Origin of the sequence: Mediterranea massiliensis, assembly GCF_900128475.1 — a bacterium.
Classification (GTDB): Bacteria; Bacteroidota; Bacteroidia; order Bacteroidales; family Bacteroidaceae; genus Bacteroides; species Bacteroides massiliensis_E.
In genome coordinates, this window is sequence record NZ_LT635838.1 from 716,236 (window position 1) to 773,906 (window position 57,671).

Here is a 57,671-nt window from a genome sequence, read left to right on the forward strand (position 1 = left end):
TGCTAACTGACAAACGATTTAGTCATTTTTTTGTCTGACAGTCAGAGCAGAAACCATACTTCCACTAAAAACAATCACCACAGATTACACCGATTTCCACAGACCGGCACTGCATCCAATCTGTGAAAATCCGCGTAATCTGTGGTGAAGTCTATGCGGAATGCCGTTTCAATCAGAACTCGGCGTTGCGCGGCGTACGCGGGAAGGGGATTACATCGCGGATGTTGGCCATACCCGTCACGAACAGCAGCAGGCGTTCGAAGCCCAGACCGAAACCGGCATGCGGACACGTGCCATACTTGCGGGTGTCCAGATACCACCACATGTCCTTCATCGGGATGTGGAGCTCGTTGATGCGGGCCATCAGCTTGTCGTAGTTCTCCTCACGCACACTTCCGCCGATGATTTCGCCAATCTGCGGGAACAGCACGTCGGTGCCCTGCACGGTCTTGCCGTCCTCGTTCTGCTTCATGTAGAAAGCCTTGATTTCCTTCGGATAGTCTATCATGATGACCGGCTTCTGGAAGTGCTCCTCTACCAGGTAGCGTTCGTGCTCGCTGGCCAGGTCGCAGCCCCAGTACACGGGGAACTCGAACTTGTGCCCTTTGGCCACGGCGTCTTCCAGAATCTGAATGCCTTCCGTATAGGGCAGGCGCACAAACTCGGTGTCGACCACCTTCTGCAGGCGCTCTATCAGTCCCTTGTCCACCATCTTGTTGAGGAACTCCAGGTCGTCACGGCAGTTGTCCAGCGCCCATTTCACACAGAACTTGATGAATTCCTCTTCCAGGTCCATCAGTTCGGCCAGGTCGGCAAAGGCCACCTCGGGCTCTACCATCCAGAACTCGGCCAGGTGGCGCGGCGTGTTCGAGTTCTCCGCACGGAACGTGGGGCCGAAGGTATAGATGGCGCCCAGGGCCGTAGCAGCCAGCTCGCCTTCCAGCTGACCGGATACCGTCAGGCTGGTCTGCTTGCCGAAGAAGTCGTCGTCGTAGATGATGGAACCGTTCTCGTCCTTCTTCAGGTCGTAGAGGTTCTTCGTGGTCACCTGAAACATCTGGCCGGCTCCTTCGCAGTCCGACGCCGTGATGATGGGCGTGTGGAAGTAGAAGAAGCCCTTCTGATGGAAGAAGGTGTGGATGGCGATGGCCATGTTGTGGCGGATGCGGAACACGGCGCCGAAGGTATTGGTACGCGGACGCAGGTGGGCAATCTCGCGCAGGAACTCCATGGAGTGTCCCTTCTTCTGCAGCGGATACGTGTTGTCGCAGGTGCCCAGCACCTCGATTTCACGGGCCTGGATTTCCGCCTTCTGTCCGGCGCCCACCGACTCCGTCAGCACGCCGTTCACACTCAGGCAGGCGCCCGTGGTGATGTCCTTCAGCACAGCCTCGTCGAAGTTGGCCAGGTCGACCACAATCTGTACATTATTTATTGTAGAACCGTCGTTCAGCGCGATAAAGTTTACCTGTTTGCTACCTCTACGGGTGCGTACCCATCCTTTCACGTTGACCATAGCGCCGAAGTCTTCACGCTTCAGCAGGTCCACAATCTTTGTTCTACTGATCTTTTCCATAACTATACATTTATATATATACTATATAATTTATTCAAACGACCCCATTCGCAGGTAGTTCACCTCCTGCTCGGTCAGGTAACGCCAGTCGCCGCGACGCAGTCCTTTCTTCGTCAGCCCTGCGAAATAAACACGGTCCAGTTTCACCACCTTATATCCCAACGATTCGAAGATACGGCGCACAATGCGGTTCTTTCCCGAGTGGATTTCGATACCCACATCGTTCTTCTTGTTCTCGTCGGTATAGCTGATAGCATCTGCGTGGATTTCACCGTCGTCCAGCTGTATGCCGGCGGCAATCTGCTCCATGTCGGCCTTTGTCAGGTTCTTGTCCAGATGGACATGATAGATTTTCTTCTTCAGATACTTGGGATGCGTCAGCTTCGAAGCCAGGTCGCCGTCGTTGGTCAGCAGCAGCACGCCCGTCGTGTTGCGGTCCAGTCGGCCTACGGGATAGATTCGTTCCTCGCATGCGCCCTTCACCAGGTCCATCACCGTGCGGCGTGCCTGCGGGTCGTCCGATGTCGTCACCGTATCTTTCGGCTTGTTCAGCAGCACGTAGATCTTGCGCTCGATGCTCACCACCTGGTCGTGGAACTTCACTTCGTCTCCACGCTTGATCTTCGTACCCAGCTCGGTCACCACCTGTCCGTTCACCGATACCACTCCGGCCGTGATAAACTCGTCTGCCTCACGGCGCGAGCATACACCGGCATTGGCCAGGAACTTGTTCAGACGAATCGGCTCGTTCGGATCCACAAACTGTTCCTTGTATTCTATCTGTTTCTTCTTGCTGTACTTGGCATTCGGGTTATAGTCTGCCGTACGCGGACGCTGCGGACGCCCGTATCCCTGACCGTAGCTGTTGCCCTGTCCGTAGCTGCTCCGTCCGCCGTTCGGATTGAAGCGCGGACGCTGCGGACGTTCACCGCCCTCGGCGTTCGGATTGAAACGCGGACGCTGCGGGCGATCACCACCCTCGGCGTTATAGCGCGGACGCGGACTGTAGCCACCCCGTTCGCTGTTGGGGTTGAAGCGCGGACGCTGCGGACGCTCACCGCCCTCGGCGTTCGGATTGAAACGCGGACGGAAGGGACGCTCGCTGCCGCCGTACGAACGCTGCGGACGTTCGCCACCTTCATCGCCGCTGTTGAAGCGCGGGCGATAGCTGCTGCCATACGCACGCTGCGGGCGGTCGCCCTGGTTGTCGCCACTGCTGAAGCGCGGACGGTAGGAGCGGTCGCTGCTATAAGCCTTCTGTGCACGTCCGCCGTTCTCGCTGCTGTTGAAGCGTGGACGGTAGGGACGGTCGTTGTTGTCACGGTTGTAGGAAGAACGGCCGAAACCGGCCCCTTTGTACTGATTGCCATCACGGTCAGCACCTTCATTTCTGTCTGTACCCGACGCTTCGCGCCAGTTGTCATTTTCTGTACTCATTTTCTTTTTTATTCGAATAAAATTAAACCTGTTGGCCTCACGGCCTTATTTTAATGGAGAATTGAAAATGGGAAATTGAGAATTGGGAATTTCAGTAACTGTTCATTTTCAACTTTCCATTTTCCATTTTCCATTATTTACATTCCCGTATAATTGTGCGGAGTGATGGCGCGAAGCTCCTTCTTGATGTCTTCGCTCACGTTCAGCTCCTCGATAAAGTTCTTGATGGACGCTTCCGTAATGGCCTGGTTGGTGCGTGTCAGCGCCTTCAGTGCCTCGTACGGATGCGGATATGCCTCGCGGCGCAGGATGGTCTGTATCGCCTCGGCCACCACGCTCCAGCAGTTGTCCAGGTCGCGGTAGATGGCCGGCTCGTTGAGCAGCAGCTTGCGCAGGCCCTTCAGCGAGCTCTGGATGGCGATGACTGTGTGTCCGAAGGGCACGCCGATGTTTCTCAGCACCGTCGAGTCCGTCAGGTCGCGCTGCAGGCGCGACACCGGCAGCTTCACGGCCAGGTGTTCCAGGATGGCGTTGGCCATGCCCAGGTTGCCTTCGGCGTTCTCGAAGTCGATGGGGTTCACCTTGTGGGGCATGGCGCTCGAGCCCACCTCGCCGGCTTTGATCTTCTGCTTGAAGTATTCCATGGAGATGTATTGCCAGAAGTCGCGGTTCATGTCGATCATGATGGTGTTGATGCGCTTCATGGCGTCGAACACGGCCGACAGGTTGTCGTAGTTCGATATCTGCGTGGTATATTCCTCGCGCTCCAGTCCCAGCTTCTCGGCCACGAAACGGTTGCCGAAGGCCTTCCAGTCGTAGTCGGGATAGGCCACGTGGTGGGCGTTGTAGTTGCCCGTGGCGCCGCCAAACTTGGCCGTCATGGGGCACGCCTTCAGCGTGGCCAGCTGGCGTTCCAGGCGGTAGACGAAGACGTTGATTTCCTTGCCCAGGCGGGTAGGCGAAGCGGGTTGTCCGTGTGTCTTGGCCAGCATGGGGATGTCGGCCCACTCTTCGGCATACGTGCGCAGCTGTCCGATGAGTTCCTCCAGTTGCGGGTAGTACACCTGCTCCAGCGCCTCCTTCACGGAGAGGGGCACCGAGGTATTGTTGATGTCCTGCGAAGTCAGTCCGAAGTGGATGAATTCCTTGTACTCCTCCAGTCCGCCCAGCTTGTCAAACTGTTCCTTCAGGAAGTATTCCACGGCCTTCACGTCGTGGTTGGTCACGCTTTCGATGTCCTTGATGCGCTGTGCGTCGGCTTCCGAGAAGTTGCGGTAGATGTTTCTCAAGGTTTCGAAGATACCTTTGTCCACGCCCTTCAGCTGGGGCAGCGGCAGTTCGCAGAGGGCGATGAAGTACTCCACTTCCACCCGTACGCGGTATCTCATCAGTGCGAATTCCGAGAAATAGGCGGCCAAGGCATCCGTCTTGCCCCTATAACGACCGTCAATCGGCGAGATTGCGGTAAGTAAATCCAGTTTCATACGTCGTATTTCTATAAAATGATAATTATCAGGCCGCAAAATTACGTCTTTTTTCTGAGTTTTCCATCCCGGAAACATTTTTTATATTACCCGCCGCTTTCCTTTTGCCGCTTGGGGGCACGGATACCGCGGATTTCACGGATTTTCACGGTTCGGGGCCCGCGGCCTTCCCTGCCCCGCTCCTCTCTTCTGCCCCCTTCCGCCGTCATCCCGGCCTCACACTTCTTCCTCCGTCATCCCGGCCTCCGAGCCGGGATCCAGCACCCCGATACGTGCGTCTTCTCTGGATCCCGCATCAAGTGCGGGATGACAAAGAGGGGAAAGTGCGGGATGACGAAGCGGCCAACGACGCCCCACCAAGTAGGTAGTTAGCGCGCTAAAGTCCATAGTTAGCGCGCCAAAGTCCATAGTTAGCCGGCGGAATGTGGCACTTGGGAAAAAACAAGCCACACGGCCCGAAGGCCGCATGGCTTGACAAACAAAACAAACAAATGCTCGTTGCATTAACAAGCACGTGTCCTCCCGCTTCGCCAAGCGGAGGAGGACGGGGACCACCTCACGGCGGGGATATAAAGTCATTCTTGCACATCCTGTACCGGACGAACGTAACCTTTTTCTGTATTAGGATTATTTTGCAGGAAAAATTCTTTAGTAGACGGCTTCCAAATGAAACCATCACGGTTTTCGTTGTATGGATTCTGTCCGTCCATAGAGAAAGCCGTCTGACACATATGAAGTTCATCATTCCATACATCCTCAGGTAACCTTGAAGACAAAATAAGCAGTTCTCGTTGATTGGGAATACGATACCCAGCTGGATAACCATCAAATGTTTGATACCACTGCCATTCGTGATAATTTTTCCTTCCCCAACTAGACTCTGGTGTCGGGAATAGGCTAGAGTGCATTCTGAACTTTCCGTACGGCAAGTTATTCGCTTCACGTTCGTTGTGTAAGGGTAAGGGACTTACCTCGTAGTTGGTGCGGCGTGCTTTGATGTTCAGGTTAGTGGCATCAATTAAATAGAAGCCGCTTCCTTCATCTTTGTAAGATATCAAATCTGTCGGGACCTCATCTGGGTCATCAAGGGATAATCCCAAATTACGCACGCAACGGTAGGAATAAAGTTCACCATTGTAAGTCTTTGAACTTGATTGCATACCACGGGAAGCACCTTCTTCTGCCCATAATACCCATGAGTCGTAAGAATAATAATCCTCACCCCATATTCCTCCCCAGTGCCAAGTCGCAGTAAGTGAGCTAGACGTATAGTGCCAACGTACAGTATTATCACGGTCTGCCGGGTTGCTGGGATAGAGACGTGATTTGTCGTCGAGTGCGTATTCACCCAGATAAATATCCGTGAGTTGGTCTATCGCCGCGAGATACCAGCGGATTTCATTGGCTTGTATGATGTTGTCGCCGTTCAGGTCACGGTTGCGCAGCATACAAGCGTATAGTGCATTGTTGTAGTTACTGTTCAATGCGTAGTGGTCATCCGTGTTCAGTACGTCTGTCCAGTGTAATGTGTTCGTGTGATTGGGTCCAAGAATGATGTTCAGCGTGTTCAATCGTCCGTTTCTACTGTCGGTTTCAATTTGAATATTACGATTATCGAGACCACATTGCATGCGTCCCGTCTCCATCACCGACTCCAATCCCCAAGCGGTTGTCAATTCAGTTTTGTCCACGTTGAAGATGGTGCTGATGGAGCGTTGCTTGAAGGTGAAGGTGGAGTTCACGACTCTGGAATTACCATCTGGACTCATTTGTGACCCTTGTGCAATGATGTGCAACTGGCGGTCTTCCTTATCGGTGGTGAGTTTCCACAACGAGCGGTTGTCTTCTCCCGGTGTATTATCTATGGGATGGTTGAAGTAGAGGTGCTCGTCGACGAAGACGGTGATGGCCACTTTCGTCTCTTTGTCCTCCGTGTCGGTGTAGAAAATGGTTGAATTCGGGTCTTCGGCCTCTGCCTGCAGGCGGCGGATCAGCTGGTTCACGTCGAGCAGGCGTGCATTGGGGTAAGAGGTATAATAGGGTGCAGACTCGTTATTAGCAGTTCCAGTCATCGGGAACGGGTCGTTGTAGTTCTGGTCGCCCGGGTATTTCACGAAGTGTTCATTGTCCACGCCATAGTCGGCATTGATAGCAAACTTTACCCAGCGGTAGTCACGCATGCTTTCTTCAATATTCTTATCATCGTCAGTGGCATCGTGTATGCCGCGGCTGAAGGGAGTGTTCACGCTCCACTTCATGTCCGTACCGATGGCTTTCTTGTTCAGCTTGATGAGGCGGCGGTCGTAATGGGAGTCAAACTCGAAGATGTCGGTGGTACTGTACACCACGTCGCCCTCGTAGCCGGGTCGTCCATCCGTTCCATTCGTAACCTCCACGATAATGTCGTTGACACCACGTATTGTTACGTTATAGGTATAGAAGCTGTTGCGTTTGGTGTCGTAATCATTAGGATTGAGAGGCACGTTGATGGTTTGTCCGTCTTTGTCTTTATAGGATGTCATGTAACCCAGATGTATGATAAAGCGCACGTCGGCGTTGACCAACATGTTATCATTGTCTACGTAAGAAAGTGTTCCCGTCATTTCCACGTAGGTGGAGTTGGCATTAGCATTGGCGAAGGTGCGGTTGCCGTTGTCGTCCAAGCCTTTTCCGGTGTCCCACGCATCACGCTGTGCATAGTCTGAAACGGATTGGAGTGGTGTTTTCTTGTTTTCGGGCATGTAGAACACGAAGCTGCCGCCGTCGTACAAGTTGGCATCGGTCGCGTTGGGGGTGATTTCTTCGAACGGTGTAGCCGAGGTGTTGAAGTAGATGGCATCATCGCTCTCGTAATCACCAGTTTCAGCTTCCAGGATATACGATTGAAGCGGTACCCGCTTCACTGTCCATTCTTTAGGTAAAAACGAAAAATTACTCCAATTTTTCTCCGAAGGAGGATCCGTCTTTACAATGAATTTCACCTTAGCATCGGTACGTTTGAGCTGGATCGTATAATTCAACTCTTCCCCTTGTTCACTGCCAACAATGTCTATGGAAGTACTTCCGCTCTCATTATCTTCGGCATACCCGGTCATCATAAAAAGAGCACCCCGATAAACTGACTGGCTGTTCATGGTCATGACAAACTGTTTCAGAGTGTTCAAATCGTTTATTTCATCCAATTGGGCACTGGTCACATTGTAAGCCGTACCAGTACTGTTAGTAGTAATATTGGCAATGGCTACAATGGAAGCCCCTTGAAGCGAACCGCAGACAAAATCCAATGTACCTTTTCCATTAGAAAGATTATCTCCTTCGGGATTCAATCCGTCATTAAATGTAAACAAATTACTGGTACGTGGTGTACCTTCCATATTTCGAAGCAGCGGTTGCCGTTGCCCAGCCGAATTAAACACGAAAAGGTATATATTTTCGATTCTGTTTTCATATTCTGATGTTTGCTCGGTACGGGTTAAAATAATACTCTCCTGCGATACGTACCCTAAAGAGACCCTAGTGGGAATACCTTCTTCTACAGGTCGGTTGGAATGAAAAAGTATTTCATCCTGACATCCGATTAGAATCAAAGCCATGACCATAAGAGATGCAGCGAGATGCCTGCCAGATTTACCCATTGTTTTCATAACGATTCCGTATATTAATTGAACGATGGAACATTAACCTCATTTTCTTCCCAAGGCACGAAACTATACAAAATATTGATTGTGGCACTGGCTGTAATACGTGCCAAAATATTAAATTGTGTATTACGTACCATGGAGTTTATGTCCGAGCCTATCAGAGAAGGAGAATACTCTTTATAACTTGTAGCAAGTGACAATGTATAGGGATTCGGACCTGTAGGATTTTTATAGGCGAAATTAGGATAGATATAGACAGGCTGCCAATCGGTTGCTGCACCAACTGCCAATACGACATCCAATGTTTCTATTTCATCTTTGGGATATCGCAAATCCGTGTATATAGTCGATTCCGGAATGTCAAGCTGAGATTGACGGAACAAGAATACACGGTCACTGATAAAAGAACCGAATTTTACCCACCTCAGTGTCAAATTATCGCTGGTTGCATTTTCTATTGTGAGGTGTAGCTTCACTACGGTACGCTCCAGTTTAATGGATATGGCTTGCATATCCGAAGTAATCTCAATACCTTCAGCTTTACCGCTCATGGGTAGGCCATGTTCGGCTATCTCTTCGTATCTTTTAGGAAAATGCGTCCAACCTTCGTCAAGCAATAACAGTTTGCTGTCGTTGATATACGCCGGAGTCATCAAAATATCATTAGTATATTCGATGCCGATACTTTCCTCATTGGCAATAAGGTAGATGCTGGCTTTCCCTACAGGAATATTCTCCAAAGTTAGACTGGGGGATAATGTGGCAGATGTGGGAGAGGTGTTCCCATCTATTACATGCTTTTGGTTATAAAGTATTTTCCTATCCTCTGGGGCAGCAGCATCCGAGATGACAAGTGCGCGCAACGTACGTATTCCTTCGTAGGGTAGCACGTTAGGGTCGTCTTCCCGTGTTGATACACCGATAGTCTGTGTACCGATGTTCAGTGTCAGCGTCACCATCTTGTCGTTGCCGCCCGGCAGGCTTTCTTCCTGCTGACATGCCACAAAAACAGCGATACACAATAGCAACGGAATGGATTGAATTATTTTGTTCATAGCTTCAGTATGCTTTTAATATTCTTGATTGGCTGGTTGAAACTTACCATTCTACCGTGTAATTCTTTTCGATCCAATTGGTTACTTCTACCACCAGTGTAACATTTGTCGCATTGCGGGAAATGTTGATGCGATAGTTGTAGCGTTTTCCTTTCTCCCATGCAGTGACGGAGCTTGTTTTTAGCTTGATAGAGGCGGACTTGGATGTAGTGTCGCCTATAGTGTATTGGTAAGAAAAATCGAGGGTCGCATTATCGCTGAGCGACTTGTGTGGGGGCAACAATAGGTCGCCTCCAAAAAGAAAATAGTCTTGAGTATCATTGGCCGGGATAGAGAGACTTTCTGTTTCAAAAGAGGGAGCATTTACATCGCTAATACCCCCAAAATCCCATTCATTTCCGTTGAGGCTTCCTATATGACTAATTCCGTATAACTGGGCATTGCTGATGTTTACGGCGTCACCTTCGGATGTAACTATGATGTTCACCCGCGCCAGTTCGTGATTAAACGTCAACGCTACAGGTGCAGGATTACTGCCGTTTCCAGTCGCCGTAGCCGTCATCAGGTCCACAGCCTCCGATCCCGTCTTGGAGCAGTCGAAGTTTGTGACGGTGATGGTACCGTAAGAACTTACATCTGCCTTTACGTCTGTCGGATATACTGCATAAAAGTTATAAGTTTTTCCAGCCGACCAGTAACGCGTACCGCCAGTATAGTTCCATGCGCCATTGCTTTCGGTCACTGTCTCACCATCAAATACATTAGTAGCGTTTATCGATGATGCGTTGTCACCGTATCCTCCCCATACGCTGAAACTGCTTCCATCGGGCAGCGACGTACCGGTGACCGCCGCGCGCGTCTCCGCCGCAGGCATGAAGCTGATGGCGGGGGCGTCTGTCATAGGCTCATCGCTGAGGGTGCTGGTGCACGAGGCTACCGTCAAGAGCAGGAGGAGGGACAAAGCCCCAAACGTTACTGGAATGCGTTTCATATCGTTGTCTTGGTTTTGGTTTCAATTTTTAGCTTTTGTCCGAAAGAACAAAGCTGTGTAGTGCCCGTGCGGGCGGCCAAGCACGCACGGGCTGTGAGAAAGAGGTTATTAAGGAACAACAGTAGTTACAGGATTGTCAATATCACTTGCATCCTTCCAATCTTCTACTGTAGCAGTAAACTCAATTTCTTTATTTGTAAGTGTATCATCAATCATATCCGCTGTAATTTTTGTGGAATATTTGTAACGATATCCTGCTGTCCATTTGTTTGATTCAGGATCGTTTATACCATCGCCAGTTTGTTTTGTGAACGACAGATTGGCTGTAAAATTCTGGCTCTTTGGCTGGCTATCAGGATTGTTGCCATCTTTCAAAGTTGCCGTAAACGTAACGGTAATATAATCAGAAGTAGTCGGAAGATCCTGAGGAATAACAAGCTTGGACTGCATCTTTGTTCTAGCAGGAGTCAAATCACCATCAGCGATATCAACACCATCTTTAAAATCTTCATATATATAACCACCTTTGGTTGCTCCATCAGTTTTCCAAGTAATTGCTCCAGCAGTATTGATTGAACCTTCTGTTTTGTTGATAGCTCCGTTTATATTAACATTAGATATCTTCAACTCATAAGCATCAGCGGCATCAGTGGTAAACTCAAAAGCCACTTGCGCCAGCATGTGTTTGAAGTTAAGCTCTACTGCTCCCTGAGCAGTAGCATCAGAAACAGGACCTACTTGAGCAGGAACACAAGCTATTAGATCATACGTATCTACTGGCGTATAAGCCGGGAAGGTCAACGTTTGGTTTACAGCATCAAAACTGACATTATCAATCTTGCCGCCAGTACCATTTGCATAAGCACCAAAACGATAGTAGTTACCATCCTGCCAATAATACTTAGAGTCTCCTGTTTCATTCTTATAAGCCGTGCCTGTCCAAGAGTTTCCATCAGTACCAAAATTTCCGAACACATAGAATTCTGATGAAGCCAAACTTCCCGAAGGCACTTCAGTTACCGCTTTTGTGTTGTTATTCACAAATGTGTTAAACTGAATAGAGCGGCCTTCAGCCACCTCCAACACTTCATTCTGTGTACAGCTTGCGAGTGCTGCTACAGCTACTCCAAGCAAAAGCAAACTTTTTCTCATACTCTAATAATTTTAAGTAAAACAATTATTTAATAAAACTAATTCATTTCATATTCATTCAATGCACGAGATGCTTCGACTGCGCTCAGCATGACAAACAATTCTATTTATGAGATGCCTCGACTATGCTCAGCATGACAAACTGGCTGTACTCGGCATAACAAACCAACTACATCCGACATGACAGACCGCTAATTCAGCGGCAGCGGGATGTCGATGTAGTCGCCCCAGCCGTCCACACTGACGTCGAAACCACCGCTACCACCGCCACCGTCTTCATCGGAAACCTCGATGCCGTCCACGGTGATGACACCGCCGCGAGGCTGTCCGTTCACCTGGTCGGTGACGTCGAACTCATAGCTGAGCATCTTACCGTTGAGCAGGCGCACCTCAAGGTTCAGCAGGTAGTGGGCCGCCGAGCCGTCGGCACGCGTATAGTGGTCGCCCGGATAGTTGGGTACCCCGAAACTCTGCATCTGTGCTTCGGCGCCCCAGGAAGTGAGCGTACCGTCGAAGAGAACGGTAGCAGCTGCATCGCCCGTATGCCCGTCACTCAGATAGACACTTTCAGCCATACCGGCCAGGGCACCACGGACCAAGGCCACGTATTGCAGTCCGTGAGTAAATTCATAACGGATGTAGTAAGTATAGGTCAGCGGGTGCATGGTGATAGGATAGTTCACGGGGTCGAGCGTGCGTTCGGCCGTATAGGCCTCATCGTAGCAGCCGTACAGCTGGTCGGGCTGGTTGACGGTGCGTTCGCCGGCATGCAGCTCCTGCAGGCTGGCACGGGTGACACTGCGCGTGGTGGCCTGTGCTGTAGCCGAAGTGGTGAGCTGGTCGAAGACGATATATTCGGTATCGTTATTGTAGAGCAATATGTCGTGGGTGCCTTCGGCCATGGAAAGACGGCCTCCTTCGGCAGGCAGGTTGCTTTCGCTGTAGGTACCATCGGTGTGGTAGACCACTGCACGGATGCCCTCGGCCGCTTCGGGACGAAACTCTTCGTATAAGCGTTCCCACTCCTCGAGCCACAACTCCTCCCAGTCGAAGTTGTAAGTACGTTCCCACTCCAGTTCCCATTCGGCAACAAGATCTATCTTGACGCTGTAGGAATGTTCATCGTGGTTGTAGCACAGGTCCTTGCGACAGCCAGCAGCAGTCAGCAGGAGCATGGCCAGGAGTGAGGGGTAGGCCCAATTCCATATTTTCAGCTGATAGTTCTTCATTTCCTGCCTCCTTTCTCCGTCCAGCGGCCAATGTTCCAAACGAAAGCAAATTTCAGTTTCAGCGGGCCGAAGTAATGGGTACGGTCGGTCTGCTGGTAGACGTAGTGCCCGTCCAGTGGCAGGTATTCCGCGTACTTCAGGTGGGCATAGCCCAGGCCGACGCCCGCCTCGAAGGCGAAGTATTTGCCCACAGGGAACATGTAGCCGTAGCTGAGGCCCACCATGCCACCCTCGCCACGGTAGCCACGTCCGCCGTCCTCCAGGTCGTACCAGCCCGCTCCGCCGAAGAGGCCGAAGTAGTGGCCCCGGCGGGGACCCTGCGGGCGGAACCACCAGCGCACTTCGGGCACGATGGTGGCCAGCTGGTAGTAGCGGTGCCTGCCGTTGTTGTGCCACCAGGCCATGTTGCCCTCGATGGCGGCCGACCAGCGTTCGTTGAAGCGGTATTCCACCTCGAGCGAGGGCATGAGCAGGACGTCGTACAGGAGATTGGACTTGATGTACCAGGGCGTAGGCAGGTAATGCCTGTCCCGCGCGGCTTCCAGGTCCATCGTCCTTATGCTGTCCGATTCCGAAGGATGGGTATATGACTTGACGGACTGCCTGCCTGCCAACTGCTGGGCAAACAGCACACCACCGCCCAGCAGCCACCACATGACAGCGAGCAGGCAGAAGCCGAAACGATTTATCAGGATGTTTCCGTCGTTCATTCCGTCAAATTATTTTTCTATAAGACAAAAGATTTTTCTAAATTATCCCAGGGCATTCTCCGCCCAGATTGCAAAATAATGAATTAGACATTTACGACTCGCGTCATTTTCAAAAAAGGGATGCGCCAAAAACGCAAAATCAATCACTACCCGTCTCTGCGGGCATCATGCGACTGCGTATATAGTCTGTGGGCGAAAGCCCGACGTATTTCTTGAAACACCGCAGGGCCGTCTCGCGCGAGCGGAAACCGACGCGGAAGAAGGCGTCCTGCACGCTGGCTACCTGGCCCGCATCGGCCTCTTTCAGGAAGTCGGCAATGCGGCGGCGATTCATCATGTCCGAAAAATTCTTGTATCCGCATTCCTGGATGGCCTTGGACAAGTAGCTGCGGTTCGTGTTCAGCCGCAGGGCCAGGTCGGAGAGGTCCAGGTCGGGGTCCCGCCAGATGGGTTCGCTATCCAACAATGACGTCAGGCGTCCGAGAAGCGGACTGGAAGCAGGCTCTTCCGACGGTGCCGGCAGCACCTCGGGGACATCGGCCGCCACAGACTCCGACACTTCACGCGGTGACTCGAAACGGACAAACAGCTCCTGATAGGTGACTGAAACCGCGACCGCCATGCACACCACCAAATGAACACAGCTGGCCAGCGGAGAACCCGTCAGCATGAACAGGAAGAAACAGACGCTGATCAGCATCACCTTGAGGATGTACGTATAGATCCACCGGTGACACACACGGCTTTTCTTCCTGTTATAGGGAATGTAGAGCAGCAGAAGCGCATAGAACAGGATGACGACAAACAGGATGCAGAACCGGTACCAGACGTTGAACTCGCCAAAATACCGCCATACATCCATAAAGGAATAGAGTTCGCGCGAATAGGGGACCAGCAGGAACTGCACGGTGCTGAGCAACAGGCCGGGGAGGAAAAACAACAACCCCCGCTTCCACGTGAGCCATCCGCTGCAGACGGCTTCCATGGGATACAAGTAGAGCAGCATGATGGCCCACAGGCCACCCGCCAAATTTACTGCAGGAAGGATGCGGTCCGCGATAGGCTCTCCGGCCTCCACCATCAGCAGGCGGACCAGAAACAGCAACCCGGCCACAATCCACACCCACGACAGACAGAGCCTGGAGCGGTCACCGCTCCGGCGCCGGGCCTACAGCACGCCACCACACAACAAAAAAGAACAAATACTCCAACAGAGAAGTACTTTCAATTCATCCATAGTCAAATTATAGCTTAGCTTAACTTGTTTTGTTTGCAAAACCCGTCACCGGATTTGTTTATTGCCCACTCACTGACGTTCATACAGGAATATTGAAGGTTGCCTTCCCCGGAGCCTGCCACATGGCATTCTAATTCGCAAAGGTCACCTATACCCCGCATCAACCGCCCAATATTATTTTTGAGCGTGCAAAGGTATATATTTTTTATGATAAAATATTAATTCAACGCACTCATTCAAGTTTATTAACTATATTAACGTGAGTTCGAAATAAAAATAAATATATTTCAGTGATAATTAGAAACATAGCGATAAAAGTATTAAATTTATAGTGCTGAATTATAAGATTTAAACGATTACCACTATGTTTCCAGAGTCTAAAGTTACAGAGATTTATTGTATGGCTGATGATTTTTGCAAGGAATTTACATTGCAACAGGAAAAATATATGATTGAGGATAAGAAAACCAGGCATCGTAACAAACCTAACCGTATGAATGATGCTGAGATTATGGTTATTCTAATCCTGTTTCACTCCGGTGGTTTCCGCTGTTTCAAGCATTACTACAAGGAATATGTCTGTAAACATCTGAAACACCTTTTTCCGCGTCAGGTGTCCTACAACCGTTTTGTTGAACTGGAGAAGGAAATACTGCTTCCCCTGACCATTTTCATCAAGAAAGTCCTGCTGGGAACCTGTACCGGCATCAGTTTTGTCGACTCCACTCCTTTACGTGTCTGCCGTAACCAAAGAATCCTTATTCATAAAACATTTGAAGGACTTGCCGAGCGTGGAAAATGTTCTATGGAATGGTTCTTCGGATTCAAACTACATCTGATAATCAATGACAAAGGGGAAATTCTCAATTTTATGTTTACTCCTGGAAACGTGGATGACCAGCAGGGTAAGTTTCTGGAAAACATCAAAGGAAAACTATGTGCCGACAAGGGATATATTGGCCAGGCTCTGTTCGAGAACCTTTTCCTTAATGGCATTCAGCCTGTCACTAAAGTTAAAAACAATATGAAGAACTCGCTGATGAGCATTGCCGACAAGATCCTGCTCAGAAAAAGGGCCTTGATTGAAACGGTTAATGACGAGCTGAAGAACATTGCACAGATAGAACACTCTAGACATCGTTCGTTCAATAACTTTATAGCCAACTCTTTGTCGGCTATAGCAGCATATTGCTTTTTTGAAAAGAAGCCCGCCATTGATGTAAACTTTGTCAATGACGGACAACTGTCCATTTTCTAATTTTATATCGAACTCACGTTATATTAACAAACAGATTTGTTAAATTAACCGAAAAGCACATTTCCAGCACATTTGAGCCCACAAAACGGGGAGAAACCGGGCGGAATTCATCTCACAAATCAGAACAAATAACGGTAGAATTCAACAATATGTACAAGAAAGCAGTTTACACTCTGACAGAAAAACAGATATCACAGGATTTGTCCGGCTTAAATGAAAGATTTACCCAGCTTAAACGAACTGTTTGTCCAGCTTAAACGAACGTTTTTACGTTGATCCACGGTTTGCCCGCCCGGCTGCAGCCGAAGGTACGGAGAAAACAAAAAAAGCCGCAAACCTCGTAAGGAATGCGGCTTCTGAGGGCGTGGGCGTTGACGGATTCGAACCGCCGACCCTCTGCTTGTAAGGCAGATGCTCTGAACCAGCTGAGCTAAACGCCCTCTCAAACAAAAAATGAAGATATATGAAAAAGTGGGCGTTGACGGATTCGAACCGCCGACCCTCTGCTTGTAAGGCAGATGCTCTGAACCAGCTGAGCTAAACGCCCGTTTTGAACAACGAAAGTGAAGAATCGATTTGTGTGGGCGTTGACGGATTCGAACCGCCGACCCTCTGCTTGTAAGGCAGATGCTCTGAACCAGCTGAGCTAAACGCCCGTCACTTTCGTTTCAAAAGCGCTGCAAAGGTACGACTATTTTTGATACCTGCAAACATTCGAAGAACTTTTTTCTGAAAAAACATGATTCACGGAGTTACACCCGCCTGTAGGGACGCACCACGGTGCGTCCGCAATGCCCCAAGACATAAAAAATAGGGACGCACCATGGTACGTCCCTACAGAAAGTTCATCATTTACTTATACTCCTGCCAGCTCTTGATCTGGATATCCTCCAGCTTCATGGTGCAGAAGGCCTCGATGAAGGCACTGGCCAGGCGGGCGTTGGTGATCAACGGGATGTTGTGGTCGATGGCCCCGCGACGGATCCGGTAGCCGTTGGTCAGCTCGCGCTTGGTGTGGTTCTTGGGGATGTTGACGATGAGGTCGAACTTGTGTTCGGAAATCATCTTCATCACGTTGTTCTCGGCATGCGGACGCTCGTCGGGCCAGAACACCGGAATGGTGTCTACCCCATGGGCGTTGAGGAAGGCTGCCGTACCGGCCGTGGCATAAATCTTGTAGCCCTTGGAGTAGAGCATGCGGCTGGCGTCGAGCAGGTCGACCTTGGACTTCATGGCGCCGCTGGAGAACATCACGCCCTTCTCGGGAGAAGGAATCTTGAAGCCGGTGGCAATCATGGCGTTGAGCAGGGCCTCGGAGAAGTCATCGCCCAGACAGCCCACCTCGCCGGTAGACGACATGTCGACACCCAGCACGGGGTCGGCCTTGTGCAGGCGCGAGAAGGAGAACTGCGAGGCCTTCACGCCGATCCAGTCGATGTCATAGGCCGACTTGTCGGGCTTGGTATAGGGAGCGTCGAGCATGATGCGGGTGGCGGTCTCGATGAAGTTGCGCTTCAGCACCTTGCTGACGAAGGGGAACGAACGCGAGGCGCGGAGGTTGCACTCGATGACCTTGACCTCGTTGTTGCGGGCCAGGTACTGGATGTTGAACGGACCGGAGATGTTCAGCTCCTTAGCTATCTGGCGGCTGATCTTCTTGATGCGGCGGGCCGTGGCGAAGTAGATCTTCTGGGCGGGGAACACCAGCGTGGCGTCGCCGGAGTGTACGCCGGCAAACTCGACGTGCTCGGAGATGGCGTATTCGACAATCTCACCGTTCTGTGCCACGGCGTCGAACTCGATTTCCTTGGTGTTCTGCAGGAACTGCGACACGACGACGGGGTATTCTTTGGACACCTCGGCGGCCATCTTGAGGAACTCCTGCAGTTCGTCTTCATCGTAGCAGACATTCATGGCCGCTCCCGAGAGGACGTAGGACGGACGCACCAGGACGGGATAGCCCACCTTGGCGACAAAGCCCTTGACGTCTTCAAGGCTGGTCAGCTCCTGCCAGGCGGGCTGGTCGATGCCCAGCTGGTCGAGCATGTGGGAGAACTTGTTGCGGTTCTCGGCACGGTCGATGGAGACGGGCGACGTACCCAGCACGGGCACCGACTGGCGGTAGAGCTTCATGGCCAGGTTGTTCGGTATCTGGCCGCCCACGGAAACAATGACGCCGCGCGGCTGCTCGAGGTCGATGACGTCGAGCACGCGCTCGAACGACAGCTCGTCGAAGTAGAGGCGGTCGCACATGTCGTAGTCGGTGGACACAGTCTCGGGGTTGTAGTTGATCATGATGGACTTGTAGCCCAGCTTGCGGGCCGTCTGGATGGCGTTGACCGAGCACCAGTCGAACTCCACGCTGGAGCCGATGCGGTAGGCGCCCGAGCCGAGCACGACGACGGACTTCTCGTTCTTGTAGTAGTTCACGTCGTATCCCTCGACAGCGTAGGTCATGTAGAGGTAGTTGGTGAGCTCGGGATGCTCGCTGGCCACGGTGTTGATGCGCTTCACGGCCGGCAGGATGCCCAGCTCCTTGCGCCGGGCGCGCACCTGGAGGTTTTCCTTCTCCATGTTGCCCGTGGGATGGAGCACGAAGCGGGCTATCTGGAAGTCGGAGAAGCCCAGCACCTTGGCTTGGCGCAGCACGTCGGCGGGGATGTCTTCCACCTTATTATATTGGGAAAGCGTGTGCTTGTAGTCGACGATGTTCTTCAGCTTGCCCAGGAACCAGGGATCGATCTTGGTCAGCTCGTAGATGCGGTCGATGGTGTAGCCTTCCTCCAACGCCTGGGCGATGGCAAAGATGCGCAGGTCGGTCGGATGGGACAGCTCGTGGTCGAGGTCGTCGAAGCGGGTGCCTTCGTTGCCCACGAAGCCGTGCATGCCCTGCCCGATCATGCGCAGGCCCTTCTGGATAATCTCCTCGAAGGAGCGGCCGATGGACATGATTTCGCCCACGGACTTCATGCTGGAACCGATCTCGCGGCTCACGCCGACAAACTTCGTCAGGTCCCAGCGGGGTATCTTGCAGATGAGGTAGTCGAGCTGCGGAGCGACGTAGGCGGAGTTGGGCGTGCCCATCTCGCCGATCTGGTCGAGCGTGTAGCCCAGGGCAATCTTGGCGGCCACGAAAGCCAGCGGATAACCGGTGGCCTTGGACGCCAAGGCCGACGAACGGCTCAGGCGGGCGTTGACCTCGATGACGCGGTAGTCGTTGGTTTCGGCGTTGAAGGCATACTGGATGTTGCACTCGCCCACGATGTTCAGGTGGCGGACACACTGACGCGACAGGGCCTTCAGTGTCTCTACCTGCTCGTCGGTGAGCGAACAGGTGGGCGCCACCACGATGCTCTCGCCCGTGTGGATGCCCAGGGGGTCGAAGTTCTCCATGCTGGCCACGGTGAAGCAGTGGTCGTTGGCGTCGCGGATCACCTCGAACTCAATCTCCTTCCAGCCCTTGAGCGACTCTTCCACCAGAATCTGCTTGGAGAAGGTGAACGAGCTCTCGGCCAGCTTCAGGAACGATTCCTCGTCGGGACAGATGCCGCTGCCCTGCCCGCCCAGGGCATAGGCCGAACGCACCATGACGGGATAGCCTATCTCGCGGGCAGCCTCGAGGGCAGCCTTCATACTCTCCACGGCATGGCTCTTGGGGGTCTTCATCGGGATTTCGTCGAGCTTCTTCACGAAGAGGTCGCGGTCTTCGGTGTTCATGATGGCCTCCACGGAGGTACCCAGGACGCGCACGCCATACTGCTGGAGTACGCCTTTCTGATAGAGTTCCGTGCCGCAGTTGAGCGCCGTCTGTCCGCCGAAGGCCAGCAGGATGCCGTCGGGGCGCTCCTTCTTGATAATCTGTTCCACAAAATAGGGGGTCACCGGCAGGAAGTACACCTGGTCGGCGATGCCTTCGGAAGTCTGGATGGTGGCGATGTTGGGGTTCACCAGCACGGAGCTGATGCCTTCTTCGCGCAAGGCTTTCAGCGCCTGCGAACCGGAGTAGTCGAACTCTCCGGCCTGGCCGATCTTGAGCGCACCAGAACCCAAGACAAGCACTTTCTTCAAATCGTTCTTCATTGTTTCTCTTTATAAGTTGTTTTAAATCGTCTTTAAATCGCTTTTGAAAGCTGTCTGAATAAAAAAAATGCGCCACCCGACAACGGACAACGCATTTTCCAAAGGACTAAATATCTTTCCGGAGAGGGAAAAGCTTTCGGCCGGCGAATAAAATTCGTCTGAACAATGATAAAAACCGGTTTCCGTTTCCCTTCCTTGCATAAACGTATGGATATTTCTACAAAGAAACGATTTATTCGGGAAACGAGCAAATAATCCATAGCTGTTTTTAAACACAATACGAACGACTAACAAATATTCCGGCAATCAAGAAGAATATACTATTCCATGCTTAAATTATATAAAAAACAAGTCATGATAATAAAATAATTTTAGCTTTCGTATTATCCATCTTAGGCATCGTTGCCCCAACAGGAGCCCCTATATAAGTAGGATCACATATCACATAACGCTTACCATTTATAGTCACATAATCTCCTGTCACAACATCATCAAAATGTACAGCAGTTGCAAGATGACCAGGATAATAGATTAATACAACTTCAAGTTCCAACAGATCTCTCACTAAACGTGAAAACAAAATTGAACGGTCTTCGCAATCACAATATGGATAATAAAGGGTTTCGTCTGCAAAAAAAGCTCGATCGTACCCCCATACTTTATCATCATACTCATAAACGAAAGCAGTCTGAACAAAGTTCAGCAATCTATTTACAGCTTCCAATTGTCCCTTACCTTGAATCGCCTTCTGCAATGATGGATATAAAGTAGACTTTGCCTGATTACTCAAAGGAGTATTGGCATACATAGCCCAACGCGTTCCAAAATCATTATTAATAATTGAAGTTGGATAAGAATTTAAAAAAGCCAATAAATTCTCATTAGTTACGACGTTAGCCTTCATATCGCCATACTTCTCCGATTGCAACTTCCTAACAGCAGAGCTCTTAACGCCGAATTTTTGTTCTGTCTGAATCTGCAAAGAAAGAGGTTTTTCTTCTGGGAAAGCCGCATCACAAATATAAAGCTGTTCCAAAGTACAATTAAAAGGATAGAACATTTCTCCGTCAATCGTCCAATATGGTTTATCATAAATCATATGTTTACTAGCATACAATAAAAATAATTGTTCACCGGCACTGGCAAGCCTCATTTTGTACCCGGACTGACAATACAAAAAAGCAGTCAATAAAACAGCTTCATTATGCCTACCCTTAAAACAAGATTGAGACAATTCATTCAACATTAACAAATAAGCCCAATCACACAATTCATAGCGTGAACGAATTTCCAAACAATCATACAAAGTATTATCATATACACCCGAAGCCAAATAATTCCATACTTTAGCGATATCACGTTCTTCACAGCGTTGCAAAACAAATTGTCCCTTATTATCCAACCGGACCTTTAACTTTGTATTAAAAAACGTAAAATCAAACCATGTATCCATCGGTTCCGGTTTTTCCTCTATCGGAGTAATTGGAGTGGGTTGGGGATCTGGTTCAACAACAGGTATCACCTCATCAAACGGCAATGGACGGTCTTCTAAATTTTCATCCTTATCCTCTTCAGGATAAACGACAGGAGGGACCAATTCATCTTCTTCAGGAATAGGTACACCCTTTAACGCATTAAACTCACGCCAGCTTTTTTCCAGCAATGCAGCATATTCTTCATTTATGCGTTTTCGAAAATTTTCGAAATCCTGTTCATGAGCACTCTTGAACGCAGAATATTCACTATTCAATTTGCTCTTAAACTCCTCAAAGCTTCCTTGTGCCCTTCCTTCAATGAAAGATAGGACAAGTAACAATATAAAAATAATATTTTTCATCTTCGCTTAATAGGAACTACCACTAAACATCCAAGAAATAGTTAGTGACAATTTGTTTTGAATAGTTTTAAACTCTCCCTGATCAGAATAAAACTTGTGATCACTTAATCCCTTTGAATACTGTGCATTCACCTGAATTTTACCTACTCGAAAACCAACCCCAATTTCTGCCGATGCGTTAAAACGATTGGGCCAGCCATCCAAGCCATAATATTCAGTTGAAGGTTCAGAGTTTTCATATTCAGTAGAGCTGAAACTAGCATAAAGTCCATAATCAAGGCCAATACCGCCATGAATAGCCAAAGCCACCTTATTGGCAAAAGGTAAGCGATAGTAAGCATGGATTGGCATATACAAACAATGTTCTTGGAAATGATCCATATATCCTTGTTCTTTCATTTCTTCGTTCCAAGACATATAATATTCATAAAACAAACCAGAGTAGAGTCCCAATCCCCAACTGAAACAAGGTTGAAAGTGCAATCCCACCTGAAGGCCATGCAACCTCTTATTTTCTCTTCCCCACACATCTTCTTTCAATCTGGCTCCCTCACCGCTTGTCACCCATTGCTTAGTTACATATCCCATAGAAAATCCCACAGGGGAAGCATCATATTCTCTCTGCCAAGGCCATACGAACGAGTTTCTTGCAGGAATCTTAAATTCTTGCTCAACATCCATATTTCTCGAAACGCGGATTGTTCGTTTCTTGCCGTTTCCTCCATACGTCATATTCATGATATATTTTTTCCCTACAGGTTTGGTCAATTGATATGATGATTGCCTGGGTCTTTCCAATTCTCCATCAATATACAAATCAGCATCAACCTTACTGCCATTATAGGTTGCGAAAACCTCAAATGTTTTTTTCTCAATAGGTTCCAATACAATACGATCCTCCACCAGTTCATTTACAGTAAAATCTCTTGCATCCGTTTCATCTGCATTTAACCGAGCTTCCACGCGATACGAAGCATATTTCAAAGTAAGTTTCATTGGAGTTTTACCGACATATTCATCATTCAAATACAAATCAGCACCACTCGGATCACTTACAAATTCAATTTCTTTATCTTTACGAAAATCATACTTAAACATCGTACTATAATCAGACACCTCTATGAGTGTATCTGCAATCATTTGACCATCAATACTAATAACGAGTTTATGAGTACCTAAAGGAACCCCACTGATCGTTGCAGGCGTAGTAGCACTTTTTTTCAAATCAACTAAAGACACAGTTGCATTGTCTGGCTGAGTAATGATAGTTATAGGTAAAGTTTTATTATTTTTCATCACTACATCATAAATACGCTTGGGCTCCAAGCGCAAATCAGACAAGCGATTACTTTTCCCATATCCTTCCAGCGAAGCTTCCATGGAAGCAGCATTTGATGGAGTTACAAAAACCCAAATTTCACTTTTCTGCTCATCCAACCGATTTACCCGAGAACGAATTGGAGCATTATAGCCAAAATCAAAGTTTACCATTTGTGCATCAGCCTTCGGCATATTTTCAAAAGAAATTCTCACCAAAGCACAATCCTTATCTCCATTAACATCTTTAGGCCAGTCATCAATAAAATGAGCGCTCAAATTATCCATTCCACCAAAAGACCTTGATTCATTAAAAGAATGCAACACCAGTTGAGTCGTATTAGCCTCCTGACCAACTATGACATTGGCCATAAGCACAACTATGAAAAACAAAATATTTCTTTTCATGCCATACATCTTTTTTTAAAACTTAAATTTACTCATAAATTCTTCAATGCTCATCATATCTGATTTGTCAGGTTGCCACATCCTGACATGAATAATGGGCAGTTCCTTGGATGCATCCAATACAAGTGTCAAATATCCCTGATCTGAATATACAGGAGAATTATAAATTTGACGAATTTGTATTACAAACGCTGTTGCGGGTGGTAAACTAGGAGCATTAATTACCTGCGTCACATTATCTTCAAAAGTCAGATGAACATATTCTCGTTCATTAAAATGCGTACGCAGCTTTTCTATAAACTGCTTCTTGTTCAACCGCGTATAACGAATATCATTTTTTCCAAAATCAACTGGCAAACCTTCAACCTGTGCCTTAGGTGCCGTTTTCAGCATAGTTCCGGTTATGATGATAGCATCATCTGAAAATATCTTGTCAAGATAATCTATACGCTGCAATAAATAAGCAGTCTGATAATCCTCCATAAACTGCAAAATAGTATACCGAGACACTTCAGGCCACGTAGAAGCCGCATTGAAGATATCATCTTCGGCCTTTTTTGTCAGCGCCAGTGCCAGCGATTGAATTTTTTTAGTTTTCTCATCAAATCGAAACGTAAGTTTCTCCATAAACGACCGCCCATTACTAAAGCGAATTTTCACTTTACAATCTTTCCCCAGGACCTGCCCGTTTGCCCGTACAAAATGATATTGCTGATTGGATCCAACTAATGTAATTCGCCCCGTATACTTCAAAAGTTGTTCAAAAAGTTTATAACCTTCCGACGTAAAATAAGCAAATGCACATTCTGGATTACATTGTTTAATAGCAGATTCCACAGCCTTCATAGCCGCTTGGAAAGAAGCATCATCCTCTACGCCTTCAACCTCAATCCGTTTTTTTACCTGAATAGTCTCCGTTGCTACAGCTGCAACAGAGGGTTCCAAAGCCATTGAAGAGGTAAATCCCTCCTTCTCATACTTCTTAGCCATCTTCACAGTACCCTTCCGGGCATTTACTTTCACAGGAATCTCAACAAAAGCATTTTCTATTACAGGAGCACTCATTTCAGAAAAAATAGTTCTTAACTCTGTATCGAGATTCTCGCCTTGCTTACGAAAACTGTATTCATAGCGAACCTGTACTTTCTCATTTACAGGCAACGACAATAATTCCAACTCCGCCACTCCATCTCTTACAGTCAAAGGCCCCACGAAAGATTGCCCATCAAAATAATCCAACTGAAGGCTTGAAACAGCTTTACCATCATAAATAAAAGTTCCTTGTAAATAATAGCGATTGTCCCGTTCTATACAATCTTCTATTTTTACCTTCAAATGTGATAAAACCGATTTGATTTTTATTGGTAAGAAAACAAGACAATTTACACTTTCACCATTAAAATCGGCATATACTGCATCGCGATTTGATCTGGCCAGCATCAACGCCCAATAATAATTACGAAGAGCATCATCTATTTGCAAATCTCGTTCTGCCAATTTACCAGTTTCCACAAAATCCAAGATTTTGTTCTTACGTCTTTCGAACATTTTGTCAACTTCATTTTTTTCTACCCAACGGAACACCCTGGCACCAGGTTCAGGATGCAGCACCATCATATGCACATTTTGCAAAGAAGCAAATGAAAACGACTTAACACTCCCCTCCTGGGTATAACTGGAATAACTCACGCCATCTGCTGTCTGTCCGCTATTATCTACTTCCTGAGTTTTGGATGATACACTTACTGAAATCTGGTTAATAATCTGCGATAAAGCATCCCGACTAGCATCATCAATTGTAGCTCCCTGCCCTTCAGCATACCAATAATTAGAACTAGATTTAATTTGTTGAATATCTACTTGTGCATGTCCGTAAACATGCACAAGTAGATAAACACAGATTAGCATAACAATCCTGCCTGCATTCATATCATTTACCCTTAGATTGTTTAGCAAGTTCTTCTTGAATTTTTTTCTCAAACTGCTGGAATTGATATTCCATCTTAATCCGCTCTTCATCAGGAATTTGCTGTCTTATTTTATCCACAATTTTATTAGCCATTTATAATCCGCAAAACGAAATGTTTCGACTTTTGGGAACGAAACGTTCTTTTTCCCAAAACGAAACGTTCTTTTTTTCGCACCCCTACCCTGCCCTTTTCCGCTTAATTTCTCACTTCTAATTATTACTAAGAAATTTGGTAATCTCGCCAAAAATCGCTACATTTGTATAGTATAAATTGGTGTGTTGTGCACTCTCTCACACATACTAAAGCACTATCAAATTTCATTTTCTTAAAACATTTTCGACCGGCTTACGCCGGTATTTATAATAACACGAACGGTGTTCGGAAACCATCCGAACACCGTTCTTTCGTTTTAGTCGCTTCGCTCCACGCTTTGGCGCTTTGCGCTTACAACACTTCGCGAATCGCTTTATACGCTTCCACGCTTTCCGCCCGAACGAGTTTGCCGCGGAAGGCCAGACGCGAGCCGACACCCGCATTCGAATGCGAAGCATCGTTATTCGCATTCGCATACGACACACCGCCATTCGCATACGCATCGCTGTACCCGCGAGAGACCACACGGCTGGCTGCGGTACTTATCCAGTATTTATCGCAATAATATGTACTGGACGAGCCGTTAGCTGTTCCTACCGGTACGATATCCATGTATTTACCATGGGCAACACCTGTTATCCACTGGTCACTGGTCGTTTTACCCTTCACCCAACGCACCGTGCCGTCCGGCATCCAAATACGCCATTTACCTTGGTTGCCACTATCGTTGGGTAAATCAACACCGTCCATCATCTCGTACTTATGGCCGTAGATGTCCTCATAGCCCAGACAACTGATATTGTTTACCTGAGTCACGGTCGGAGAACCATACTCGTCCTGCCCACGATACCAAGCGTACTGGTGGATAGAACCGTCCACGATGGAATTCGTGATCTTGTCGTTTATTTTATACGCTTCGTCATAACCGATCGTATCCTGCATACCATAACCGGCTGTACCGCCCGTGATACGATTGTTCGTATGCTGACCGCCTCCGCACTGTTCCTGGCTGTCACGACGGCCATATCTTGCGTAAAACAAGTTCGCTATACGGGAGTGCATCAACGCGTCTATCTGTTGCATACCGCGCTGAACCGAGTAATAATGAAAGTCGATCCAGTTCATGCTGGCCGTCGTGGAATTACCCGTTATGCATGAACGCAACTTGCTACCTACCACGCTACTGCCTACTACCGCACAAAGATGTTCCTCGTTGGCCACCCAATCGGGCTCCATATCCTCGATCTTGTCGGAGTTGGAAAGAACCACCTTGTCAAACTCGGCCGTGTTCAGGATCGAGAAGTGCAAGGCCGTGGCGTCCTCCGGAACATCCGATATCAAGTACATGCCGGCCTCGAACTTCAGACCGATCGTAGGGACCACGATGGTTTTGACCACGTTTCCGGAGCCGTCAACAAATAGACTGCCGACCAAACCCGTACCGGGAACACTCGGAAAACGTACACGCTTATAGCCTTGTACATCCACCTTGCAGACTGAATAGGTCTTGTCCGTGCTATAAGAATCCTTCAACGTGGGTTTGCCACTCAAAAGTTTGCGCTCTGTAAGGAAACCGCCCTGCGTGTCTTTGATGTCGTCCAACGTCAGCACCGTCACATCCGGAACAGGAGGCATATCGTCAGGGCCGTTGGAACTGTAACAGCTGTAATATTTCTCGTTCAGGTAGTCATTGACACCTTTCGACCAAAAGAACGGTTCGTACATCATCCAGTCGCCCTCGCTGCTGTCAAGTTTGGCTGCGCTGCCATCGTAGTATTTATTACTGCTGGTATCATCCAACGGACAATAGGTCATCTCGCCGTCCGGATTGTTCACGTCAACCGTCTGGCCCGCCATCTCCACTTTACGGCTCGTGGGCTTTTTCGTCACCTTGGCAAGCACACGGTGGCGCTTCTTGAGGATCGCCGCCACGTGGGCATTCATGACGTAAGTATTGCCATACTTATAACCGGTCTCGTTGTCCGGGTTGGAAATGTTGGCATCGTCCGGAGCGCTTTCGTCCGACTCGATGATGCTGTAGGCCGGTTGTACGATCTCCAGTTCCGGATACCGCTCACGATACCGGTCGGCCTGTTCGTCATCCATGTACTTTGTCAGGCAGAGCCTGCCACGCAATCCGGAATGACGGTTGTCTATCGCTCCGGTGGAGGTATAAGTACCATAATCGTAGTATTTCCCGAGCAGCCTGCCGTCATCCTCCATATCGATGTCAAGGACAAAACGCTCCAGTTTACCGCTACCGTTCAACTTGGCCTGATGAAGACGTTCCAGCATGGCAAACCCGTCAATGCCCGGACAACCCATGAACCGGTAGCCTCGCACGTTACCGATGCCATCCAGTACCAATCCGCTCTCTGCCAACCTGGGAAGATATTCCAGAAACAGTTCCTCTATCGTTTCCGGCAAGCATAACTGCACAACAGGCGCACCGGTGGCAAGTTTCACGCGGGTAAGCCCCGTGCCTCTCACGTCCAGCTTCTTCAACCGTCCCTGCCAGCTCAAGTCCAAGGTCGTCACGTTGCCGTTATCGCCATTCCGTGCCAGCAGGTTGTTGCGCATATTAAGCTCTTCCAGAAGAAGCATGCCGTTCGTAGAGGCCATGAATGAACCGTTACGATAACCGCTGGCTTTCTCCACGCTCATGTCAAGTTTAACCAATGAGGTAAGCAAGCCGAAATTGAATCCGATGGCGAACGCGTCCTCATGCCACACCAGCTCCTTGATTTTGGCCGCGCCGATAATCTTCAGCGGGTCGTTCTCACCGAAGGCACGGGCCAGCTGCAGGGAGTGGAGCACGTCCGCATCCACCACGCCGCTGTCGGCCTGAACGCCGTTGCTAGTGGAAAGCTGCACGCGGTACGGGATGGTCAGCCGGTACTGCATCAGCTTCAGTTTGTATGCCTTGTCCAGCGATGCCGTACTCTGGTAGAACTGGGCGCCCAGCGTAGAGACATAACCGTACTCCACCTGCTTCAGGTCATACCTGCGCTGGATGAAATAGTTACGGTGAGCTTTCAACGAACCCTTCAGACCGTAGATCTGCGGATACGTCTGTTTGGCACCGTCAGCCCCCACCGGCATCTCGTTCAGGAACGGATACACATACTTGAAGATGCCTGATTTGTTGTACAGCCGGCTGCACCACTTCTTCATCTGCTCGGTGTCGAAATGGTCAACGGCCTTCTGGATGCTGAAGGCACTCATGAAGCTGGTACCGCCGTTCACACCCCTGGTCATCACTTCCTCCAGCAGATTGCCCATATTGCCCAGTATCAGGTTCCACAGCCAGCTGTTGTGTCCCTGCATCACATAGGCCCCGTCCCGCTTCGTCTGCCGGTTGTCGTCATACTTCCCGGTCAGGAACGACTTGTTGTCCGAACCCAGCTGGCAGTCACCGTCGTAATAGGTTATCCACCACATCACGCCGTCCCATGTCCGCACCAGCATATTTTTCGCCAGCTGGTCCACACCCAGGTTGAACTGTACATACAGGTAGTAGGCGGCCAGGTTGGGAAGGTTGAAATACTTCCCGGCTTCCGCCTTGAAGGTCGGGCTCACCCATTTGGCCGTCGGGAACTTGTTGCCGTCATCCTCATAGTCCACCCCGTCAAAGGTGTGCGTCTCCTTGTTATAGGCCAGATTCTTGCCGGCAGGCGTTTCCCTCACGCATTTATAGAGGAAACTCATCATGCGGTCAAGCGCCTTGTACATCTTGTCGTACTTGTCACCGGTGCCCAGGTGTTCCTTGATGTTCGGTTCTTCTTCGGCATCGCCTCCGCCATCGTTCCAGAACACGTCTTTCGGATGGTTGAACTCGAAACCGCCGTCAAAGTTGAAATCCATGAAGTCCGTATGGTCGGGCTCCGTGGACGGCAGCCAGCGGAACAGGCACAGGTCGTTCGAGTTGTTCAACGTCTCGATGCAGATGGGCAGGTATTCCTTCGGCCGGTCGCCGTTCGCCTGCAGGTAGTTCAGCGTATCACCGGTCCCCCACTGTTCTTCGCCGATGGTCTTGTCCTGGCCGAATATCGGGTAGCTGTCGCTCTTCTCGTTGTTCATGTTGTACTGGCCGTAGTAGGTCAGATCCTCATCCACACTCTTTGCCACAAACAGGTCACAGGGCAAGCCGTCAATGGCCGAGCGTATGTCTTCCTTGCACGTATCCACATGGTCGGCGGCATACTGCTGGGCAGGGGTCAGGATACCCATTTCCTTCATGCCGTCATGGATGAACTTCGCGCCACCGGTGTTGGTGGTCATGGAGGAGTCCGAAAAGTCACACTTCGCACAGGCGAGTTTTGCCCCCACCGAGTTGTCCCGCAGTCGGAACAGGTTCTTCTTACCCTCCGTAGCTGTCGGGTTGCTCTGCTGCCCGTTACCGTCTATCTCGCCGTAGCTCATCCGTGCCGTGTAACCGCTGGCTGTCTTCTGGAAGTAGAAGCGCAGGTTCTTGCGGGCATAGTTCACTGAACTGGTACCCTGGATACGCAGATAAATGTCACGGGCTATCCAGTCCAGCGCCCGGTTCTCACCGTTGTAGAATCTAACTTCCCGGCACAGCTTGTTGGCCTTCTTGTTGTTCAGCTGGGCCAGCGCGTCCATCACGTTCAGCGTGTCGCTCTCGCTTGGCACCTCACTGCCCACGCTGCCCGTGCCTATCAGTACCAGGATCGAGTTCCGCCGCTTCTTCATCAGTCCCATCAGCTTCTCCATGCTCACCGTGTCCCCCTCGTTCAGCACGCGGTTGTCCTCATCCAGCGAGCGCACGCCCGGTTCCCCGTCGGCATCCTCCAGATGATTGCGGTCCACGATGTAGTTGTTAAGCACCTCGTCCGAGGTCAGCGCCTTGTTATAGATGCGCACGCTCTTCACGTTCAGGTCAGCCCCCTCCGATTTAAACTCCAGCTGGCTCCGGATGTCGAAGCTCACCTTGTCCAGCCACTTCGAGGCGGCCGACTCCTCCCCGTTCACATAGAAGCCGATCAGCGTCCGCTGCTCGTTGGTCTCCACGTCCGGGTAGAACACGTAAGTGATACGGATATTCTTACCGGGTTCAAACTTCGTACCCACCGAGTCCTCATAGCGCAGGACCTGACCGGCATCCATCGCCTCCGTCACCACGCCGGTAAGGAACTTCGCCTCCTCCGGGGTCACCACCAGCCCGTAACGGTTGCCGTTTTGCAGGGTGCCCAGACAGGTGATCAGCTCCGCGTCGGTGTCAGTCACGTTGGCCGTGCTGTATTCTATCTCCAACGTCATGCCCACGTCGCGGATGGCAAAACCCTCGGGCTTGTCCGCCTCGTTGAACGGGCGATAACCGCCGTCTGCCGTCAGTGTCATGCCCGCACCGCCGGCCAGCAGCAGGCGGTCCTTGTGCCAGCCGCTTCCTGCGCCGTATTCGTTCACGCTCCACAGCACATCACGGAATTCCATCCGTTTGTCCCCGCTCACCCAGCTTTCCGGGTTGTTTTCCGTGTTGCTTCGCCCGAAGGCATCGAACGTGCACACGGCATCCGGTGCCAGCGTGGCTTCAATGTCGGGGTGCGATGTGGTGTTCACCTGCACCTCAAGCACGGCATCACCGCACGACACACGGTAATCCAGCGGTTCCACGTTCACGTTCGTACGCCCGTAGCTGCCGGTCTCACCGCGCTGCAGCAGGTCTTCCTTCACCACACTGCCCCGGCTGGTCACTTTCACACGGGCCGTGTACGCATCCCTGTCATAGCCGGCATACGTGAAGTTCCACGCCGTGAACTGCTCGGCCTCCAGTACGGGGTGCTTCCAGTCACGCTGGAACCCTGCCGCCCGGTGGTTGAACATCATGCCGGCATAGGCCGTCACACCTTCCTCGGCTTTCAGCAGGGTCAGGTAGTGTATCTCGCTCACCACGCCGGAGTTCTCGTGCAGCGCATAGGCTTCCACCACGTTCATGCCCTCCCGCATTTCACTCAGCGCAACGGTGACGTTCTTCTGCTGGACACCGGAACCGGCTGACAGGCCAAGCGTATAGGGCTGCCCGCCGTTGATACGGTAGTAGATGTTCTTCTCGCCACTCGTTCCCTTAGCTGTAAATGGGATGTTCACGTCGTTCCGGTATCCCCCGTCAGCCAGTCCGTTCCCAACCGAATAAGTGGTACTTAGTTCCATAGCCACCATCGTCACCCTGGCGGTAGCGGTTTTCATCAGCGTACCGCCATCATAACCGGCCTGCGCCTCCACCTGCACGGTGTAGGTCGTGGCATCCTTCAGGTAAGGCGACGCGTCAAAAGTATAGCTCTGACCGGCCGTAACGCCGACAAACTCCGCATCCTGGAATTCCGAAAGGACCGTGGAGCCACGTTTTACGACCACCTTGGCCTTCAGGTCGCTGTAGCCACTCACCTCGCCGCCACCGGCCGTGCCCACGCCAACGGCATATCTCACCACGAAACCGGTACCCAACGACAAATACTGGGAAGCGGGCAAGGAGGAACCCGAAGCATCGGTCAGGTCTATATTCACCACCACCTTGTCATCGTCGCTATACTTGGAAAAGCGCACCTCCCTGTCGCTTTCCCCGCCTTCGCCATCCTTCTGCGTGACTGTCATCACGTACTGAGTGCCGTCCTCGCTGTCCGTCACGTCGATATTCGTCACGGTACCCACCAGCGAGGCGAACACCGCGCCGCTCGTGGGGGCTTTCGTCTCACCGGCGGCCAGCTCCTCCGTAGGGGTGGCCTTGTCATCAATACTTTTGATATAGTTCTCCACCAACCGGCCGCTCACCGGAAGATTACCCGTGGATTCGTCACCGGACCAATCGGTCTTCTGCATATCCAGACCGTCCTCGTCATACACTTTTTTCGCCATATCGTTATTCTTTAAAAGTTATTTCATCCGTTTCCAGCCATCCGTTCGGCTCCAGGGTTTGTCACCGCGCCAAAAGCCCGCGCCGAAACAGCTCCGGATGGCTTGCCAAACCAGCCTGGCCCCTATATAGACCGTCGCCACCACCCGTTCGCCTACACGGATGGCTGTCACCTCTTTGTTTCCAACACTTATCATACCTATTCCTCCTCGTAAATCAGGTAAATGGTCTTGCCGTCCTTTTCCGGGAGACTTTCAAACTCCTCCTCACTCATCTCCTTATGTTTGTAGCCTTGGGCTATCGCATCCTCGGCCTTCTTCGCGGCCGCCTCCGCCTTTGCCGCCGATTCACCCGCCGTTTGAATGGCCTTTTTTGTCTCCTGGGTGGCCGCTTCCATTTCGGGAGCCAATCCCTCCACCCTTTCAGCGGCCTTGATCGCCCGGGCCGCCGCGTCATCGGCAGGCTTGCTCAATAAGGTGATCGGGACGTTCACCAGTTTGTCACCTTTCTGCGCAGGCAGGGATTTGACCCCGCTCAGCGAGCCGACCGTCTCAAGGGATTCGACACTCTTCGATTCCGCCTTGACCGCCTCCAAAACCTGGGCGATATCCGATTCTGTCAGTGCCATATCAAACCCCTCCCTCTATCAGTTCATAAACCTGGCCGTAACCGCCGGCCGTCAGGCTCTCGCCGCATACCTCCTTGATAAGCGTACCCTCCTCGGTGGTGATCTCCAGGATTCCACCGCCCTGGATGATACGCTGGCACAGGACGTAAGCCTTGAACTTCTCATCACGGCCTACCGGTTTGTCCTTCCCGTAATTGAACAGGGCCTCCGCCACGGCGGTGGCGATGTTGTCACCGCCAAGCTCGTTCCCGTCAAAGCCCCTGAATCTCCTGTTTAAGTCAACTTTCATATCTCTTTGGTTTTAAATGTTTATTCCCCTGTATAGCCGACTATGATGCCGCCCCTCACGATAAGTCTTATTTTGTCAAGGTCGGGATTCTGGGCGGCACCATCCCCCCAGTTCACACCCTCGTTATACACGTATGTACCGTCGGAATTGCGGCTCTTGATGTACCGGAACCCTTTCGACGCACAAACATCACTTGTCAATCCGCTACCGGTATCCCTTACATCTACCGGACCCACAAAGAACCCGGCATAGGTCATACCGCTGGCCGGGTAGGTTAAGGAGCCTATCGATGCGTATATAGCGGCCCCACCGGATGTCGCCCCGACTGATTTTACGCCAAACCGCCCACTGGTAGCGCCATTGAAGGCCACGTCCACGATCCCCTCCGTCGAGGAACTCGAGACTCCCAGTTTCAAACTCCGGGAATCGTTTCCGAAATAATCGCGGCTCTTCCAATACAGACGGCCGGAATCGATGGTAAAGCCGCCAATCTTACCGCCGCTCGCCTTGACAGTACCGCTGATGTTCGCATTCCGGGTCTCGATACTCCCGTCCGTGAGGACCTTGAAATAGCCGTTAGCCGTAACAAGCCCCTCCAGTTTGATTTGGTCGGCTTTAATGGTAACACCGGAAACAAGATTGCCGAACTCGTCACGCTTGACATAGACATTCAGTTCCGCCTTCTTTACAAGCCCGTTGCTTGTAACGCCCTCAGCGAACAGCTTGGAAAAATTGGCGGTAGTCACCAACCCGGATTTATTCCGCAATTCCCCGTTCTCATCGAAATGGACAGAAATCAGCCTGTTATATTTGGCCGTCGTGATAATGGAGGATGCCTCCAGCACATTGCCGTCCTTATCGAAATTCGCCGCCGCGATCTTGATCATCTTATCCGACTGGTCAAAGAACGTGGCATACTTGTACGCCAAGGCATCCGTCCGGTCGGTCGAGAACACCAACAAGGACACTTGGATAACACCCGTGAACGACAGCTTGAAGTCGCCGGTCCCGTTCCACAGCCCGGAATGGTTGAATACCTTTTCCCCACCGACCGGCAAATCACCGTCGTAAGCGAACATGTTGAAATTCTCGTATCCGCTCTTGTTGGATTTGACAAACTCGATACGCAGGTGCCCGGCTTCGATCACCTTGTAATGGAAGGACAGGTAGACATAGCCCGGGATACGAAGCCCGTCCCCGTTCAACTCCTTAAAATCGGGGATCGTGCGAAAATCCCCGTTCTTCTGCATGATATAGCTGTTCGTTATCCTGACGTAAGGGACCTTGCCGGTCTTTACGACCTCCACGTTTCCGTTCTCGCTCGATGCTAACAGTTTGTTACCGGCAAGAATCCACTTGCCGCCGAAAGTCAGGAACGCGGCCTTGTACCCGCTTATCCATTTACTCATCCCCTCGGTAAACGTGGTGTTATCGAAAAAGCTCTGCTCCTCCCTCACCTCGTCACGCAGACCTTCTACGGCGGACTGTATCTTACCCTCCGTAATTTCAAATTTCGTCAGGATATCCTCGCCGGTCATAAGGATGAACGTACCTTTCAGATATACGTTGTCGCCATAGAGACCGTTCCCGTGCGGCTGGTTATTCGCCGGAAAAGCGCTGTCCTTGATACCGTCAAGATTACCCACCCGGCATCTCAAACAGCCGTTGAAGTTTTTCGCCATCACGCCATCCAGTATGTCAACACGCGGCTGGCCGTCCTCGGTGGCCGATATGCTGATCAGGTTCTGCCGGAGCGGGTTTTCCGTGTTGCCCATCAACACGCACTCATCACCCGCCTTCGGTTCCGTCCCGCCAAACTCCCTCTGGGGTACCGTTATCCCTTCCGCGTCGCCTTCCGACACTTCCACCCAGTAACCCCGAATCTCCGCCCCCGTAAAAACGGCACAGCGCATCAGGTCATGCGCCACGAACGTGTTCTCTTGCTCAAAGGTGATGCGGTAATTGTTGCCCTCCTTGGTCACGGTCTTAATCTTTCCATTAGCAGCGGAAACGACTAACTGACCACCCACGCTACGCACCTTCTCGATCAGCAGTTCCATAGCGACCAGCGTCTGGCGGACGGTGATCTTGTCAATCGTAAGGTTGCTGAGTCCCGTTATTTTATCTATCCATAACTGCCAGCCCTCGCCGAACATACCGTCCACGAAACGGGTACTGCGGAGCAATTCCCGGATAACAGCCGTCAGAAACTCGGCGTTCCCGTCGCCGTCAACATTGCCCCCGGATTCACCGGCTTTGTAATTGCCAAAATAAACCCCTTTCAAAAAACCGATCACCTCGGCTGCGGTATCCCGATGGCGTTTGCTTAGGAACTCCCTCTGGCTTCTTTTCGCAGAGAAAAGGTTGTTGTCCGTGGGCAGAGTGTTGTCGAAGCTCCGGATAATATCAGGAAGCCCGGAACTTTCGGCCTTGGCTTTCGTATAGCTTTTCAATTCCCCGATACTGTCGTTTACCCTGTCGAATTTCGATACCTGCAGGGCGTCGCTGATCTCCAGGTCCATCTCTCCGGGAAGGTTTACCCTGCGGGTGATCTTCGTAATGCGGCTCCTGCGGTAACCGTCTTTCGGGAAATACTCCGAGCTCTCCAATTTTACGCGCCGGCCGACAAACAGATCGGCCTCCTGCTGCTCGATCCACACATGATCGGTCGGAGCCTTGTAAGCGGCGATATCCAGCCAGTGGTCCTTGTTATAGTCATCGACGGCTTTCTGGAACTCCTCCTCTGCCAGCCGGTAATATTTGTCCGGCATCCGGATGTTCCAAAGGACATAGGTGTCCCCGGCCTTCGGGACGAGCTTGCCGCCCGGAAGCTGCGTGTCATCGCCGTAAGGCCAGATCGTGATGATCTCAAACTCGCGGGTGGCGCTATCGAAGTTCACCTCGAAATAATGATCGTCCCCCTCTCCCAGCCCGGAAAGGTCACCGCTCTGGAAGGAGACGCGTTTCGTCTCACCGGCCAGTTCATAATCGTTAGGATCGAAATCCATCCCGCCATCCTTGAAGTAATAGACGGTAAAGGTCTTACCCTCCTCATTCGTCACCTCCTCACTGCGGACACTGCTTACCGTGCCCACCCGCCGGGGATAGATATCGCTGAAGGCGGCCTGTTCGTAGTGGTCATAGATACCGTACTCGTCCACGCCCACCTCCACGTACTTCTTTTTTCCGGGAAGCATCAGACGGGGGCTGCCGTACTTCCCGGCGTCGATGTTCCGGCTGCTCCCGATCGGGAAAAGGCGCGTGTAGAACTTCGCCGTATTACTCGTATCCCGCTCCAGGGAGGTCAGCCCCTTGCCGTAGCCCAGCGTGATCTCTTCCCCGCTCTCGCAGCGGCACACGTTCACCGTCTGCCCCTCGATCCACCACTCGGCCTTGCCTCCCACCTTGCCGGCGATCTCCTTCAAAGCCTGGTCGCAGTACATGCCCTCATAGTCGATCACGATAAGATCGGTACCGTCCACCTGCCCCACCTTCCAGTCGGTAATGTTACCCATGCCGTTGTTGATGGCCTTCACCACCATCGCCACATGGTCCCGCGGCGTGGCCGTCAATGTAAACAGGGGATTGGTGTCGCCGTCCGTTGTCTCCAGCACGAGAAAACGCCTGATCAGGCTCTCGATACCGTACAGCTTCAGGTTATACTCCCACTCGCTCCCGCTTTTCTCTTTCGGGGTGTACCGCTCCGTCAGCCAGTACCGCTCGCCCATGTAGTCCGTGAAGTCGCCTACATCAAGGGGAATATGGGCATAATGCGTGAAGGAGAGCGCCAGCACGTTGTCGCCCTGCACCTCCTTGCTCTGCGTCGAACTGTCACTTGCAGCCACATCCGCACGCTTGGCCCCGGATTTATCGTATATCGTTAGAAGCATATTCGAATCGTCTTTGAATGGTTATATAATCGGTACCGGCTCGCGGAACTTCACCTTGAATTTCCCGGCGTGGACCCCTTCCTTCCACAAATAGGTCAGCGGAGTGAACTTCGGACTGTCCGTGTATTTCACGTGCAGGGTCAGATCGAGCTGGGGAAACGCGATGTCGAGCCACCCGTCCTTCCCTTTCTTCAGGAAATTGATGAACGCGAAGTATTTCCGCAGCCATCCCTCCTTTGTCTTGTTATACAGGGCAAAGTGCAGCGTCACGTCACGCGCCTCGTTCCTCGGGGTAAGGACCGCGCTGTATTTCTCCCCGTCCTCCTCCCGTATGTCCACGGCCGTCTCCTTCTTCGTCTTGCTCGGGGTCAGGATCGCCGAGAGGTTATCCATGCCACCGCGCCGGTCCTCCACCAGGAACACGCCGTATTCCGTCCAGATGTCCGTGCCGTTCACCAGCACCAGCCCGCCCAATATATCTGCCATGTCATTTCACTTTTAGTCCGTCACGTATCATTTTCTTTATCTCATCCTTTATCTCGCCCAGGTGGCCGGCACTTACACCCGTGTTCTCAGCGATGCGGGCCAGGTGGCCCTCGGCCGTGTCCATCTTCTCCACCACGCTTTCCAGCCGGTCGTCCATGCTCGACCAATGTTGCAAACCGCCGGTAAACATCCCCTCCAGCTTCGTGCCCTGGTCATACGTCATGGCCGTGTAGCCGCCCGCTTTCGCGCTTTGACTGGTGCCGCCGGCTTCGGTCTTGTCGTAGCCCGTGGCCGCCGCCAGGTTGTCACGCAGGGCAAGGGCTTCATCCATATACTGCATGTACTCTTCCATCAGCGCGTTCCGTTCCGCCTCGGTCAGTTCGTTGTCCTCCATGGCCTTGCCGAACTTCTCCCACCAGCCTTTCAATTTCTCGCTATACAGCTCGCCTATCTTGTTACTCAGCATGGCTTTCATAAAGTACTCGGATATATCCTCCGCCGCATCCTTGGCACCGTACTTCATGTTCATCAGGTTGTCGATGAAGCTGCTGTACATACCATCGAATGAAATGCCCGTCAGCCCTTCATACAGCTGGTCGGTCAGTTCCTCCAGCTTGCCGGCCTGGTCTATGTAGTCATCCAGCTTCTCGGTCAGTCGCCCGCCATAGCCGCCCTTACCGGTATTCTGTATCTGCGTCCACATGTCCACATTGCTGCGCAGCGCCTTCATCTCCTCCGGGCTCAGGCTCCACAGGTTCCCGTCCCACCGGCGGCCGATCTGTCCGCTCAGTTTGTCTATCTGTGCCTGGCTGAAACCACCCCAGTAGTAGTTCCACGAGTGGTGGCTTTTGCTGTAGCGTGCCTGTTCCTGCGCTATCTGCAGATAGTTTGCATTCGTCTCTTTCTGGTATTTGTAAGCATCCCGGTAAGCTTCCACCGATTTAGTCCCCTTGCTTGCCTTGATGGTATCGGTCAGGTCCTCAATGGAGGTCTGCAGTTTCTCGTTCCGGTCTGTAAGGCGGTCTATAGCCGCCTGCACTTCCCTGGCGTTTCCGTCGATGCCGAACAGTTTGTTGAAACCTCCGAAAGACACCGTGTTCAGCAATCCCCCGATACCTTTCACAAGGGAACCGCCTATCTGTTTGAACAGGTCTCCGCTGAGGATATTGTCGAGTATTCCGGTTATCGCATTGAAAATGGTGTCTATCAATGATGAGATAATCGGGCCAATACCGTCTTTCAGCAAATCCAGTATGGAGAGAATGGCCGATATGATCTGCCCGATGACTCCGGCACTTGACAGGGTCTCGGACATCTGACTGATGGCATCACCGACCTTGCCTCCGATATTCAGTTTTGACAGACCGGTAAGCATATTCTGGATTCCTTCAAATGATCCCTGCAAGGTTCCGCTTGCAAAGCCGTGCAATCCGTTGGATACCATGTTCAACCCGTCAACCGTGTCCCGGGAGGCACTTTTCACCTCCCCGGCAAGCACCTTCATTTCAGAGGTGGCGTTCAGGTATTCTTCGTCAGCTGAAGCACTGGACGATTGGGCCGTTTGAAGAGCGATTTTGGTACGTTCTATTTCTGCCTGGTTACCGCTTTCAAGAGCCTTGTTGTAATCGGTCTGCGCCGCTTTTAACCGGGCGAATGCCGCTTCCTGCTGCAGTTCCGCATTTTGCACACGTGTTACGGCATCCCCCAAAGCGTGCATCTGCGTTTGTAACCGGGCAAAATCCAATGTGCCGTTACCACCGGGAAGCATGCTTTGAATACGTTCAATGGCATCGTAGACGACCTGCTGGTCTGCGGCTCCCGTTTTTTTGAACTCATCCGTCTTGACATACTGTTTAAGCTCGCCAAGCAGGTTCTTCATCTGGTCTGCAAGCAGGCCTGTCAAATCCCCGAATGCTGCTCCCCAGTCTATCTTTTGGGTCAGAGCTTCCATATCCACTTTATGCACAGCCGCATCACGCTGTTTCTCCAAAGTCAGCCTTTCACCCTGGGACTGTGCCTTGCGGATTTTCTCGGCATATTCTTCAGCGATGGCCAGTTTCTGTTGCTGGAAGGTCCCGTATTCCTTCAGATAGTCACGCATGGCTTCCGCCTCTTCCCTGTACACGTCCGCCTCCGCTTTTTTCCGGGACGCGGTGTTTGAGGCACGGGCTTTTTCAAGTTCATCCTGTTGCTCCCGGGTAAGTCCGTTATCTCCGGTGGAAAGACCGGCTTCCTTGTTCTCACGCTTCCAGTCGGCTTCCTGCCGGTTTATCTCTTCTTTCCGGGCGTTATAGTCATATTCGATTTGTGCCAGTTTCTTTTCGGTACCGGCTTGCATACGGTCTATCTCTTCCTTCCGGTTCTCGGCCTGCAGGGCGGCAAGATCCTGCGCCAGCCTGCGCTCTGTGGCAAGCCGTTGCTTGGCTTCCGCTTCCGGATTCTTCCCGGACTGTTCGGGGTCGGTATGTCCGCCGATATTTCCTTTTTTGGCTGCTTCTGCCGCTTTCTTTACCTCTTCCTCCGCTTTTTTCAGATAACCGTCGCGTTTGTTTTCGGCATTTTTCAACAGTATGTCATAAGCTTCCTGATCATGTTTCTTAATGGCAGCCTGTGCGTCATAGAACTGCCCGGATTCTGCCATGCTTGACTGCATGATATATTGTCCCCATTTCCCGAAAAAACCCATGGCGCTTTCCGCCTCTTCCGGTTTCTGCGCCTTGATTTTATTCACCTCTTCATCGGCTTCTGCAGCTTTTTTTACAAGGTTCTGGACATTGGCCTGGTGCAGCAGGACCTGTACATAGTCCTCGCTCTTTTGGATAAGGGTATCATACCATTCGGAAAGTGTTTTATAATACCCGAAAGATTCCCCGTACTTGCGGTTCAGTTCCTCTACCTTCGCCTTTTCCTGTTCCTTGCTGCCGGTGAAGTTCTTTATTTCATCGATGACCGATTTCAGTTCGAAGCGGGTACGCACCATCTGGGCACGGCCGTCCTTCTCTATCTCGGTCATTTCCTTGAGTGATATGTTGAATTCATCCACGCCTTTTTTGGCACTGAACAGGTTTTTCGTCCAATCCCAGATTTCATCACCGTACATTACCAGCAGCATGATGCCGGTGGTCATGGCCGTCTGCCAGGAAAAGAGCGAGGACAGGACCTGTTTCCATACCGGTGTGCCTTTCTTGCCTGACTTCTGCAGCTCATCATATTCCTTACGGGCACGGGCCAGTTCGTCCGTAAAAATCGGCAGGTTGTTGGATATGGCCAGAAAGAACATCTGCGGTCCCATGGCCAAAGAAGGCATTTCACGTGCCATCTGCTGGATGCTGTTGTGAAGCCCGTTGAACTGGCGCTGTGCATTGGGCATGTCTGCAGGGGTGACCTGCACGGATTCCGATTCCTCCTGCAGCAGTTTCAGTTTGCCACGCAATTCCTCAAGCTGCTTCTCCAGTGCATGGATCTGCGCGATATTGGCACTCTGGTCCAGATTGGGGGCAGCCGTCTCCCCGGCAAGGCGCAGCCTTTCCAGTTCAGCCTCCAGCAGTCTGACGGTATTACGCAGTTCCAGCGCCTCACGCTCGGCCTTGTTCATGCCGGGCGTGAGTTTGTCCTTCATCAAAAATTCAACTTCTACAGGTTTGCTCATTCCAGTTTGCTTTGAAAAAATCCTACTATATCGTTCGCTTCATCCTCGGCGCTGTGTTCCGGTCCGGGAGCACCGTTTCCGCCGCCTTGCTTTTTCCGCACATACCGCGGTGCGTCGTTCAGCATCATGATCAGCGTCTGGTAATTCACACCGTCCAGAATGTAGTCCACACTCCAGCCCGTTGCACTCGCTATCTGCCACACGAAGCCGAAAGGGCTATGGGAACCCTCATACCGGGTTCTTAACTCCCCTTCCTTGCCTGGCTCAGTCTCGGAGTCATCGGGTTCGCCCGCGCTGTCGAGCTGATAATACGCATAAAATCCTTCGTGCCCATCAGACGCTCGAATGTCCGGAACATAGCCTTCAGATAGCGCCACTCCACAAAGTTCCGCAGCACCCATGCCGTCACCCCGATACCCACGTGCCGCGACACGTAGCCCCGGCATACCGTATAGGCCAGCAGACGGCTCACGGCCTTGCCATGCTCCGCCACAAAGGCCAGTTCCTCGGCCTTGTCCTTCGGTTGCCAGTCGGGTTTGATACCCATCTTCAGATATTCCCTGGCCAACAATATCTGACCCCGCAGTCTCGGACGCTTCATCGTCACACGTACCTCCACCGGGCGTTTCAGCCACGGAAACTTCCACCTTTTAAGAGGAACGGACACGCCACTGTCAAGCAGCGCGTCCGCACACTCCATCTCTATCAGTTGTTCCAGCCGGTCAGCCATACGTTAGCCCTCCTCGCTTTGGAGCGATGCTGCAGCCGCGGCTTCCGCCGGCGGCAGCTTGTACTGCCCCCACTCGTCCGGTATTGCTTCCGTATCGAACACGCCGTAAGGCTGCGAACCGTCCTCCGGCATCGCCACTTCGAGCGTAACCTCTATCTTGGAGGTTTCTGTAAGGGTCAGCTTGCCTGCAGGATTGGAAAGCAGCGTGGCGTTGGGAATCAGTACGCTCTGTCCGGACACGAGGGAGAGTTCCCATGGTCCCTGCATGACAAGCACCTCCGACGGGGCTGTCCAGCCGATCGGAGTTTTCTTTTCCGAATCTTCTTTCTTATAATGCAGGCTGCCGCCAAGCAGTTTGTGCAGGTTCGAATAGTTCATCTGGATAACGTTAAATGTCGGGGCGATGCCGCCGTTACTCTGTGGGATGACCAGCACCGGGGCACCCTGCACCTGTTCGGCCTCGATCTTCGCGGCCTCGGGTTTCTTGCCGCCCAGGTCAAACGAGTTCTTTTCAATATACCCGATTGTGAAATCCTTATACTTTACGGCTCCTATGCCGTACATAAAATTCTTGTTCATCTTTTTTTCAGTTTCATTGTTAATAACATACCGACAAGCAAGCCGGCAACCATTCCCCAAGTAAACACCCGCACCGGGTTCGGAGGACGTTTTTCCTCCGTTTGAACGTCATTTAAAATTTCGTTCTTGGTCTCGCTACGGATGCGCGCCAGCTCTTCTTCATACCATAGCACCAGCTGCTGCAGACTGTCACACGAGGCTTCGGCCACGATGTTCCCGCTGTCATCGCTGCCTACGGTCAGATTCGCCTGTCCACTCTTCCCGCGATACACCGCCCCTTCAGGAAGTTTACGGAGGCTGTCCGCCGGTATAGTCAGCTTCACCGAACTCGCCGGTACCCCCGCCATCACCAGTCCCGCCCGTCGACTTCCGCTCGCGCTGTCGGCGCTTGCCGTTTCCGTCCGGACTTCCCGGTTCATGCTCTTTCGGTGACTCGCGCAACCTGTCAAGCACAGGGCAATCGTCACGATGAGGACAGTTCCCGGCTGTATCAATAGCTTTTCTAAGACGGGCCATCTCACGTGTATTGCGGGCCAGTTCTTTCTTTGTTTCACAAAATTCATCTTTCAGAGGTTTTACAATATTCTCCATCAAAATGCGGGTGGCATGTTCGGCGTTATCTATGCGCATAGCCTCTGCACCGGCCTCGGCCTTCATCGCTTCCGCTTTCGCTTTTCTCACAGTAGCCCGCAAGGAGCCAATGGTCGCCACCGTACCAACCAGGCCGCCGCCAAGGATAATGTTCATAAATTCGCTCAAGTCCATACCACCCGGTTTTATTATTGATTAATACCTATTTCTTTCAACCATTCCTGCACATCGAAACTCGGACAGGCTTTCGCTGCCAGTTCGTTGTGTCCTACAATGCGTACATCAGGAAATTTCCGGTGAAAATCCTTCACATACTTCTCCAGTGCCTTTTTCTGACAGCCGGTGCGGGTGTCTTTCGGGGTCTTACCGTCTTTTTCCACGCCTCCGGCATACACGATGTGACGGCTCACACTGTTATATCCCTTGGCTCCGTTGGTCACTTCCCAAGGGTCCACCTGTGCATCCTCATTGTTTTCTACCAGACGTTCCACGCCTCCGTTCAGGTGGAACAGGTCGGTATAGCCAACCTGCTTCCATCCTCTTCCTCCCTGGGCAACCGGAGATGTATGCCATTTGCGGATGTCCGCAGATGAAACCTCACGTCCCTCCGGAGTTGCCGTACAGTGTATTACCAGATATTTCAACTTTGCCATAATCATCATGCTTGATAGCCGCTCATCATTACCACTCCGGCATCCTCTTTCTTGGGCATGCAGATGAAGTAATGGCGGAAGTTAATCAGGTTACGCTGGTTCAACGGGTCGTTCTTTGACTCGGAATAATACATCTTGGTAGAGCCTGTTGCCTTGAAAACCCGCTGTTTGTAGAAGGCAAACGAACACGGGAATTCACCGGCTTCTGCCGTTGCACCCAATGCCTTTTTCACTCCGGCTGTAGTATAAAGCGGATTGTTGCCGTACTCATAGATTTCAAAGCCGTACAGGTTGCCTACCTTGCCGCTGTTGCGGTCAATGTTGTACTGCTCGCGGAATGCCTGGCTGGTCAGCAGCAGGTCATTCACATGGTCGGGGCAAAGCACCAGTCTGCGGCCGTCTGACGGCACGCGCAGGTTGTCAAGGGCACGCTTCATTTCCACAAGGTCATTCACGGTAAGGCGCAGACGGTTTGTGGCCGGATCTTTCTCGCCGGTAGTCTTAAGCACCGGGGTCGTTGCCGTATTCTTGTTCGCGCAAAGGGCATGGGCCGCCTTGGTGAACTTCGCATCATTGATACTGTTGGCATGACCTTCCTTTACACGGGCGGTCTTGTCATAGCTGATGGCATAAAGTTCGTCATCCGTAATCGGCGTGGCCTTGGTCTGGAATTTGTCAAGCTTGATGGCGATGTCCTTGTCTTCCAAAGCCTGTACGTCAATCGGGTAGGTCTTGTTGTTAATCAAGACGTCCGGATCCACCCCTACCTCTACCAGATGAATCACATCGTTGTTCACGATACTGCTTTGGTCGGGAATTCCTGACAGCCACGTGCCTTCCAGCCCGGCACGGAGTACCTTGACAAGCTCGCCCGTCCAGATTTCCGTATAAACCCCTTCACGGAGTATTGAAGCGCTCTGCGGAGCCATGCCCATGAAGGCTGCCACCGCATTCATTCCCACAGCTCCGGCTGCAGGAGAGAATCCCAGCACGGAAGCACACACGGCACCTGTCAGCGTATTGAACAGGAGTGCCGTCAAAAGCATTACAATTTTTCCCATTGTCTTCATTTTAAAGGTTTTCAAATTTCACAGGTCATTCCATATTCGGCCTTGTACAGACGCTTGTACTCCTCCGGGTTCTGCTCACGCATTTCAAGCAGTGCGTCACTCGGGACATCGCTCAGCTTGGCATAGGTGGACGGCTGTGCCTGCTGCTTGCCACCCTGGTAACTCAGCACGGTGGAGATCTTCACCTGGGGTTGCATGGCATCAAGCACATTCTTCAGCTCGTCGGATCCAACCTTCTTGCCCAGTTCGATAAACTGTGCCTTCTTGTCTTCCCCCAGTCGTTTCTCCGCTACGGCCTTTTCCACAAGACCGGTAATGCGGGCCAGGGTCAGCTTCCCGTTTTCATCTTTCAGAGAGTCATTCTCAGCCTTGGCCGCTTTCAGGTCATTCAATGCCCGGGTTACATCAGCCTCCGTCGCCGTTTCCGGCAGCCCCAATTGAAGGGCCAAAAGTTTCAGTTCCATTTCTTCTTCTGTTTTTTGATTATTGATTGATGGCAAGGGACATTCCCCGTCCCTTCCCAAAGTGATTTGTTTACCGTCTTTCATCAATATGATGGCATCATCGTTAGAACCAACGTCCACCAGAGAGACCTCGTACAGTTTACTCTTGGTCACGGTCGGACAAGTCTGTCCCGGCAGTAGATGTTCGGGCTGTTCGCTCAGTTCCAGGATATCTATGCCGGCACTTACCATTCTCAGGCTGCCGAACTCAAATTGTTTCTTACACCTCTTACTGAGGTCGGTCGCCTCGTCAAACACGGGTTCACCGGTCACCTCGCCGTCTTCCACCCGGATATCCTTCACATAACCGATCACGCTACCGCGCTGGTGCATGTACAGCAGTACCGGATTCCGACAGTACTGCTCCACACTCATGCCCGATGTCAGCACGCGGCTTCCGTAACTGTTCAGGCTGTCATTTGAAATTCTTACACGTTTACTCATTTTTCCATGCCACGCCTTTGTGCGTTGGCTTTGCAATATTACGGAGCACTCGCAGGGCCGCCAAAAATGTGTGCAACGGTTGCACACTTCTATGAAACCGTTACACATTATTTTGGCGGCAAACCGATAAGCGGACAACTTTGCGAACAAATCGGGCAGGTGTACAGTCATTCCAATACCTGCCGTTCAAACCTATATTCTTTATAATATGACAAAGGCAGAAATCGAAAAGAAGAAATCGCTCGCACGCTCACTATTCCTCTCCGGAATGGAGCAAACGGAAATAGCGGAAAAGGTGGACGTGTCTCGTGTCACCATATCCAAATGGTGTACCTCCGAAGGGTGGAAAGAAGCAAGGGCGGCAAAGAACGTCACCCGGCCGGAACTGGTGAACAAGCTTCTGCTCACCATCGACACGCTTATCACACAAGTGAACTCGTCGGATGACCCCACATTGATAGCCGGGCTGGGCGACAAGCTGGCAAAACTGTCGGCGGTCATCGAGAAGCTCGACAAGAAGGCCAATGTGGTGGATGCCATCGAAGTGTTCATGGCATTTTCCAAATGGATCGAATACCGCTCGACGATCGACCCGGATGTGACCCCGGAATTGGTAAAGGCCATCAACAAGTACCAGGACCTGTACATAACCGAACAGATGGGCATAAAATAACAAGGGCATGGCAACAGCAGCGGAAAAGAAACAGGCATACGAACAGTGGAAAGAACACTGCAAAAGGGTACAGTCCATTACGGATACGGCGCTGCTCGCAGGCGAGACACCGGCACAAAGGGACAGGCGCATTCTGCGGCTGCAGGGTAACTATGCCGCATTCTGCGAATATTACTTTCCCCACTTCCTCACCTTGCGTGACAAGACTACCGGGGAAGCCATACGCACCATTCACAATGCACCGTTCCACAATGCCGCAGCGGCCAAAGTAAGGGGTACGCCCAACCTGAAGGCGGTATTCATGTGGCCGCGCGGTCATGCCAAGTCCACTCACATGGACATCTTCGTCCCATTATGGCTCATGTTCCAACCAAAGCGGCTCATCAATTTCATGGTGGTGGTCGGCAAAAGCGAAGACTCTGCCACACGTCTGCTGGGCGATATTCAGGCGGAACTGGAACACAACCAGCGCATCATTGCCGACTTCGGCAAGCAGCAGGGGAATGCCTCCTGGCAGGATGGGGAGTTCAAGGCTGCCAACGGGGTGAAATTCCTGGCTTGCGGACGCGGACAGTCTCCGCGTGGTCTGCGCGACCGGGAAGCACGCCCGGACTACATCGTCATCGATGACTTGGATGACGACGAACTGTGCCGCAATGAGAAACGGGTGCATGACATTACAGACTGGGTGAAAGAAGCCCTTTTTGGTGCACTGGATGTGGGCCGGGGACGCTTTATCATGGTCGGGAACCTCATTTCTAAAAACTCGGTGCTGGCCAATCTCACCAAGACAAAAGGGGTACATGTATCCGTCATCAAGGCAATAGACAAGAACGGAGAACCGGTATGGCGCGAAAAATGGACAAAAGAGGAGGCGCAGGAATACAGGGATTTCGTAGGCTACCGGGCATGGGAAAAGGAGATGATGCACAACCCCATCGTGGACGGCACTATCTTCCGGGCAGACTGGATTCGTTACAAGAAACTGCCCAGACTGTCCAAGTATGAAATGCTGGTCTGCTATACCGACCCCTCTTTCAAATCGACCACTTCAAACGACTACAAGGCTTGCCGCCTTTGGGGCAAGATTGGGAAGGAACTGCACCTTATAGACTGTTACGTCCGGCAGGATACCGTTTCCGGAATGGTACGGTGGCTTTACGACCTCTACGAGCGTACACGCGATACGGCAGCCGTCCAGTTCTTTATGGAAGCGAACTTCATGCAGGATGTCATTCTGGATGAGTTTGAGGCAGAAGGAAATCTGCGTGGATACCAACTGCCCATCATGCCGGACAAACGAAAGAAGCCGGACAAGCTCCAGCGCATCGAAGCGGTGTCACCATTATGGGAACGCGGTTTCGTATTCTACAATGAGAAGTTGAAAGAATCGCCGGATATGCAGACCGGAATCGAACAGACCTTGGCTCTGGAGCGTGGCAGCCGTATTCACGATGATGCACCGGATGCCGACGAGGGAGCCATCTGGATGCTGCAGCGCAATTCAAGACAGGAGAGTTTTCAACCGGTGTTCGGCAAAAGGCCGACCGCCAAAAATATATGGTAACATGATACAACTGATTAAAAGAATGATTTTTGCATGGCGCTATAAACGTGCCGTTGCCCGTGCTTGCAAGTATGCCAAGCTCTACGGAAGAAAATACTACGTCCTGTATATGGGCGGCAAACTGAAAGTTGTCCCCAAAAGGAATATCTGCGAACTGATTCACCGCCACCGTTTCCGCAAGGGAACCACTATCCGGGATATAGAAAAAATGGCATTATTCATCACTAAATAATAAGGTCATGTTCATTACAGAAGAAGATTACAAAGTTGTCATCGGCGACAACGCATTGAAGGTCATCTCCCAGGTAAGCCCGGAAAACCGTACCAATGCAGAAGCGGAAGCCCGGGAAGAAATTGCCGGTTATCTACGGCCGAAATACGACTGTACGGCCATTTTCTCTGCACAGGATGAACACCGGAACCGGCTCATTGTCATGTACACCTGCGACATTTCACTTTACCACATGAGCGCAGCCATGCCACAAAAGATGGGAAGCGAGATACGCAAGGAACGATATGAACGGGCCATCAAGTGGCTTGAAGGCGTACAGGCCGGAAAAATTGTCCCTGATTTGCCCCTGGCTGTCGGAGAAGATGGGCTTCCGTCCGGAAATTCACTTGTTTACAGCTGTCAGAAGCAGCTTCATCATAACTGGTAGGACTATGGATATTAAAGACTTTTTCAGCGGTATGTTTTCCAGTAAACCGAAAAACGTACTGCAAACGCCATACGGCAATTTTAATCTGGCCAAGGGGAAAGACATCAAGCGGGTGCAGAAAATGGTCATCGACCTGCAGCGCACCACCGATGCACTCACCCGGAAGGACATCAAGAACTGGCGCGATGCCTGGCAGTCGGCCATCAATGTGGACAGCCCCAGCCGCCAGCGCCTGTACGACATCTACCGGGACGCGGAAATAGATCTTCACCTCTCCGGATGCGTGGAGCAGCGCAGAGGGTTTGTCATGGCACGCTCTTTCAAAATCGTAGACGTGAAAGGGGATGAGAACGAGGAGGCGGTACACTTCTTCGACCAATCCTGGTTCAAACAGCTCATGCGATATGCGCTCGATTCCATCTACTGGGGACATTCGCTCATCGAATTGGGCGACCTTTGCACTGACGGCGACGGCTGCATCTGTTATTCGGATGTGAAGCTTATTCCGCGTAAGCATGTCATTCCTGAATATGGGCGTGTCATAACCGACCTCGGACAGGACTGGACTACAGGTATAGACTACCGCCAGCCGCCTTTTTCGGACTGGCTCATTGAGGCCGGCAGACCTGACGACCTCGGGCTGTATCTCAAGGCAGCTTCACAGACTATCCCCAAAAAGAATATGCTGGCTTTTTGGGATACCTTCGGGGAAATATTCGGAATGCCCATGCGTATAGCACGCACCACCTCGCGCGACCAGAAAGAAATCGACCGCATTGACAAGATGCTGCGTGAAGCCGGAACCGCTCTCTCCATGGTGGCAGGAATGGAAACCGAAATCGAATTTGTGGAAAGCGGCAAGGGAGATGCATTCAATGTCTATGACAAGCGCATCGATCGGGCCAATTCCGAACTGTCAAAGCTTATCATCGGACAAACGATGACCATTGAGGACGGAAGCAGCCTCTCACAGTCTGAAACGCACCTTGAAGTGTTCCAGAACCTCGTGGAAAGTGACTGCGACATGCTGCGGGATATAGTGAACAACCAACTCATTCCGCGCATGGTTCGTCACGGTTTTCCTGTCAAGGGACTGCGTTTTGATTGGGACTACTCCATTGACTACACTCCCGAACAGCAGAAAGCCTACGAAGAAATGGTACTGCAGCACTACAAGGTGAAGCCACAGTACTTTGAGGAAAAATACGGCATTCCGTGCGAGGAGAAGGAACCGAAGGAAGAGCCGGACCCGGCAGATCCGAAAAAGAAGAAAGACGACAAACAGGCTGGAACGCTATCCCGTTTTTTCGACTGAGCCCCGAGGATTATTCGGGGCTGCATCTACGCTACAGTTCATTGCTTGGCAATCATACCCTCCAACTCTCAAAAGAGGACGAGGCAAAATTGATGCGTGACAAGCTTACAGAGATGTTCGACCGCATGATGAAAGCCCTGTTCCGGGAGCAGGGGGCAAACCTTGAAATCAACATACTGGCTTCAGAAGAGGCGCAGGACTTTATAGAGACGCACGCCTCCGTCCTGGACTCTTCATTCCGGCAGGTGGAGATGTCCGAGGCCATGCGAGGGCGCCTGCAGAGGTCGGATTATATATTCTCAGGCCTAAAGACGTTCCATGAACTGAACGAAGCCTTCCCCTCCCTGCTGGATGAGAACGGCAATCGAAAAACGTTCGAACGCTTTTTGAACGATGTCCGGAAGATAGACGAAACCTATAATCGGGGCTACCTCCGGGCAGAGTACAACTTTGTGCAGGCTTCGGCGACTATGGCCGCCAAGTGGGAACGGTTCGCAGAAGACGGGGACCGCTACAACCTCCAGTACCGGACGGCCGGGGATGGCAAGGTTCGCCCGGAACATGCCGAACTGCATGGGGTAACACGACCTATGGCAGACCCCTTTTGGGAAGAGTATTTCCCGCCAAATGGATGGAACTGCAGGTGCACCGTAGTCCAGGTACGAAAATCCAAATATCCGGAAACGCCCTACGATGAGGCAATGGCATTGGGCGAGTCAGCCCTTCAAAGGGACACCAAAGGCATCTTCCGGTTCAACCCGGGAAAAGAACAGAAGACCATGCCGGATTACAACCCATACACCATCAAAAGGTGCAGGGATTGTGATATGGCCAAAGGGAAACTTAAACTGGCCTTCGTTCCGGACAACGAGCTGTGCGCCGCCTGCAAAATACTGCAAAAATGCGCCGGAGACCGGGAAAAGTCCGCACGAGCTATCGAACGTATCCATTATCTGCATGAAATGGAGCCTCTACTTCAAAAGAAAGTGGAAAAGAACATAAATGGCAAGGACTTGAATATCGGCTTTACCAAAGAGGGCAACAAGCACTTGTTCTCCGACACATTCGGACGGACACGCATCGTTTCCAAGGAGGACTTGAAGAACCTGGATTCACACCTTGAACGTGCCGAATATGTGGATGATTCCGCATTGACTCACCCAAGGACGGACAATGTGGAACACTTCTTCTACTTCAAAGTTAAAATCAATGGAAAATGGGTAAGGCTTAATGTTGCCAAAGAAGTAACAAGAAGGGATAACGGTTATATCCGCATAAAATACTTTTTATACTCAGTAAATGATATAATAGTAGAATAAAAAAAAACAAAAGCACCAAGGGCGACACTTTGGACTAAAACGCCTGCTCGTCATTCCCTCAATGCTTCTGTGTTTGCAAATATACAAAACATTTTTTAATCCAATTGCTTATGAACAAGATTCTTTCATTTTTGAAACAAAGTAACCGCTACAAACACCTGGTAGGCGGTTTTATCGTGGGGCTGCCAGCCCTGACACCGTACGCGGCCTTATACGCAGCCGCCATCGCAGCCTCCTCGCTGGAGCTCAAAGACAAGCTCCGGGGCGGTCGTTGGGACTGGACGGACTGGACACTCACCGTGACCGGAGGAGCAATCGCCGCATTGATTTTCCTCGTTATCTAACAAGGGGACTGGCTTTTATCCGTACCTTTGCACCCCGGTGGAGCTTCCTGATAGTCCGTGTGGTCTATCGCGGGTACAACAATGCGAATGCGAATGGCGGCGTGTCGAATGCGAATGCGAATAACGATGCATCGAACTCGAACACGAATGTCGGCTCCCGTCTGGAAATCTAACAATCGGCGTACAACACCGGGGACGTGTCCCCTACCGTGGTGCCGAGGGAAGCAAGCCACAGCAAAAGCGCACAGGTGCGGAAAGCTGAAAAATCACGCGTCGGGTGGAGTTTGGTAGGCTCAAGTCAGCTCGAAGAAGTCAGACCCGGGGAAAGGAAGGCCCTTATCTTCCGTTTGTAAAACAATCAAAAAAAACGATGCTATAATGCACAGGCAAGGATATATAGTGGAAGAGATTGCCGATTATTCCAATATGGCGGAATCGTTCAACCAGGTCCTCCGTGGCTCCAAACGAAAAAAAAGCCGCCAGGGACGTTACCTGCTTGCGCACAGGGAAGAGGTGCTTCAGGAACTTACCGGAAAAATCAAGACGGGTACATTCACCGTCAAGGATTACCGGGAGAGGGAAATCGTGGAGGGTGGAAAAATGCGACGTATCCAGATACTCACCATGAAGGACCGCATCGCCGTCCACGCAATCATGGCCGTAGTGGACAGGCACCTGAAGAAACGGTTCATCCGTACCACCTCAGCCAGCATCAAGAACCGCGGCATGCACGACCTCATGGAGTACATACGCCGCGACATGAAAGAAGACCCGGAAGGAACACGCTACTGCTACAAATTCGACATCTCCAAGTTCTATGAGAGCGTGGGGCAGGATTTCGTAATGTATTGTGTCCGGAGGGTATTCAAGGACAAGAAACTCATCGCCATGCTTGACAACTTCGTAAGGCTCATGCCGCAAGGAATCAGCATCGGGCTGAGGTCGTCGCAAGGGTTGGGCAACCTGCTCCTGTCTGTTTTTTTAGACCATTATTTGAAGGACAAGTACGGCGTCCGCCATTTCTACCGCTATTGCGATGACGGCGTGGTACTCGGTGACGCGAAATCAGAATTGTGGAAGATTCGTGATGCCGTCCACTTCCAGGTCACACAAATCGGGCTTACCGTAAAGCCTGATGAACGTGTATTCCCGGTGGACGAGGGCATAGACTTCTTGGGATATGTCATATACCCCGACCATGTGCGCCTACGCAAGCGCATCAAACAGAAGTTCGCCCGAAAAATGCACGAGGTCAAATCGAGGAAAAGAAGGCGTGAACTGGTCGCTTCCTTCTATGGGATGGCCAAGCACGCCGACTGCAATATGTTGTTTAATAAATTAACAGGCAAAAAAATGAGATCATTTAAAGACTTGAACGTTTCCTACAAGCCGGAAGACGGCAAGAAACGTTTTCCCGGCTCCGTGGTAAGCATCCGGGAATTAGTGAACTTACCCATCATCGTGAAGGACTTCGAGACCGGCATCCGCACCGAACAGGGCGAAGACCGCTGTATCGTAGCCATCGAGATGAATGGCGAGGCCAAGAAGTTCTTCACCAACTCGGAAGAGATGAAGAACATCCTCGCGCAAGTGAGTGAAATGCCGGACGGATTTCCGTTTGAGACCATCATCCGGACGGAAACTTTCGGCAAAGGTAGAACCAAGTATGTATTCAGCTGATGAAAAAAGTGGAAGGAAACACCGGGGTACGGTTGCTTGAATGCATAAACCCCATTAAAAACAAATGGCGTGTCCGATGGGACGTGCAGCCGGGAGAGAACGGATCGGCCACCTACATGGAAGAGGAGTTCGACCATCGACCCACCGAAGACGAGATACGCTCCACGGTCATAACATGGCACAACCGGGAAACCGACAAGGATATCCTATCAGGTTTCACCTACGAGAATGTCCCGGTATGGTTGTCAAGCGAGAACCAGTTCAACTACAAGGCAGCCTACGACCTTGCCGTGCAAACAGCAGGGGCGACTCTTCCGGTCGTGTTCAAATTCGGGACGGACACCGAACCGGTCTATCGCGAGTTTGCTACACTGGAAGACCTGACAGACTTCTATACGAAAGCCATGCAGCATATCCAAAACACGCTGGCCGACGGATGGAAAAAGAAAGATGTATTTGATTTGTCGCTATATGCGGTAGATTAAAAAAAGCCTTCGGGGGTAAGGCTGTAAAAAAAGCCCCCGGCCTGTTAAAACAGTCGTCTCACTTACTATTAAACACAACGCACCCAAATGGAGCGCGGCCGGGGGCAATGCCCTCATGCCACCCCATTTGGGTGTTTTCGTTGTTGTTTAATAAGTGAGACAGTGCAAAAGTACTAATTTTTGTTGAATATGAAAGTAATTGAGATACTGAAATTGAATAAAGGAATGCTGAAAACATGCCGGAAAGTGGGAATCCGGATGGAAGACGTACAGTATATCGAACTATACAATGACTACAACAGGCTGTTGGACGAAGGCGAAAAGGTTTCCTACATCGTGGCAGTACTGGCCGAACGTTATAATGTTTGCGAGCGAAAGGTATACACGCTCATCAAACGGCTGCAAAGCGACTGTAACCCGTTTGCAGTGTAATGGGACAGCCTCCCCATTGAAGAGGGATAACGGCGCGGTACCTTTGCAGGGTATCAAAACGACACACCATGAACAAGTATTATCAAATCCTGAAAAAGGTACTTGCCGACGGCAAGACACAAAAAGGCAGAAAAGGCGAAAGCCGTTACCTACTGAACGAGACGGTAACGCTGTCCCCTGCGGAACTGCTCGATATTTTCGAGGGACACAATATCGCACGGAAAAAGCTCAGAAGCGAACTGTCGCTCTTCATGAGCGGGGAAAGACAGGTTGAGAAATACCGGGAAGCCGGGATAAACTGGTGGGACTACTGCGGCTCCATCCTCGTGAACTCCTACCCTACCTATTTCGAGAAGCTGCCACCTCTGATTGGCAAAATCAACCGGGAAAAACGAAGCAGCAAGAACTACGTGCTGTTCCTCGGTTCGACCGGCACGGAAAGCAACCAGGCACCATGCCTCAGCCTCGTACAGTTCCAGATCGAACAAGGCGAACTGGTCCTGACGGCCTACCAGCGTAGCTCGGACGCCAACCTCGGATTACCGGCGGACATCTATCACCTGTACCTTATATCCCGGCAAATAGAACTACCCCTGAAATCCATCACAATCAACCTCGGCAACGTGCATATTTACGAGAACAACGTCACACGCACACAAGAACTGCTTGCCGGAAATCCTAACGTAAAATTCGAATTGAACGTATGAAAAAGACGTATCTGTCAGCCCCGCTGCCATTCGTGGGCCAAAAGCGCATGTTCGCACGCAAGTTTATGAAAGTATTGGAACAATATCCGGAAAGCACGGTATTCGTTGACCTTTTCGGCGGTTCCGGCCTGTTATCACACATCACCAAACGATGCAAGCCGGAAGCCACGGTCATATACAACGATTTCGACAATTACCACAAGCGGTTGGAAAACATCCCAAGGACAAACCGGCTGATCGCCGACCTGCGTGCCATGGTAGGGAATTCCGTTCCACGGCACAAGACCATAACCGGAGAACTGCGTGAGCGCATCTTCAGCCGTATCCTCCAGGAGGAGCACGAGACCGGTTACGTGGACTTCATCACCCTGTCCTCCTCTTTGATGTTCTCCATGAAATATAAACTGAACGTACCGGAGATGCGGAAGGAAGCCCTTTATAACAACATCCGGAAAGCGGACTATCCGGAGTGCACGGATTATCTGGAGGGGCTGGAAATCGTCTCCTGCGATTACAAGGAGCTGTTCAACCGGTACAAAGACACGCCGGGCGTGGTGTTCCTGGTGGACCCGCCGTACCTTTCCACCGACGTGGGTACTTACAATATGAGTTGGCGTATGTCGGATTACCTCGACGTGCTGAACGTGCTATCCGGGCATCCGTTCGTCTATTTCACCTCAAACAAATCCTCCATCCTGGAGCTGTGCGAATGGATCGGGAAAAACAAAAACATCGGCAACCCGTTCGAGGGATGTACCCGGATGGAGTTCAACGCCCACATAAACTACAGCTCATCCTACACGGACATGATGCTGTTCAAAAAAGAGGCTGCCTGACGGCGTTTCTTTGCCCCCTGTTGAAATAGAAAGCCTCCGGCGGTAATTTGTCCGCCGGAGGCTTTACTGTCCGAACATGGCCGTTTATCGAAGCCGTTTGAAGGCCACGCACGAATACACCTCGATATTTTCCACGATCTCCTCGTGGTTGTGGTTCGTCTGGCTCTCCACAAGGTCAAATGCCATGAAAGTATCGCCATCCATGCACGAGAGCCGCTCATGTATCAGTTCCGGCAGGTCAAACACCTCCAACGCCTCTTCCTTGAACGGACTGCCCTCGTTGGCTGCACCGGCCCAGTCCGTCACGATATGCAGTTTCACTTCCGGTTCGGCCCGATATTCCACCCCGTCCACAATCGCGTTCCAGCGTATCGGGCAGAACTCCACGAACACGGCAGGGCGTTCCCAATTCTCCTCCTGCTCGATAAACTCCACATTGTGGTTCCACAGGTCGATGTGTTTTATCAAGCCTCCGCCCACCTCCTTCAGCTCCTTGCAGAGCATATTATAAAGTTCCTTTCTCATTTCCGTCTTATGTCAAATTCAACATTGAAATATTCCGTTATATTTTCCTCTATGATTTCACGGACAGCCTTCTCCACTTCGGGAGAAACCCCCAAGAAACGCCTTCGGGGAATCTTGATCATGCTGCCCTCCTTTTTCAAGGCCATGAACTTCCAGAACTCCGCCTCGCCGGTCAGCTGCACGGTACGTTTGTCCTTGCGTTTCTCTCCATTCTTCCTGCGTCCGAAAGAACCGGTCGCCTCGTAGTATTTATGCCAAAAGTAACGCTTCATCTTTTTTGTCACCCTTATCTCCCCGCCGTCATTGTGAATGGCCGCATACGAAAGGTCGGTGTAAAACGTGATGCTGTTCTCCGTGGTCCGGCTGGAAACGCTCCGCCTGAGCCGGCCGGTATCTATCAAAATAGAACCTCCGGGACGTGTCGGGCTTTTACGCCGCTGCCATGCCTCGGAGAAAAAAGCCTGACGCTCAAAATTACGGTCGAACTCATCTGTCATCTCCACCCGGATATCCTGCAGGATCCGGGCGATTATCTTCTGCACGTCCTTGTTCATAGTCATCGTCATTAAAGAGTAAAAGCTGGCGGGTCTCCTCGTCAGCTATCTTCTTGCTCGCATCCGCGCTCGCGTTGAGTATATTGTAGAATGTACGTTCGGTAACGGCATATACAGGATATACGTACCGCCGCCAGATCTCGCGGTTCGGTACACCGCGTTTGGCATATTGGTCGTATATCCTGTTTATCTCCTCCACACGTTTCTCATAACTTACTCCGCGTCGCTTTGCCATCGCTTACTCCTTCTTTGGATTATATGGTTGAATATCCAGTTCCATCTTCGCGCTCACTATCACCCGGCCGCTGCCGCCACACTGGGGACAAGCCTCCTCGGTAATATTCACTTTCTTTTTTCTGAAAATCCGGGAAGGAAGTTCGGTCGTTCTCTGTACGACACCCGTGCCGCGACAAGCACGGCACAAGGCTACTTTGGGGCTCTTCTCTACATTCTGTATCATACTCTTCATTTTTAGGATTCTGTCATACCCAACGGGATGGGCTTCCACATCCCGTTATTGTCTCTTATCTCAGCTCTGATGAACTGCTTGCTCACCTCCGGCTGGTAACTCTCCTCGATGATGCGCACGCCTTCCATGAAACGCTCGTCACCGGTTTCCATCGCTACCTTGCGCAATTGAACGATGCGCGAGGCTTTCAACGTACCTTTGGCATCACGTGCCAACAGGCGGAGAACCATGCTCACCAGCGCCTTGGT

The 57,671-nt window shown here is 51.2% G+C and carries 46 protein-coding genes, 3 tRNA genes and 1 pseudogene (1 of these 50 running past the window's edge); 13 read left to right on the top strand and 37 right to left on the bottom strand.

The window, feature by feature from the left end:
- Positions 1 to 172: 172 nt before the first annotated feature.
- The 10 genes from asnS to BQ7483_RS12955 all read right to left on the bottom strand — a co-directional run bounded on the left by asnS (position 173) and on the right by BQ7483_RS12955 (position 14,389).
- Positions 173 to 1,576, bottom strand: a complete 1,404-nt coding sequence (gene asnS, locus BQ7483_RS12905) for an asparagine--tRNA ligase (RefSeq protein WP_072546165.1) — start codon at positions 1,574 to 1,576, stop codon at positions 173 to 175.
- Between the two features lie 30 nt (positions 1,577 to 1,606).
- On the bottom strand, positions 1,607 to 3,013 hold the full coding sequence (locus BQ7483_RS12910; protein WP_072546166.1) for a pseudouridine synthase: 1,407 nt from the start codon (positions 3,011 to 3,013) through the stop codon (positions 1,607 to 1,609).
- Between the two features lie 137 nt (positions 3,014 to 3,150).
- Positions 3,151 to 4,497, bottom strand: a complete 1,347-nt coding sequence (purB, locus tag BQ7483_RS12915) for an adenylosuccinate lyase (protein ID WP_072546167.1) — start codon at positions 4,495 to 4,497, stop codon at positions 3,151 to 3,153.
- Positions 4,498 to 5,072: 575 nt separating this feature from the next.
- Positions 5,073 to 7,661: a hypothetical protein gene (locus BQ7483_RS12925; RefSeq protein ID WP_235847362.1), complete on the bottom strand. Its 2,589-nt coding sequence runs from the start codon at positions 7,659 to 7,661 to the stop codon at positions 5,073 to 5,075.
- Between the two features lie 494 nt (positions 7,662 to 8,155).
- Positions 8,156 to 9,193: a hypothetical protein gene (locus tag BQ7483_RS12930; protein ID WP_072546170.1), complete on the bottom strand. Its 1,038-nt coding sequence runs from the start codon at positions 9,191 to 9,193 to the stop codon at positions 8,156 to 8,158.
- Positions 9,194 to 9,236: 43 nt separating this feature from the next.
- Positions 9,237 to 10,184 (bottom strand): fimbrillin family protein, encoded by a 948-nt coding sequence (locus BQ7483_RS12935; protein WP_072546171.1) that lies wholly within the window; start codon positions 10,182 to 10,184, stop codon positions 9,237 to 9,239.
- A gap of 108 nt (positions 10,185 to 10,292) precedes the next feature.
- Complete coding sequence (locus BQ7483_RS12940) at positions 10,293 to 11,336, bottom strand: fimbrillin family protein (RefSeq protein WP_139247652.1); 1,044 nt, start codon at positions 11,334 to 11,336, stop codon at positions 10,293 to 10,295.
- A gap of 191 nt (positions 11,337 to 11,527) precedes the next feature.
- The gene (locus BQ7483_RS12945; protein WP_072546173.1) at positions 11,528 to 12,565 is read right to left on the bottom strand and encodes a DUF5119 domain-containing protein; all 1,038 of its coding nucleotides are present in this window, start codon (positions 12,563 to 12,565) and stop codon (positions 11,528 to 11,530) included.
- Positions 12,562 to 13,275: a DUF3575 domain-containing protein gene (locus BQ7483_RS12950; protein WP_235847363.1), complete on the bottom strand. Its 714-nt coding sequence runs from the start codon at positions 13,273 to 13,275 to the stop codon at positions 12,562 to 12,564. The genes BQ7483_RS12945 and BQ7483_RS12950 overlap by 4 nt, the downstream gene beginning before the upstream one ends.
- A 139-nt stretch (positions 13,276 to 13,414) precedes the next feature.
- Positions 13,415 to 14,389, bottom strand: coding sequence for a helix-turn-helix domain-containing protein (locus tag BQ7483_RS12955; protein ID WP_139247653.1), 975 nt, complete (start codon positions 14,387 to 14,389; stop codon positions 13,415 to 13,417).
- A gap of 487 nt (positions 14,390 to 14,876) precedes the next feature.
- Between BQ7483_RS12955 and BQ7483_RS12960 the strand changes: the two genes are divergently transcribed.
- A complete protein-coding gene (locus BQ7483_RS12960) occupies positions 14,877 to 15,770 on the top strand; it encodes an IS982 family transposase (RefSeq protein WP_072546175.1) in 894 nt (297 codons plus the stop codon).
- Between the two features lie 365 nt (positions 15,771 to 16,135).
- Here BQ7483_RS12960 and BQ7483_RS12965 read toward each other — a convergent pair.
- The 22 genes from BQ7483_RS12965 to BQ7483_RS13070 all read right to left on the bottom strand — a co-directional run bounded on the left by BQ7483_RS12965 (position 16,136) and on the right by BQ7483_RS13070 (position 45,858).
- Positions 16,136 to 16,210, bottom strand: a tRNA-Val gene (locus BQ7483_RS12965).
- A 32-nt stretch (positions 16,211 to 16,242) separates the two neighbouring features.
- Positions 16,243 to 16,317: transfer RNA gene (locus BQ7483_RS12970), tRNA-Val, on the bottom strand.
- 34 nt (positions 16,318 to 16,351) lie between these two features.
- A tRNA-Val gene (locus tag BQ7483_RS12975) sits at positions 16,352 to 16,426 on the bottom strand.
- Between the two features lie 196 nt (positions 16,427 to 16,622).
- Positions 16,623 to 19,850 carry a carbamoyl-phosphate synthase (glutamine-hydrolyzing) large subunit gene (gene carB / locus BQ7483_RS12980; protein WP_072546176.1) on the bottom strand — a complete coding sequence of 1,076 codons (3,228 nt, stop codon included), beginning with the start codon at positions 19,848 to 19,850 and terminating at the stop codon, positions 16,623 to 16,625.
- Between the two features lie 352 nt (positions 19,851 to 20,202).
- A complete protein-coding gene (locus tag BQ7483_RS12985; RefSeq protein ID WP_072546177.1) occupies positions 20,203 to 21,687 on the bottom strand; it encodes a hypothetical protein in 1,485 nt (494 codons plus the stop codon).
- A gap of 6 nt (positions 21,688 to 21,693) precedes the next feature.
- Positions 21,694 to 23,412 (bottom strand): PEGA domain-containing protein, encoded by a 1,719-nt coding sequence (locus BQ7483_RS12990; protein WP_162274256.1) that lies wholly within the window; start codon positions 23,410 to 23,412, stop codon positions 21,694 to 21,696.
- A gap of 15 nt (positions 23,413 to 23,427) precedes the next feature.
- Complete coding sequence (locus BQ7483_RS12995) at positions 23,428 to 25,341, bottom strand: LPP20 family lipoprotein (protein WP_072546179.1); 1,914 nt, start codon at positions 25,339 to 25,341, stop codon at positions 23,428 to 23,430.
- 485 nt (positions 25,342 to 25,826) lie between these two features.
- Positions 25,827 to 32,348, bottom strand: coding sequence for a hypothetical protein (locus BQ7483_RS13000; RefSeq protein WP_072546180.1), 6,522 nt, complete (start codon positions 32,346 to 32,348; stop codon positions 25,827 to 25,829).
- A gap of 18 nt (positions 32,349 to 32,366) precedes the next feature.
- Positions 32,367 to 32,543 (bottom strand): hypothetical protein, encoded by a 177-nt coding sequence (locus BQ7483_RS13005; protein WP_008778316.1) that lies wholly within the window; start codon positions 32,541 to 32,543, stop codon positions 32,367 to 32,369.
- 2 nt (positions 32,544 to 32,545) lie between these two features.
- Positions 32,546 to 32,974 (bottom strand): hypothetical protein, encoded by a 429-nt coding sequence (locus BQ7483_RS13010; protein ID WP_008674654.1) that lies wholly within the window; start codon positions 32,972 to 32,974, stop codon positions 32,546 to 32,548.
- Between the two features lies 1 nt (position 32,975).
- Positions 32,976 to 33,263: a hypothetical protein gene (locus BQ7483_RS13015; protein ID WP_008674652.1), complete on the bottom strand. Its 288-nt coding sequence runs from the start codon at positions 33,261 to 33,263 to the stop codon at positions 32,976 to 32,978.
- A 20-nt stretch (positions 33,264 to 33,283) separates the two neighbouring features.
- Positions 33,284 to 37,153 (bottom strand): hypothetical protein, encoded by a 3,870-nt coding sequence (locus BQ7483_RS13020; RefSeq protein ID WP_072546181.1) that lies wholly within the window; start codon positions 37,151 to 37,153, stop codon positions 33,284 to 33,286.
- A 21-nt stretch (positions 37,154 to 37,174) separates the two neighbouring features.
- A complete protein-coding gene (locus BQ7483_RS13025; RefSeq protein ID WP_008778313.1) occupies positions 37,175 to 37,639 on the bottom strand; it encodes a hypothetical protein in 465 nt (154 codons plus the stop codon).
- Position 37,640: 1 nt separating this feature from the next.
- Positions 37,641 to 41,288, bottom strand: coding sequence for a viral A-type inclusion protein (locus BQ7483_RS13030; RefSeq protein WP_072546182.1), 3,648 nt, complete (start codon positions 41,286 to 41,288; stop codon positions 37,641 to 37,643).
- Complete coding sequence (locus BQ7483_RS13035) at positions 41,285 to 41,491, bottom strand: hypothetical protein (RefSeq protein ID WP_008675843.1); 207 nt, start codon at positions 41,489 to 41,491, stop codon at positions 41,285 to 41,287. Before BQ7483_RS13035 ends, BQ7483_RS13030 begins: the two co-directional genes overlap by 4 nt.
- A gap of 38 nt (positions 41,492 to 41,529) precedes the next feature.
- Complete coding sequence (locus BQ7483_RS13040; protein ID WP_008675842.1) at positions 41,530 to 42,018, bottom strand: hypothetical protein; 489 nt, start codon at positions 42,016 to 42,018, stop codon at positions 41,530 to 41,532.
- A gap of 3 nt (positions 42,019 to 42,021) precedes the next feature.
- Complete coding sequence (locus tag BQ7483_RS13045; RefSeq protein WP_005798256.1) at positions 42,022 to 42,597, bottom strand: hypothetical protein; 576 nt, start codon at positions 42,595 to 42,597, stop codon at positions 42,022 to 42,024.
- On the bottom strand, positions 42,594 to 42,920 hold the full coding sequence (locus BQ7483_RS13050) for a hypothetical protein (protein ID WP_227204527.1): 327 nt from the start codon (positions 42,918 to 42,920) through the stop codon (positions 42,594 to 42,596). Before BQ7483_RS13050 ends, BQ7483_RS13045 begins: the two co-directional genes overlap by 4 nt.
- Positions 42,886 to 43,362, bottom strand: coding sequence for a hypothetical protein (locus BQ7483_RS13055; RefSeq protein WP_008778308.1), 477 nt, complete (start codon positions 43,360 to 43,362; stop codon positions 42,886 to 42,888). Before BQ7483_RS13055 ends, BQ7483_RS13050 begins: the two co-directional genes overlap by 35 nt.
- Positions 43,363 to 43,376: 14 nt before the next feature.
- The gene (locus tag BQ7483_RS13060; protein WP_008778307.1) at positions 43,377 to 43,841 is read right to left on the bottom strand and encodes an N-acetylmuramoyl-L-alanine amidase; all 465 of its coding nucleotides are present in this window, start codon (positions 43,839 to 43,841) and stop codon (positions 43,377 to 43,379) included.
- A gap of 5 nt (positions 43,842 to 43,846) precedes the next feature.
- Positions 43,847 to 44,887, bottom strand: a complete 1,041-nt coding sequence (locus BQ7483_RS13065) for a hypothetical protein (RefSeq protein WP_171030726.1) — start codon at positions 44,885 to 44,887, stop codon at positions 43,847 to 43,849.
- A 35-nt stretch (positions 44,888 to 44,922) separates the two neighbouring features.
- Positions 44,923 to 45,858: a peptidase gene (locus BQ7483_RS13070; protein WP_032934379.1), complete on the bottom strand. Its 936-nt coding sequence runs from the start codon at positions 45,856 to 45,858 to the stop codon at positions 44,923 to 44,925.
- 208 nt (positions 45,859 to 46,066) lie between these two features.
- On the opposite strand from BQ7483_RS13070, the gene BQ7483_RS13075 reads away from it, so the two are divergent.
- From BQ7483_RS13075 to BQ7483_RS13135, 12 genes are all read left to right on the top strand, one after another.
- Complete coding sequence (locus tag BQ7483_RS13075) at positions 46,067 to 46,531, top strand: terminase gpP N-terminus-related DNA-binding protein (protein ID WP_008675577.1); 465 nt, start codon at positions 46,067 to 46,069, stop codon at positions 46,529 to 46,531.
- A 7-nt stretch (positions 46,532 to 46,538) separates the two neighbouring features.
- Positions 46,539 to 48,098, top strand: coding sequence for a hypothetical protein (locus BQ7483_RS13080; RefSeq protein WP_008675575.1), 1,560 nt, complete (start codon positions 46,539 to 46,541; stop codon positions 48,096 to 48,098).
- A 1-nt stretch (position 48,099) separates the two neighbouring features.
- Positions 48,100 to 48,330, top strand: coding sequence for a hypothetical protein (locus BQ7483_RS13085; RefSeq protein WP_005798272.1), 231 nt, complete (start codon positions 48,100 to 48,102; stop codon positions 48,328 to 48,330).
- 7 nt (positions 48,331 to 48,337) lie between these two features.
- Positions 48,338 to 48,757 carry a phage protein Gp36 family protein gene (locus tag BQ7483_RS13090; RefSeq protein ID WP_008675573.1) on the top strand — a complete coding sequence of 140 codons (420 nt, stop codon included), beginning with the start codon at positions 48,338 to 48,340 and terminating at the stop codon, positions 48,755 to 48,757.
- Positions 48,758 to 48,761: 4 nt separating this feature from the next.
- The gene (locus tag BQ7483_RS13095; RefSeq protein WP_072546183.1) at positions 48,762 to 50,072 is read left to right on the top strand and encodes a phage portal protein family protein; all 1,311 of its coding nucleotides are present in this window, start codon (positions 48,762 to 48,764) and stop codon (positions 50,070 to 50,072) included.
- Between the two features lie 113 nt (positions 50,073 to 50,185).
- A complete protein-coding gene (locus tag BQ7483_RS13100) occupies positions 50,186 to 51,391 on the top strand; it encodes a phage head morphogenesis protein (RefSeq protein WP_008675569.1) in 1,206 nt (401 codons plus the stop codon).
- A gap of 110 nt (positions 51,392 to 51,501) precedes the next feature.
- On the top strand, positions 51,502 to 51,735 hold the full coding sequence (locus BQ7483_RS13105; protein ID WP_008675568.1) for a hypothetical protein: 234 nt from the start codon (positions 51,502 to 51,504) through the stop codon (positions 51,733 to 51,735).
- A 378-nt stretch (positions 51,736 to 52,113) separates the two neighbouring features.
- Entirely contained in the window at positions 52,114 to 53,415 is a 1,302-nt protein-coding gene (locus BQ7483_RS13115; protein ID WP_072546184.1) for a reverse transcriptase domain-containing protein, read from the top strand.
- Entirely contained in the window at positions 53,415 to 53,900 is a 486-nt protein-coding gene (locus BQ7483_RS13120; RefSeq protein ID WP_008778304.1) for a hypothetical protein, read from the top strand. The genes BQ7483_RS13115 and BQ7483_RS13120 overlap by 1 nt, the downstream gene beginning before the upstream one ends.
- A gap of 189 nt (positions 53,901 to 54,089) precedes the next feature.
- Entirely contained in the window at positions 54,090 to 54,332 is a 243-nt protein-coding gene (locus BQ7483_RS13125) for a helix-turn-helix domain-containing protein (RefSeq protein ID WP_008778303.1), read from the top strand.
- A gap of 68 nt (positions 54,333 to 54,400) precedes the next feature.
- Complete coding sequence (locus tag BQ7483_RS13130) at positions 54,401 to 55,039, top strand: thymidylate synthase (protein ID WP_008675554.1); 639 nt, start codon at positions 54,401 to 54,403, stop codon at positions 55,037 to 55,039.
- Positions 55,036 to 55,875, top strand: a complete 840-nt coding sequence (locus BQ7483_RS13135) for a DNA adenine methylase (protein ID WP_072546185.1) — start codon at positions 55,036 to 55,038, stop codon at positions 55,873 to 55,875. Before BQ7483_RS13130 ends, BQ7483_RS13135 begins: the two co-directional genes overlap by 4 nt.
- An 84-nt stretch (positions 55,876 to 55,959) precedes the next feature.
- On the opposite strand, the gene BQ7483_RS13140 is transcribed toward BQ7483_RS13135, so the two are convergent.
- The 5 genes and pseudogenes from BQ7483_RS13140 to BQ7483_RS13160 all read right to left on the bottom strand — a co-directional run.
- Positions 55,960 to 56,400, bottom strand: coding sequence for a hypothetical protein (locus BQ7483_RS13140; RefSeq protein ID WP_008675551.1), 441 nt, complete (start codon positions 56,398 to 56,400; stop codon positions 55,960 to 55,962).
- Complete coding sequence (locus BQ7483_RS13145) at positions 56,397 to 56,954, bottom strand: phage virion morphogenesis family protein (RefSeq protein WP_072546186.1); 558 nt, start codon at positions 56,952 to 56,954, stop codon at positions 56,397 to 56,399. Before BQ7483_RS13145 ends, BQ7483_RS13140 begins: the two co-directional genes overlap by 4 nt.
- Positions 56,955 to 56,958: 4 nt before the next feature.
- Positions 56,959 to 57,189: pseudogene (locus BQ7483_RS18345) on the bottom strand (hypothetical protein); the annotation flags it as partial.
- A 3-nt stretch (positions 57,190 to 57,192) separates the two neighbouring features.
- On the bottom strand, positions 57,193 to 57,414 hold the full coding sequence (locus BQ7483_RS13155; protein WP_032934375.1) for a DnaJ-like cysteine-rich domain-containing protein: 222 nt from the start codon (positions 57,412 to 57,414) through the stop codon (positions 57,193 to 57,195).
- An 11-nt stretch (positions 57,415 to 57,425) separates the two neighbouring features.
- A protein-coding gene (locus tag BQ7483_RS13160) for a DUF3164 family protein (RefSeq protein ID WP_008675544.1) crosses the window boundary here: on the bottom strand, positions 57,426 to 57,671 show its 3' portion. It continues 420 nt past the right edge of the window; the window shows 246 of its 666 coding nt (coding positions 421–666); the start codon falls outside the window, past its right edge; the stop codon is at positions 57,426 to 57,428.

Bases quoted from the DNA above. Each gene is read 5' to 3' on its own strand.
- asnS (WP_072546165.1), bottom strand. From the start codon at position 1,576: ATGGAAAAGATCAGTAGAACAAAGATTGTGGACCTGCTGAAGCGTGAA.
- BQ7483_RS12910 (WP_072546166.1), bottom strand. From the start codon at position 3,013: ATGAGTACAGAAAATGACAACTGGCGCGAAGCGTCGGGTACAGACAGA.
- purB (WP_072546167.1), bottom strand. From the start codon at position 4,497: ATGAAACTGGATTTACTTACCGCAATCTCGCCGATTGACGGTCGTTAT.
- BQ7483_RS12930 (WP_072546170.1), bottom strand. From the start codon at position 9,193: ATGAACAAAATAATTCAATCCATTCCGTTGCTATTGTGTATCGCTGTT.
- BQ7483_RS12935 (WP_072546171.1), bottom strand. From the start codon at position 10,184: ATGAAACGCATTCCAGTAACGTTTGGGGCTTTGTCCCTCCTCCTGCTC.
- BQ7483_RS12940 (WP_139247652.1), bottom strand. From the start codon at position 11,336: ATGAGAAAAAGTTTGCTTTTGCTTGGAGTAGCTGTAGCAGCACTCGCA.
- BQ7483_RS12945 (WP_072546173.1), bottom strand. From the start codon at position 12,565: ATGAAGAACTATCAGCTGAAAATATGGAATTGGGCCTACCCCTCACTC.
- BQ7483_RS12950 (WP_235847363.1), bottom strand. From the start codon at position 13,275: ATGAACGACGGAAACATCCTGATAAATCGTTTCGGCTTCTGCCTGCTC.
- BQ7483_RS12960 (WP_072546175.1), top strand. From the start codon at position 14,877: ATGTTTCCAGAGTCTAAAGTTACAGAGATTTATTGTATGGCTGATGAT.
- carB (WP_072546176.1), bottom strand. From the start codon at position 19,850: ATGAAGAACGATTTGAAGAAAGTGCTTGTCTTGGGTTCTGGTGCGCTC.
- BQ7483_RS12985 (WP_072546177.1), bottom strand. From the start codon at position 21,687: ATGAAAAATATTATTTTTATATTGTTACTTGTCCTATCTTTCATTGAA.
- BQ7483_RS12990 (WP_162274256.1), bottom strand. From the start codon at position 23,412: ATGAAAAGAAATATTTTGTTTTTCATAGTTGTGCTTATGGCCAATGTC.
- BQ7483_RS12995 (WP_072546179.1), bottom strand. From the start codon at position 25,341: ATGAATGCAGGCAGGATTGTTATGCTAATCTGTGTTTATCTACTTGTG.
- BQ7483_RS13000 (WP_072546180.1), bottom strand. From the start codon at position 32,348: ATGGCGAAAAAAGTGTATGACGAGGACGGTCTGGATATGCAGAAGACC.
- BQ7483_RS13005 (WP_008778316.1), bottom strand. From the start codon at position 32,543: ATGATAAGTGTTGGAAACAAAGAGGTGACAGCCATCCGTGTAGGCGAA.
- BQ7483_RS13010 (WP_008674654.1), bottom strand. From the start codon at position 32,974: ATGGCACTGACAGAATCGGATATCGCCCAGGTTTTGGAGGCGGTCAAG.
- BQ7483_RS13015 (WP_008674652.1), bottom strand. From the start codon at position 33,263: ATGAAAGTTGACTTAAACAGGAGATTCAGGGGCTTTGACGGGAACGAG.
- BQ7483_RS13020 (WP_072546181.1), bottom strand. From the start codon at position 37,153: ATGCTTCTAACGATATACGATAAATCCGGGGCCAAGCGTGCGGATGTG.
- BQ7483_RS13025 (WP_008778313.1), bottom strand. From the start codon at position 37,639: ATGGCAGATATATTGGGCGGGCTGGTGCTGGTGAACGGCACGGACATC.
- BQ7483_RS13030 (WP_072546182.1), bottom strand. From the start codon at position 41,288: ATGAGCAAACCTGTAGAAGTTGAATTTTTGATGAAGGACAAACTCACG.
- BQ7483_RS13040 (WP_008675842.1), bottom strand. From the start codon at position 42,018: ATGGCTGACCGGCTGGAACAACTGATAGAGATGGAGTGTGCGGACGCG.
- BQ7483_RS13045 (WP_005798256.1), bottom strand. From the start codon at position 42,597: ATGAACAAGAATTTTATGTACGGCATAGGAGCCGTAAAGTATAAGGAT.
- BQ7483_RS13055 (WP_008778308.1), bottom strand. From the start codon at position 43,362: ATGGACTTGAGCGAATTTATGAACATTATCCTTGGCGGCGGCCTGGTT.
- BQ7483_RS13060 (WP_008778307.1), bottom strand. From the start codon at position 43,841: ATGGCAAAGTTGAAATATCTGGTAATACACTGTACGGCAACTCCGGAG.
- BQ7483_RS13065 (WP_171030726.1), bottom strand. From the start codon at position 44,887: ATGCTTTTGACGGCACTCCTGTTCAATACGCTGACAGGTGCCGTGTGT.
- BQ7483_RS13070 (WP_032934379.1), bottom strand. From the start codon at position 45,858: ATGAGTAAACGTGTAAGAATTTCAAATGACAGCCTGAACAGTTACGGA.
- BQ7483_RS13075 (WP_008675577.1), top strand. From the start codon at position 46,067: ATGACAAAGGCAGAAATCGAAAAGAAGAAATCGCTCGCACGCTCACTA.
- BQ7483_RS13080 (WP_008675575.1), top strand. From the start codon at position 46,539: ATGGCAACAGCAGCGGAAAAGAAACAGGCATACGAACAGTGGAAAGAA.
- BQ7483_RS13085 (WP_005798272.1), top strand. From the start codon at position 48,100: ATGATACAACTGATTAAAAGAATGATTTTTGCATGGCGCTATAAACGT.
- BQ7483_RS13090 (WP_008675573.1), top strand. From the start codon at position 48,338: ATGTTCATTACAGAAGAAGATTACAAAGTTGTCATCGGCGACAACGCA.
- BQ7483_RS13095 (WP_072546183.1), top strand. From the start codon at position 48,762: ATGGATATTAAAGACTTTTTCAGCGGTATGTTTTCCAGTAAACCGAAA.
- BQ7483_RS13100 (WP_008675569.1), top strand. From the start codon at position 50,186: ATGTTCGACCGCATGATGAAAGCCCTGTTCCGGGAGCAGGGGGCAAAC.
- BQ7483_RS13105 (WP_008675568.1), top strand. From the start codon at position 51,502: ATGAACAAGATTCTTTCATTTTTGAAACAAAGTAACCGCTACAAACAC.
- BQ7483_RS13115 (WP_072546184.1), top strand. From the start codon at position 52,114: ATGCACAGGCAAGGATATATAGTGGAAGAGATTGCCGATTATTCCAAT.
- BQ7483_RS13120 (WP_008778304.1), top strand. From the start codon at position 53,415: ATGAAAAAAGTGGAAGGAAACACCGGGGTACGGTTGCTTGAATGCATA.
- BQ7483_RS13125 (WP_008778303.1), top strand. From the start codon at position 54,090: ATGAAAGTAATTGAGATACTGAAATTGAATAAAGGAATGCTGAAAACA.
- BQ7483_RS13130 (WP_008675554.1), top strand. From the start codon at position 54,401: ATGAACAAGTATTATCAAATCCTGAAAAAGGTACTTGCCGACGGCAAG.
- BQ7483_RS13135 (WP_072546185.1), top strand. From the start codon at position 55,036: ATGAAAAAGACGTATCTGTCAGCCCCGCTGCCATTCGTGGGCCAAAAG.
- BQ7483_RS13140 (WP_008675551.1), bottom strand. From the start codon at position 56,400: ATGAGAAAGGAACTTTATAATATGCTCTGCAAGGAGCTGAAGGAGGTG.
- BQ7483_RS13145 (WP_072546186.1), bottom strand. From the start codon at position 56,954: ATGAACAAGGACGTGCAGAAGATAATCGCCCGGATCCTGCAGGATATC.
- BQ7483_RS13155 (WP_032934375.1), bottom strand. From the start codon at position 57,414: ATGATACAGAATGTAGAGAAGAGCCCCAAAGTAGCCTTGTGCCGTGCT.